This is a genomic window from Halomarina litorea (assembly GCF_024227715.1).
GTDB classification, from domain to species: Archaea; Halobacteriota; Halobacteria; order Halobacteriales; family Haloarculaceae; genus Halomarina; species Halomarina litorea.
Genome location: NZ_CP100449.1, coordinates 281,364 through 337,475, shown reverse-complemented (window position 1 = coordinate 337,475; position 56,112 = coordinate 281,364). Strand labels below are relative to the sequence as shown.

Genomic DNA, 56,112 nt, shown 5'->3' with positions numbered 1-56,112 from the left:
ACTCGCCGGAGAGGATGCCCTCGACGGACGAGAAGTTCTCGAAGCCCAGCAGTGCGTTGAGCGCGGGCGGCATCGAGGCGATGATGTCATCGTACGCGTTCGTCGAGACGAGGGTGGGCGCGAGCGCGACGAACATCCCGCCGAACAGCACGAAGACGGCGGCGAGGACGGCGGTCGTCCAGAGCCGTCGCTCGCCCTCGAACCGGGCGACGTCGAGCAGTCCGCCGGTCCGGCGACCGACTGCGGGTCGCGTCCCGGTCTCGGTGCCCATCAGACGTCCCTCCGTGCGAACAGCGCGCCGCCCGCGAGGAGCAGGGCGGCGGCGCCCGCGAGCAGGACGCCCGCGCCCACGAGGTCGTACTCGCTCGCGGTCAGGATGGCGACGGGGTCGTAGTAGCGCGTCGGCGAGAGCGTCCCGAGCCAGTCGAGGTCCGTCCCGTCCGCCACCGTCTCGACGAGGAACGTGGCGACGAGGGCCCCCGCGGCGACGCCCTCCGCGACGACGCGCCGCGGGGCGACGACCGACGCGAGGGTCCCGAACGCACCCCAGAACAGGAGGTACGGGACCGAGAGGGCGTGGACAGCCACGAGGTCAGCCGCGGCGACGGGTTCGCCGACGAACTGGGTGCCCACGTACACGACGACGAGGACGACGACGTTGACGACGAGGATGGGCGTGAGCAGCGAGAGGAACGTCTCGCCGAGGACGCCCCACCGCGAGACGGGGGCGGCGAGCAGCGTGTCCATCGTCCCGTCGTCGATGTCGCCCGCGATGCTCCCGGCGGCGCTGTAGGCGACGTAGACGCCGAACACGAGGAGCCAGCCGAACCAGTACAGTTCGAGCGCGAGGAACCCCTCGATGGTCCCGATGACCTCCAACTGCATCGCCTCGACGAGTTCCGGCGGGAACGCGGCGCCGAGTTCCTCCACGTCGAACTGGTCGAGCAGTCCGGGCGCGATGATGACCATCATCGCCGCGAGCGCGGACAGGCCGAGGGCGACGACGGCCGCCCCGGGAAGCCGCCGCTCGGACTCGTAGCGGGCCGTCTCAAACATCGGCCGCCTCTGTCTCCCGCACGCGCTGGGATTCGATGCGTTCGACGACCGCCTCGGCGTCACCCTCGCCGTAGAAGCGCATGAAGACATCTTCGAGGGGCGCCTCCTCGATGGTGAGGTCGTAGAGGTCGTACTCCAGCAGGTGGGTGAGCAGCGGTTCGTACGGCCCGGTGTAGGTGAACGAGACGGTGACGGCGTCCTCCCCCCCATCTGACTCTGCGGCGACCGGGGTCGACGACTCGCCGCCGACCGTGACGTCGTGAGCGCCCTCGATGGCGAAGTCGGCGGCGGCCACCGGCCCGCCGACGCGCGCCCGGACCGTCTTCCCGGTCCGGTCGAGCAGCGAGTCGACGTCCTCCAGTTCGACGAGTCTGCCGTCCCGAACGATGCCGACCCGGTCGCAGACCTTGCGAACCTCGCTCAGGATGTGCGAGGAGAAGAAGAACGTCTTCCCCCGGTCCTGTTCGGCGCGGACGAACTCGAGGAACCGCTCCTGCTTGAGGGGGTCCAGCCCCGAGGTGGGTTCGTCCATGACGACGAGGTCCGGGTCGTGCATGAACGCCAGCACGATGGCGAGCATCTGCTTGTTCCCCCGCGAGTACTCGCCGACCTTCCGGTCCAGCGGCGGGTCGAACAGGTCGAGGAGTTCGTCGCTTCGCACGTCACCGCGCAGGGACCCGTGGTACTCCACGAGTCGTCGGCCGGTGACGGTCTCGTCGAACGCCGGTTCGCTCGGCAGGTAGCCGACGCGCGCGCGTGCCTCCCGAAGTGCGGCCGCGTCGGTGATGTCCGCCCCGAGGACCGTCGCCGTCCCCTCGGTGGGCGACAGGAAGCCCATCAGCGTCCGGATGGTCGTCGTCTTCCCGGCCCCGTTCGGCCCCAGGAAACCGAACACCTCCCCCTCCCGCACCTCGAAGGAGAGGTCCTCGACGCCACGGACATCGCCGTAGTACTTCGTCAGACCGGTGGTCGTGATGGCGGACATGGGCGTTAATCCCTCCCAGTTGGTGCTGTGAATGGATATCTCTGTCGTTTTCACGGTTTTTGATTCGTTGGGCACTTCGACGAGTTGCCACCCACAGTGGTGGCGACGGTAGCTGGTCGAATCCGCGACTGACGAGTACGACCGCGTCGGTGAAGGTGGACGTGGACGCCGGGTCCCCCGCGAAGACCGTCGTTCCGGACACCCCGGTCCGCGGCGCCGCGGCGAAACTCGTCGGAGAGGACCTCGGCGCGGTGGTCGTCCTCGATGGCCGGGGCCACATCGCGGGGCTCCTCACGGCGACAAACGTCGTTCGCGCGTCGGGGACGGGACCCTGTCGCCGGACGCGACCGTCGCGGAGTTCATGCAGACGGACGTGCTGACGACGACGCGCGACACGCCCGTCGAGGACGTCGCGGCGACGATGGTCGACCACCTCGCCCACCACGTTCCCGTCGTCGAGGGACGGGTGGTCGTCGGCATCGTGTCGACGCTGGACCTGACGGCGCAGTTGACCGCACCACGGGAACCCGCCGGGGCGTGAGACGGGCGGCGCGCTCCCGTCCTCCCGACCGTTCCGACCACAATACTGATGCGAGCGCCCGGCGCGAACCGGCCATGGAACCCGTCGACTTCGAGGCGGCAGCGACCTACGAACCCGACGAGGGCTGGCGGCGCGTGTCGCTCGCGGGCAGCGACCGCTTCACCTTCGAGTACTTCGAGAAACCGCCGGGGCACACCTCCCCGATGCACGACCACGAGAACGAGCAGGTCTGTCTCTGCCTCGCCGGCGAACTGACCGTCCACACCGAGGACGACACCGTCGTCCTCGAACAGTACGACTCCGTCTGGCTGGACGCGTGGGAGTCCCACCGCGTCGAGAACGCTGGCGAGGCCCCGGCCGTCGGACTGGACGTGTTCGCCCCGGGGCGGAGCTTCGACTTCTGGACCGACCGCGAGGAGTAGCGAGGGACGTATCCGGCAGACCGCCGGACACACAGAGCGGCTACGGCTCGTCCGCGCTCAGTCGTCTCCCGTCCCCGACGTGTTCGTCACGTCGGCGGACTGCCCTCCGACCTCGTGGAGGGCGTTCGTCACGGTGCCGTGTTCGGACGCGTGTGGGCGGTGGGGCGCATCGTCGTATCCGGTGTCGAAGATGCGGTTCCGGTTGAGGGTGAGTTTCGTGAACTCCGGCTTGAGCAGGTCGAACAGCTCGAAACGCTCTTCGAGTTCCGGGAACCGGCTCTGGTAGCCGAGAATCGTCTCGCGGGCGTGTGTCCAGAAGCGCTCTTCGGCGTACCCCTCGTGGGTTTCGAGGACGTCCGCGACGTACCGAAGGACGCAGACGAACAGCCCACAGAAGACGAACTGACAGAGTCCTTCCGGTGGCTCCTTCCGCAGTACGTCGTGCATCTCGTCGGGGAGCGATTCGAGTTCCGGGAGCGGTCGGTCGCTCACGTTCACGTCGTCGACGAAGTCCTTCACGGCGAGTCGCACCGGAATCCCGTCCTCCACGACGAGGATGGTGTTCTGGCCGTGCGGCGAGAACACCGTCCCGTAGCGATAGAGGAAGTGCAAGAGCGGCGGCAACAGGGTGTCGAAGAACTCCGCCAGCCACTCGTCGAGCGTGAGTCTCGACCGCTCGACGAGCCGTGAGAGGTATGGCACCCCCTCGCCGTCGACGTGCATCAGCGCGGAGAGTGTAACCGCCCGCTCGTCGTCGTCGAGGAACGTGTAGATGGACTCGCGCCAGACCGCGCCCAGTAGCTCGTGGTACTGATAGGGCGAGCCGTCGATATCGGTGAAGTCCCCGTGGTCGTAGTTGACGCCCGCGATTTCACCGGGAAGGATCAGTCCCTCGCGCTGGAGGAACTCGTCGTCCTCGTAGATGCCCCGGATGTACTCCGTGACGGTCGGCGCGAGTTCCGTTCGCTCGCCGGGGAGACCCCGCCAGACGAGCGTGTTGAGGATGCGCATCGGGACCTTCACGTGGTGCTTCTCCGCGTCGTCGACGTTGACGAACGTCCGGACGGACTGCTGCGGGAGGTACTCGTCGGGGCCCTCGCCCAGCGGGACGATGTCGGCGGCGGCGATGTCACCGGGGAACAGCGGGACGATACTGTTCTCCCACTGCCAGTCGTGGACCGGGAGGAAGTAGTACCCGTCCGGATCGAGTCCCTGCGCGGCGAGGCGGTCGCGGAACACGTCGTAGTGCTCGCCGAGTTCGCACCGAACGAGCGAGTCGTGGGTGACGTCATCGGTGCTGGCGAACTCAGCTCGCTCCTTGCTGACTGCGGCCCACGAGAGCCTCACTGACTCCCGCTGTTCGGGGGCGTACGCCCTGTAGTCGTCGTACCCCCAGCCGAGTCGACCCTTGTTGTAGGTGATCCATGGATGTCCGCTCATCTCACCTTCGAGGGCGGCATAGCCGAGGGTCGTCGGGTCGAACCCGTCCCGGTCCTGCCTGCGTGCCTCGATGTGGGCGTCGGCGAGTAGCGTCCGCTTGTACTCCCGGACGAGGTTCCCCTCGGTGAGTCCATCGAGGTCCGTCGTCTCACCGAGGTCACGCAGCAACCGGAGCGGGTCGCTCAACGGCTCCCACCCACCGCCCGCCCGACGTTCGATGGTTTCCCCGTAGACGTGGAGGCTGTCCATCAGTCGCTCGGTCGCCTCGAAGCGATACCCGGTCTCGCCGAGGTCGAATCGATAGGCCGAGCGGTCGTCGCCTGCGGCGACCTCCCGCGGGGTGAGAATCTCCTCGTAGGAGAACTCCTCGACCACCTTCGTCAGGAGACGGCGTTCGACCGTCTCCCAGTGTTCGGCGTCCAGTGCGTCCCGTCGCGTGGTGTCGTTCGGGTCCATCGTCAGTCGTCCTGTGTCGGCGTACCGGTGGTCTCGCTCCTGTCGCGTGGGGAAGCGTTCGGTGCGCGTTCGACGAATCGCTCGACCGAGAAGTCCTGAAAGACGGTGTCGACGTCCTCCGGGTAGGCGCTGCGGCCGACGAGGCGATTGACGAACTGTGTGTTCCGGTAGCATCCGAGGCCCAGGTCGGGAACCCCGACTCCGTGGGTGTGCAGTTCGGCGTTCTGGAGGAAGACGTCCCCCGGGAGGGCGATCTCGAGGCGGTGGTCCCTCGTCACCCCGAACCGACCCCTCTCGTCCCACCCGATGGCGTCCTCGAGCGGTTCGAGGAAGCCCGGGATGGGGCGTTCGTATCCGGTCCCGAGGACGACGACATCGCTCTCGTGAACGAACGACTCCTCGGCTTGCCACTGGTGGCAGTCGAGGGCGTACGCGTCGCCGACGGGTTCGATATCCCGGAGTTCCGTCATCGCGAAGAGCCCGACGTCGGGCTCTCGGCCGCCGATGGAGCGGCGGTAGAGCAGGTCGTATATCTCGGCGCTCGTGTCGGGGTCGACGCCCTTGTACAGCAGGTCCTGGTCCGGGATGCAGTCGTCCTTGACGGGTTGTGGGAGGTCGTAGACGTACTGCTCGTACTCGGGGGAGAAGTGCTGGAGGCCGAGCTTCGAGTACTCCATCGGGAAGAACCCCTCCGAGCGCGTCAGCCAGTCGAGACGGTACTCGCAGTCCGACTGACGGCTCAGCAGGTCGTGGAACACCTCGGCGGCACTCTGCCCGGACCCGACGACCGTTACCCTGTCCGCCCCCAGCACCCGCTCGCGGTTGTGTCGGTACCGGGCCGTGTGAAAGACGTCGTCTTCTGGATGTCCTCGGAACGCCTCGGGGACGTGCGGGACGGAGCCGATTCCGAGCGCGAGGTTCTCGGCGCGGTAGTCGAACTCCTCACCAGTTCCGGGATCGCGCGCGGTGACGACGTAGTGTGCCCCCCGGTTGTCCCAGCGGACGTCGGTCACTTCACGGCCGAACTGGCAGGTGTCGAGTCGCTCGACGACCCACCGCAGGTAGTCGTTGTACTCCCGGCGCGGGATCTGGAACGTCTCGTAGAAGTAGAACTCGTAGATCCGGCCCGTCTCACGCAGGTAGTTGAGGTAGCTGTACTCGCTGGTCGGGTCCGCGAGCGTCACGAGGTCCGCGAGGAACGGGACTTCGAGGGTCGTCCCGTCGAGGAGCATCCCCTCGTGCCACTGGAACTCGGCGTCACGTTCGAGGAATGCGGCGTCGACGTCCTCCTCGACCGAGTCGAGCATCGCCGCGAGCCCGAGGTTGAACGGACCGACGCCGATACCGACAACGTCGTACACGTGGTCGTCAGTCATCGTCGCTCACCCCCAGCGAAGGCGCGGCAGCCCCATCGGCGAGGACGGCCGACTCGAAGCGCTCGCGTTCACAGACCATCAACAGGGCGTCCTTCCCGGCCTCCTCGAAGTGGAACTCCTCACGGGGCTCGAAGCCACCCTCTTCGAAGACGCGGATGGCCCGCTCGTTCCGGGTGTCTGGCTCTGCGACCACCCGGTCGGTTCCGGGGGAACGGAACTGCATGGCGACGACGGCGCACAACAGGGGACGCGCGTAGCCGTGCCCGAGGTACTCCTCGGGTCCGATGAGCAGGTGGACGCCCTGGTCGTTCGGGTCGGCGTCGTAGTGGTTCGCGAGGTCGTCTTCGGCCGCCCAGTAGCACTCCCAGTAGCTCATCGGGACGTGGTCGAGACAGCCGACGTAGGGGGTCAGGTGGTCGTCCGCGAGTTTGTCGCGGAGAGCCGCCCTGAACGCGGGCAGTGGCAGGTCGAGTTGCCAGTAGGGTTCGACGTGATCGCTGCCGAGCCACCGATGGAGTCGACCGAGGTCGCGTTCCATCGACGCCTGGCGGAGCGATATCGTGCGGTCGATGCGCCGGTCGAACGTCTGGTAGTCGTACTCGCGTGCGATAGTCGCGTCAGGTCCCGTCATGGGTCCACCTCGGTGACAATTGGATTCTCGACGTCAGTGTAGACGGACTGGTTCTCGAGGTCGTTCTCCAGTTCGTCGAGTCCGCGAAACCGGGTCAGCAGGTTGCTCTTGCACGGGACGGTCTCCTCGGTGAGGAGCGTATCCAGCAGCGACGACGAGGGGCGGTCGTACCCCTCGCGGATGGCCTCCAGTTCCTCGCGGAGGACGTCGAGCAGTCGGCGTTCGTCCGCGAGGTCCGCGCATCCGAACGCGTTGACCACGTCCAGCGCGTTGTTGAGGACGACGTAGTAGCGGAGCCGTTCGTCGGCGAGCGCGTCCGCACAGACCGTGTCCGCACGCTCTCCGACGCCCGGCAGGTAGTCGTCGACGCGCTCGGACTGCGATTCGGGGAGGTAGAACCCCTGGTTGTCGCGATAGTAGAACTCGCTCGGGTAGCCGTCGTCGAGGACGAGCACCGAGTTCTGCTGATGGGCTTCGACGCCGACGCCGCCGACGAGGTAGAGCCACAACACCGGTCGGATGCCGATTGCGAGGTACTGCCGGAACCAGTCCTCACTGACTGCCGCCGCATCCCGTCCCTCTCGTTCGGCGATGGACACAACGATTCGACCGAGTCGTGAGCGACCTCGAATGGCGTCCTGACAGAGCGACACCACTGGTGTCGCGTTGGTCGCATCTTCGCCACGGAAGGGGTTGGCACGGAGGACGGTCTCCAGACCGGATTCCCGCTCGGTTCCGACGTCGAGCGCGAGATACGCCGGGTCGCGGACGACATCGAACGATGGAAACGCCTCGGCAAGTTCGTCGCCGAACTCGGTGTCGAGCAGTTCCGCGACTGCGACCCCGCGTTCGAGTTCCGGTCGCTTGTTCGTCCGGACGGAGTTCGTGATGGTGACGTTCAACGACGACTTCACCATGAACGGCGCGTCCTCGCTGTAGAGTGTGCGGACCGACGTCGTCGGGGAGAACGTCCGTCCGACGGCCCCGAGGTAGTCGAGTCCGCCGCCGAGGTGTGCCTGCACGTGGTCCTGATCGAGGAGGTAGTCCGCCTGCCACGGGTGGACGGGCAGGAGGACGTCGTCGCTCTCGACGTGGTCAGCTACGAACGACTCGTCGACCGTCGGGTCCTCGCGCAACGCCGCTTTCACCCACGCCGCCGCGCTCCGCTCGAGCGCGGAGTCCTGTGAGACGAGGTCGGGTGTTGCTCGGAAGTAGTGTAGCGGGAACGACCCCCGGAGTTCGGGCGCGTAGGTCGCCCGGTGGCGTGTCGCGATTCCTCGACGGCTCTTGGGGGTCGGGTGTCTGTGGTGACCGAAGACGAGCGCCTGTTCGGCCTCGCGAAACGACAGCTGTTCGGCGTAGAGGTGCTCCTCGTCGTCCGCACGGGCCTCGACGAACTGCTCGACGGTAGCCTTGCTCCGGAGGACGCGTTCGAGGAGCGTGTCCGGTACCGCCTCACCGCCACGTGAGAGAGCGAGGTCCTTCACGACGAGCGACGCGAGGGTGGCCACATCAGCCGACTGTACCGCCCCGCCGGGCAGACGGTAGCGAACTGGCGTCTCGAATCGGTGGCCCTCGGTGGGCGAACGGTGTCGCAGTGGCGCCAGGAGTTCGACACCCTGTACGGGGAGCGTTGTCCGGAGGAGGCCGTCGGGGCCGGGCTCGACGCCGGCGGCGGCGTCGAGTCGCACCTCGTAGTCGGCCACGTCCCGCAGGTAGCAGTTGAGGAACGCGTGGACGGTCGCCTCGTCGGCCCGGACGGCCGGATCGACGTCGGCACCGCACCCCGCTCGCTCCCGGGCGTCGGCGTCGGTACTCATGCGACGACCCCCGAGTCGGTCCGCACGGCCAGCCCACACTCACGCACGACGTCGAGCATCGCCGCTACGTCGTCGAGCGTCGCCGTGGGGTTCAACAGCGTGAACTTCAGGCTCGTCACACCGTCCACGTCGGTCCGTGCGACGACCGCACGGCCGTCGCCGAGGAGTTCCTCGCGGACGGCGGCGTTGAGTCGGTCCACGGTCCCTTCGGCCATGTCCGCGTCCGGCCGATACCGGAAGACGACGGCGTTCAGCGTGGGGTCCTGAAGCAGTTCGAAGTCGGCACTGTCGGCGAGCAAGCCCGCGGCGTCGTCGGCCAGTTCGAGCGTGGACTCCACCAGGGACGCCAGCCGCTCCCGGCCGAGCGCTCGGAACGTGACGTACGGCTTGAGCGCGTCGAACCGACGGGTCGTCTGGACGGACTTCGCGACGAGGTTCGGCACTCCTGCGTCGTCGTGATCTTCGGGGTTGAGGTAGGCGGCGTTGCGCGCCATCCACTCGAAGTCTCCGCCGTCGCGAAGGAGGAACGCGCCACAACTGATCGGCTGGTAGAACAGCTTGTGGAAGTCCACGGCGAGCGAGTCGGCCCGTTCGATTCCGGACAGCAGGTCCCCGTACTCGTCGCTGAGCGCGAGCGCACCGCCGTAGGCGGCGTCGACGTGAAACCAGAGGTCGTGAGCGTCGGCGCAGTCGGCGAGTTCACCCAGGGGGTCGACGCTCCCGAAGTCGGTGGTCCCCGCCGTCCCGACGAGCGCGAACGGCTCGCAGTCCCTCGCGTCGAGGTCGGCGAGCGTCGCCTCGAGGGCAGCAGGGTCCAGTCGGCGGTCGTCGTCCGTCGGGACGCTCACCACGGCGCGTTCGCCGAGACCGAGGTGATGGGCGGCTTGCTTCCCCGTGAAGTGGGCCTCCTCCGAACAGAGGACCCGGAGCGACTCGGCTTCCGGGGGGAGTCCATCGACCCGAACGTCACGACCGAACGCCCTGTGGCAGTGACGGTCGCGGGCGAGCAACAGCGCCTGGAAGTTCGACTGGGTGCCGCCCGTGGTGAAGACCCCGTCAGCGCCGTCCGGGAGGCCGAACAGGTCACAGAGCGCGTCGACGACCCGCCCTTCGAGGACCGTCGCTGCCGGCGCCTGGTCGAAGGAGTCGAGCGACTGGTTCGTGGCGGTGAGCATCGCTTCCGCGGCGAGTCCCGGGACCAGTGGCGGACACTGGAGGTGAGCGGCGCATCGCGGATTTGCCGTCCCGACCGAGTGTGGGAGGACTGTCCCGGCCACGTCGTCGATGGCCGCATCGATACCCACACCGGTCTCGGGGACGACTGGGTCATCGAGTCGGGACGCGAGCGACGCCGGTGAGTGGCCGGAGTAGGGGGTCTGCCGGTCGGCGAACTCCTCGATGACAGCTTCGGTCGCTCGGCGCATCGCCCGCCGGTAGGCGGTGTCGCCTCGCTCGGAACCGACGAACAGTTCGTCTGCGCTCATAGCGACACCTCCGAAGCCGTCGCATCGGTGTTCACCACCGCGGAGACGGCCTCGTCGAAGATGTCGGCGATATCGTCGATCTGGGACTCCGAGACGATCAGCGGTGGGAGGAAGCGTGCGGTCGCGCCGTCGCGCCCACCGAGTTCGACGACGAGTCCCCTGCCGAAGCACTCGGCCTGCACCGATTGGGCGAGGTCACCGCCCGGGGCGTGTGGACCAGCCCCCCGCCAGTCCGACGCGGGGTCGACGAACTCGACGCCGAGCATCAATCCACGGCCACGGACGTCGCCAACGACGTCGAACCGCTCGGCCGTTGCTTCGAGACGGGCACGGAGGTGGTGCCCGACGGCTGTGGCGTGGTCGTCGAGGTCGTGTTCGAGGACGTAGTCGATAGTGGCTTCGCCGGCGGCCATCGCGAGCTGGTTCCCCCGGAACGTCCCCGCGTGCGCGCCGGGCTCCCAGACGTCGAGGTCCTCGTGGTAGACGACCACGGCGAGCGGCAATCCACCGCCGATAGCCTTCGAGAGGGTGACGACGTCCGGTTCGATGTCGGCGTGTTCGAAGGCGTACAGTTCGCCGGTACGACCGAGCCCGGTCTGAATCTCGTCGAGGATCAAGGGGATGTCCCGCTCACGCGTGATCCGCCGCATCTCGTGGAGCCACTCGTCGGGGGCCGGTATCGCCCCACCTTCGCCCTGTACGGGTTCGAGGATCATGCCTGCAGGGTCGGTGATCCCGCTTCCGGTGTCGTCGAGCAGGTTCTCCACGTACGAACTGGCGGCCCGGTGGCCGGCATCGCCACCGATTCCGAAGGGGCAGCGGTAGTCGTACGGGTACGGGAGGTGGTGGACGTCGCTCATCAGGCCCGGCACCGGCTCCTTGGCGTCTGTCTCACCCATCAGCGAGAGCGCGCCGTTCGTCATCCCGTGGTACGCCCCCCGAAACCCGAGGACGCTCCGGTTGTCGGTCGCGGTCTTGACGAGTTTGAGTGCCGCCTCGACGGCGTCGGTCCCCGCCGGGCTACAGAACTGGACCTTCGCGTGGTCACCGAACGCGTCGGGGAAACTCCCGAACAGCGAATCGACGAACTGCTCTTTCGCTGGCGTGGAGATATCGAGCGTGTGCATCGGCCGGTCGGCAGCGAGAACTCGCTCGATTGCCGCGACGACACGCGGATGGTTGTGGCCGAGAGCGAGCGTCCCTGCCCCCGCGAGACAGTCGTAGTACTCGTCGCCGTTCATGTCCGTCACGGTCACGCCCTGTGCCTCTCGTATGGCAAGCGGAAGGTGGCGAGGGTAGGTCCGAGCGTTCGATTCCCGGTTCGCCTGTTGGGTAAGGATCGGCTTGTTTCCCCCCTCCGGGTAGCTCACCATCCGGCACCTCCGTGGCGTCCCGGCGGGGTTTCAGGTCGAAAACGCGCTCCAGTAGGCTGTCGTCGCATACGGTTTTAGGCGAACCTAAAGATAGATAAAACCAACGAATTTTAGGTGGGCCAAAAGATTCCCACAAATTGGCTTCTCGAGGCTTCGTGAGCCACTGAGCGTTGGATCTTGACATAAATCTTTTATCTCCAGTATATTTAATACGATCTATTGATATTGTATTTTAGGTTGGCCAAATACCGGCGTGCCCGGGACCCGGCCTTCGGGACTACTTCGAAGCCAGTCGGCCCCCGCCCCGGTCGACGTCCGCCGTCCGTCAGACAGACGGCGCATTCCAAGCAGCAGTGTTAACTGTGGAACCGTCGTTTGCTACCGTATGTCGATATCTCGTCTCGCACCGCGCCGAGTGTTCGAGCGGGCGACGGTCGGCGAGCGACTGCACTGCCGGTTCGAACGGCCCGACGGGTCGACCTTCGGTGAGTTCGGCGATCCCGCCACCGTCGAGGTGACCTCCGTCACCGCCGGTCCGTACTACGAGCGGATGTACGTCGACTTCCGGGTGGAGGGCACCGACCGACGCTACGCCATGAACCGGGCGCGCGACGACGGCACCGTCGTCGTCGACGAACTCGGCGCTACCGGGTCGACGGGTGAGGGTTCACTCCTGTACGTCGTCGAGGCCACGACCGAGTACGACGCCCACCCGACGTTCGCCTGATTCTTCCGCGTTCGCTCAGTCACTCGATTCCCGCCTCGAAGGAGTTGCCCGGCTTGGGGACGCCCTTCGCCGTCACTGTCTCGCCGGTGACGAACGAGGCGGCCGGGCTAGCGAGGAACTGGACGACGTCCGCGATCTCCTCCGGATAGCCCACGCGCCGGTCGGTCTCCTCGCGTGGCGGGACGTCGTCGGGTTCGATGCCGAGCGTCTCGGCGACGCCGGGGGTCGGAATCAGGCCCGGCGCGACGCAGTTCACCCGGATTTCGTGGGGTGCCCACTCGACCGAGAGCGTCTCGGTCAGGCGGATGATGGCGGCCTTCGCCGCTCCGTAGTGACTCTCGCCGGGGGCGGCGTGCTGGCCGTTCACGCTGGAGAGGTTGACGATGCACCCGCCGCCGTTCTCGCGCATGACCTTCCCGGCCACCTGCGTGCAGTGGACCGTTCCGTTCAGGTTGAGGTCGACGATGGCGTTCCAGCCGTTCTCGCTGATCTCCTCGAAGGGCGCGACGAACTCCCCGCCGGCGTTGTTCACGAGGATGTCGACGCCGCCGAACTCCTCGACGGTGGCCTCGACGAGCGCCTCCACGGCGTCCCGGTCGCGGACGTTGCACTCCACTGCGAGCGCTCTGTTGTCGGTCTCGGCCTCGATGGCCTCCGCGACGGGGTCGACTCGCTCCTGTGCCCGCGAGCAGATGGCGACGTCCGCACCGCTCGCAGCGAGCGTCTCCGCGATTGCGCGTCCGATTCCCTGACTCGCGCCGGTGACGATGGCCGTCTTGCCGGCGACGGTGAAGTCCGGTTGCTGCATCGAACGAACGGGTGTGCCTCTCCCCTATAGTCGTACCGGCGTCGGCAGGGTGTCGCTGGGCGTATACGGGCCTACGGCGTCGGTCGGCATCCGGTGGTTGGGCGGGCCGGCCGCCTACTCGAAGGTGGTCAACCGGTTGCGCATGGACCCGCCACAGTCGGGACAGGAGTCCGGACTGCACTCGGCCCGGACGATGGTCCCACAGTCGAAACACTCGTACGCCGATTCCTCCCGCGGTTCGTACTCGACATCTCTCATCGGCGGAGAGCACTCGCTCGACTGGCATCGACGTACCCGTTCACTATCACACCACCGTCGAGACACCCCATTCACTATTCAACGGCCAAGTGGGGGCCGACGGTGACGCGACGGCGGCCGACCGTGTCGGTCGACGGCCGGCCGTCTCACTCGGGCGGGGGAGCGGAGAACGCGGCGACTCCCGCCTCGTCGAACAGCGTCGAGAAGAGCTTTCGCTGTACCGTCCGGACGTGCCGGTAGAACGCCGCCGGCGAGATGTCGAGTGTCGCGGCGACCTCCTCCCCCGTGCTCTCGCGGGGCGATTCGAAGAACCCGCTGTAGTGGGCCGTCTGGACCACTTCGAGTTGGCGGTCGGTGACCCGGTCGAGGAACCGCGCGCGCAGGTCGTGGGTCGACGACTGGTCGAGCGTCCGCTTCGAACGGAGGTCGATCGGCCCGACGGCGTTCGAGACGAGCCGCGAGATGTGGTGGACGTCGACCGTCTCCGGCACCTCGACGACGAGGGACGTCGCCGACTCGCCGGCGTCGACGCGGTGGAGGACGGCCCCGTGGTCGGCCAGTTCGAGCGCGAGGAACGGCTGTGAGACGCGGAGACGGACGACCCCGCCGTGCCCGTCGGCGCCGATGGACCGGAGGTCGTCGACGGCGACCAGTCGCTCGGCCGCCGCCTCGACGGCCTCGACCGACGTCCCCTCGACGGTCACGAAGACGACGGCCCCACGGTCCGTCTGCTGGACGCCGCCACGGTACGAGAGCGTACACCCCGCTTCGTGGGCGAGTCGAGAGAGGACGAACGTCTGGTCGTCGGTCCCGAACTCGAGGCGCGTCACCGACGTCGTCAACAGCGCGTTCTTGCGCTCGATGGCGCTCGTCGCGGAGGCGATGGTCTCTCCCAGTTCGGACAGTACCGCTCGCGTCGTGTCGTCGAACGCCCGCGGCGTGTCGGCGTAGACGGTCAACACGCCGTAGGTGAACTCGTCGTACGCGAGCGGGACGCTCAGGGCGGACCGGAAGTCGCGGGACAGCGCACTCGTCCGCCACGACTCCCCTCGGAGGTGGTCGGCGACGTTCTTCACCGTGGAGGCGGTGCGGGTCGCCGCAGTCCTCCCCGCGGGTTCGGTGCCGGTCTCCGCGACGGTGAACGACGCGTCGTCGAGGTAGCCGCGTTCGTCGCCCGCCCACGACCGCGGTTCGACCGTCCCCGTGGCCTCGTCGACGACGCCGATCCAGGCGAAGGCGAACCGGTCCTCGCCCGTCAGCCGCTGGCAGACGGCGTGTTCGACCTCCGGCCGGGTCTCGGCCGCGACGAGCGCCTGGTCTATCTCCCGGATGATATCGTTCGTCCGGGCGAGAGCCGTCAGGTCCGCGTTCCGTCGCTGGAGTTCGCGGTCCTGCCGCCGGAGCCTGCTCTCGCGTCGCACTCGGTCGAGCGCCGCCTCGGCCGTCGCCGCGAGCAGGTCCGCGAGTTCGCGGGCCACCTCGCCGAACCGACCCCGTTCGGCGGAGCCGACGACGAACACGCCGTGGTCGCCCAGTGGGATGGACGCGACGCTCCCGAGTCCCGTCGTCGGGTCGTCGATGTGGTCGGACTTGTGGGCGTCGTCGACGAACCGCGCCTCGTCGTGCAGGAAACTGTCGCTGACGAGTCGGGACCCGTCGGTGGGTACCGGCGAGAGCGGCCCAGCCAGTTCGCGCATCTCGTCCGACTGAGCGGCGGGCCGGAGGTCGTTCCCCTCCGCATCGAACAGGTAGACGGCACTCGCGTCGAGGCCAACGACGCTCGGTGCGTCGTCGACGACGTGTCGAGCGATTTCGTGGGACGTCTCCGCGTACAGGAAGTCACGTGCCGTCGCGTGAAGGGTCGCGAGTGCTTCCTCGCGCTGTTTGCGCTTCGAGATGTCACGGCAACTGTACAGGAGCGCCCCGTCCTGTATCGACACCTCCCGGACGTTGACGAGGAGGGTGTGTTCCCGCCCCGCCTTGTCCGTCGCCGTACACTCGATGTTCTTGAGGACCCCCGATTCGGCGAGTTCGTCCCGGTCGAACAGGTCCGTACCGAGGAGTTCGTCGATAGTCCCTTGCCGGTGAATCTCGTCGGCGGTGTAACCGAAGATGAAGTGGACGTTCGGACAGACGTAGGTGTACTCGCCGGCCTCGTTCGTCATGAGGACGGTGTCGGTCATGTTGTTGAGCGTCACCCGGTGGAGTTCCTCGGACTGCCGGAGGTTGCGTTCGAGGGTCACGCGCTCGGTGATGTCGACGCCCTCGACGACGACGGAGACGAGCCCCCCGAACTCGTCGTGGACGGGGCGGGCGGACATCTCGACGACAGCCGGCCGGCCGGACGACTGCGGCCGAGAGACGACCGCGTGCCCAAGTTCGCCGTCGAGGGCCGTCCCCACCACGCGACGAACGTCGTCCTCGACGCCTTCCTCACCTTCCCACCAGGGGAGCGTCCAGAACTGCTCCCCATCGGTTCCCTCGGCGGCGTCGGAGAGCCACTCGCGGGCGGTCCGGTTGGCGCGGACGAGTGCACCCCCGTCGTCGAGGACCCACGTCGCGGCCCGGGCGTCGCCGAACGTCGCCTCGAACTGGCGTGCGCGGTCGCGACGCGAGGCCGACCGCGCCGCGGCCTGCACGCACCGTTCGACGCGTGCGTGGAGGTCGTCGAACTGCTCGCGGGGGACACCCTCGAACGCGACGTAGTCGGAGACGCCGGCCCCGATGGCGGCACTCGCGACCGTCTCGTCGCCCTCCGCCGTACACACGACGACGGGGAGGGTCGACGTCCGTGCACGGACCGATTCGACCAGTTCCACGCCCGTCGCCGCGTCGAGCGAGTACTCACTGACCACGCAGTCGGTGGCGCGGTTCCGGACAACTTCGAGGGCGTCTTCGGCCGTCCCGACCCTGTCGACGGACGCGCCGACCGTTCGGAGTCGGTCGCCGAACTCGGCGGTCCACCTCGCGTCACCGACGAGGAGGACGTGGGACGAACGCAGCGAACCGTCAGTTGCGACCATCGTGCCTGCCTCCACCCCGGGGACGGTTGAACGTACCGCCACCTGCCGATGGTCGGCGGTCGGTAGTCGGGGGTCGGTGATTGTCGGTCGGTGGTCCGACCCCTCGGGCGAGCGCTACCCGCGGAACTCCTCGGTCACGTCCTCCAAGTGGACCTCGCCCTCCGGGACGCGGTAGGCGGTGACGACGTGGCGGTCCGCGTCCGGGGAGTCGTCGGTCTTGTCGACGGCGTAGCCGACGTACGTGCAGTCCTCGCGCGTGAACTCCACGACCGAGTAGCCCCAGTGGTGGCTGTCGAAGAACTCGATGTGGGGGTTCATCCCTGTGACGAGGCTGGTGAGCAGGGGTTCGGTCACCCGCCCGCGCCACCCCCGGGTCAGGTGGAGTGCCTCCGCGGCGTTCAGCGAAGTGACGGCGGGGGTCATGAACTCGACGCCGATGCGTTCGCCCTGTGCGACCCCCTCGCCGCCGGAGACGCGCCCCGGGTAGGAGGTCTGCTGGTAGGCCGCGACGTAGCAGTGCATGTCGCCCGTGAGCGTCACGAAGTTGTCGACGTCCGCCGCGCCGATGGTCTCCGTTATCTTCTGGCGCTCGCGGGTGTAACCGTCCCACCCTCCCTGAACGGGGAACACCGACAGCGGGCCGGACCCGAGTCGGAAGGGGACGGTGAGCACCTCGTCGGCCCACACCGTCCACGTCGTCTCGGACCCGGTGACGGTGTCGAGGAGCCACTCGCGTTGTTCCTCGCCGAGCATCGTCCGGCCCGGCGGTTCGTACTGCGGGCCGACGTTGTCGGGCGTCGGAATCGCCTCCCGGGGCGGGTCGCGGAACAGTCGCTCGTCGGTCAGCGCGAGCGTCACGAGGTCGCCGAACTCGAAGGCCCGCCAGAGGCGAAAGCGTTCTTGTAGTCGCTCGCCGGCCGGGTCGTACTCGACGCGGGCGGGTATGTACTCCCACCAGGCGTGCATCCCGTCGGCGACGAGTTCGGTCATGAACTCGGGGTCGTCGCTGCGAGGGTGGTCGCCCGCCGGCGCGTCCGTCGTCGAGTCCCAGTAGACGTCGTTGACGAGTTCGTGGTCGTCCCACCCCGCGATGAGGGTGTGCGACTCCAGTGCCTCCTGCAGGAAGCGTTCCTCGCGGTAGGTGCGGTGGAGGTAGCGGTAGTCGCGAAGCGAGTTCACGCGGCTCTCACCGCTCGGGAGCGTCAGGTCGCGGCCGGCGTAGTCGTACGACCCGACGCCCTTGAAGGCGCCGTCGCTCGACTCGTAGATGAAGTCGCCGACGTGGACGAGGAAGTCCACGTCCTCGCTCGCCACGTGGTGGAACGCGCCGTAGTAACCGTTGAGATAGTTCTGGCAGGCGAGGACGGCGACGCGCAGGGAGTCGGGCGAATCGTCGGGGGCCGGGAGCGTCCGACACCGACCGGTCCGGGAGGCCACGCCGGCGTAGACGAAGCGGTAGTAATACGTCGAGTCCGACTCGAGGCGGCCGTCGAGGTCCACCTTCACCGTGTAGTCGTGGGCGCGGACGCTCTCGCCGTCCGTGACGACGCCGTCGAAGACGACGTCCTCGAACCCCTCGTCGGTCGCCACCTGGACGGCGAGCGGTTCGTCCGTGTCGAACGCCCCGGGCGCGACGCGGGTCCAGAGGATGACGCCCGCGGGTGTGGGGCCGCCGCTGGCGACCGACTGCGGGAAGGTGCCGTCCGGGTCGGCGTCCGGGTCGAACGCGAAGACGTCCGTCCCGTCCGTCCCCGTCACGTCCATCGCCAGCGAGAGGTCGTGGGAGTCCAGTTCCGACAGGAGCCTTGAGTGGTCACCGGTGGGTTCGTCTACCCCATCGTCCGCGGTCATTGCCCGACGTTCTCCGCAGGCCGCAATGCCGGTTTCGGTCGCGTGACGGGCGCGATGTGGCGTGGTCGCCGCACCCTCGGAGGGGGCCGGCACACATCTCCCGCGAGCGCCGGTGGGGACCGGGCACCCCGCCGCCCACTCCTCAAGACCTAAGTGACGACCAGCGGTGCCATACCCCATGGACCTACAGATCGCGGGCAACACCGCGCTGGTGACGGCGTCGAGCAGCGGTCTCGGGAAGGCGTCGGCGACGGCACTCGCCCGCGAGGGCGCGAACGTCGTGATGAACGGCCGGACGCAGGAGACGCTGGACGAGGCCGTCGAGGAGGTGCGCGAGGTGGCCTCGGGCGACGTCGTCGGCGTGCAGGCCGACCTGACCGTGAAGGAGGACGTCGAGCGACTCGTGGAGACCACCGTCGAGGAGTTCGGCGGCCTCGACCACCTCGTCACCTCCGCTGGCGGCCCCCCGAGCGGGCCGTTCATGGAGACCAGCGACGAGGACTGGGAGGACGCCTTCGAACTCCTCGTGATGAGCGTCGTCCGCACCGTGCAGGCGGCCGCGGACCACCTCGCCGCCGACGGCGGTGGCACCTACGTCGCCATCACCTCCCGGAGCGTCAAGGAGGCCATCCCGTCGCTCGTCCTCTCGAACTCGGTGCGGATGGGCGTCATCGGCCTCGAGAAGACCATCTCGACGGAACTCGCCCCGGAGGTGCGCTCGAACGCCGTCCTCCCCGGCGCCCACGAGACGCGGCGCATCCGCGAACTCGTCGAACAGGGAGTCGAGCGCGGCGACTACGACTCCTACGAGGAGGGACTGGCGGCCCGCGGCGAGTCGAACCCGTTGGGACGCGTCGGCGACCCGATGGAACTCGGCAACACCGTCGCATTCCTCTCCTCGCCGCTCTCGGGGTACATCAACGGTGTCTCCATCCCCATCGACGGCGGGGACAGCAACTCGAACCTGTAACCGGGACGGCCCCTCCCCCGGAACGGGGAACTATACGAGTCGGGAACACACACCGCGCCATGTCAACACGTGACCGGGCGGCCGGCGACCGCCTCAGCTCAACAGGTCGTCAGCGTCTTTCGACCCCGTGACGATCGCGCTCCGGCCACTGCTGGAGACGGAGACGTCGTCCAGGTCGTCGAACGTCCCGTCGGAGCCGTCGTTCTCGTCGACGTACTCCTTGACGTCGTCGACGTCGATGTCGTTCTCATCCTCGAAGACGAGCGCCCAGCGCATGTCGGCCGTCTCGCCGTCGAGGGAGACGGTCGTTCCGCGTGCGACGAGGTCCCTGAACTCACCGTTCGCGGGGTCGTCCGCGTCCGACTCCTCGCGGGTTCGCCCGTAGACGAGGTCACCGTCGCCCAGTCGGTCGACGAGCGCGGTGAAGTGTTCGTTCTCGTCCGCGTAGCGGTCCTCCTCGCCCGCCTTCGCCTCGATGACCCGTTCGACGACGTCGACGGCGTCGCTCCCCTGGTAGGACTCCCGCCCCCAGACGAGCGTCTCGCCATTGACCCCCACGGCGACCGACTCGTCGCTCGAGACGTAGACGGTGTAGCCCTCCAGGTCCGACTCGTCGTCGAAGTCCTCGTCCTCCAGGTCCTCGACGACGTCGGCCTCGGGCACCTCGGTCGTGTAGACGCTGGCCGGCCCGAACGAGACGAGGTCGGTCACCTCGTCGAAGTCCACGCCGGTCCACCGCTCGGCCGGCCCGGAGAACAGCATCTCCAGCTGGTCGTAGTTGTCCGACCCGAGTTGATCCTCGTGGTCCGCGAACGCCGCCGGCCGCAAGTGGTAGAAGCTGTAGTGGTCGGAGTCGCCGAGTTTGTCGGGAGCGACGAGCCAGTCGGTGTACCGCCCGTCGCCGCCCAGCAACGAGACGCCGGGGGCACCCCCCAGACAGCCGGCGGTGGTGGCCACGAGCCCACCGGTCGCGGCCGTCACACCAGTTTTCAACAGATTCCTTCTCGTGAAACTGTCATCTTCCATGATGAGTTAGAACGACTACCCCTGATTAAATGTTCGGCATTAGATAAGTTTGGAAGCAAGTAATTTCAACGCACACGCTCCGGAGAAACCAAACACGTCGCGAGAGACGATAGCCCTCCCATCGGGACTGTCCTCTGTATCGCCCCGTACAACTACCCCCTCGCCACGACGGCGCTTCAGGTCGCCCGCGCGCTCGCGGCGGGCAACAGCGTCGTCCTCAGGCCCGCGGCGAAGACGCCGGTCAGCGCTGTTCCGTCGTCTCGTGCGTGCTCGTCCACCGCGAGGTCCACGACGGCCTCGCGGCCTGCATCGACCGCGAGATGGACGAGTGGATCCTCGGCAACCTCTTCGACGAGGCCACCGACCTCGGCCCCCTCGTCGACGAGTCACAGGCCGAGTGAGTCGGGGAACTGGTCGACGACGCCGTCGCCCGCGGGGCCACCCCCTCCGGGGCGACGAACGCGACGGCACGCGCTTCGAGCCGACCCTGTTGACGAACGTCCCCCACGGCACGCGGGTCCTCGCGCTCGACGCCTGCGTGTTCACCGCGGACTACGACCGCGCGCGCCGCGTCGCAGACGGCCTCCGGGCGGGGGCGGTCCGCATCAACGGCGCGCCCTCCCACGGCCTCGGAGACATCTCGCTCGGCGGGATGGGTGCCTCCGGCATCGGGCGCGAGGGAATCGGTCGCACCATCGGGGCGTTCACGACGACGAAGACTGTCGTGCTCTGAGCCAGGTCAGACGGTCCGGTCGCCGTCGACGAGTGCCTTCGCGCGGCGACAGACGGCGGGGACGAGCGCCTCCATCTCGGGGTAGAGGTCGTCGCTGCTGTCGCCCGCGAGGTAGCGCGCGTAGAACATCTCGCCGACCGCCGCGAGCATGTAGAGTCCGAGGACGAGGTAGAACGTCGGGTCGCTCACCTCGACGCCCGACTGCCGCTCGTAGCGCGCGAGCAACTCCTCGCGGGAGAGGTAGCCCTCGCGGTCGAGGAACGAGGGCATCAACCGCTCGCTGAGCGGGTCGGGGTCCCAGTAGACGAGTAGCCAGCCGATGTCGCGCAGGGGGTCGCCGAGCGTCCCCATCTCCCAGTCCATCACCGCCTCAATGTCGGGCGGGGTCCCCGGCGCGAACATGACGTTGTCCAGTTTGAAGTCGCCGTGGACCAGCGTGTGCTCGTACGAGTCGGGCACGTTCGCCGCCAGCCACGCCCCGATTTCGTCGACGTGGGACACCTCGCGGTCCGCCCGCGTGGTCTCGTAGGCCCAGTCGAACTGCTTGCCCCAGCGCTCGACCTGTCGCTCGGTGAACCCCTCCGGCCGGCCGAGGTCCGAGAGACCGACGGCCTCGTAGTCCAGCGTGTGTATCGCCGCGAGCGTGTCGATTAGTTCCTCGGAGACCCGCCGGCGACCCTCGGGGGTGGCGAAGCGCTCCGGTTCCCGGTCGCGAATCACGTCGCCGGCGAGGCGGTCCATGAGGTAGAACTCCCCGCCGACGACCGAGGTGTCCTCGCAGGCCAGCACGGCCGGCGGGACGGGGACCGCCGTGTCCCGGAGCGCGCTGATGACCCGGTGCTCGCGGAGGACGTCGTGGGCGCTCTCGGCCGTCTCGCCCGCCGGCGGCCGTCGCATGACGAGGTCGCGGTCCCCCCAGCGCACGAACAGCGTCTCGTTCGAGTGGCCCTCGCCGTGGTGGGCCACCTCGAACTCGTCGACCGGTCCGAGTTCGGCGGTGAGGTACGCGCGGAGGGCCGCCTCGTCGACGAGGCGGTCGAGGTAGGCGTCGTTCGCGGTCATGACTGAGCGTGACACACGGGGGAGTGGGGGATAGTTCTGTTCCCCGTCCCGCCGGGGCGTGCAGGAGTGTACCAATTTACATACCACCGGACGCAGTGATTCCCATGGAGTATCACGACTCCGAGAAAGCACGGGACGTCGCGGCCCGCGTGGAGGCGTTCATGGACGAGCGAGTCATCCCCCGAGAGCGGGAGGCACTCGCCACCGGGAACAAGGTGAGCGACGAGGAACTCCGGGAGTTCTGGGAGGAGGCGCGAGAGCGCGACCTGTTCGCCCCGCAGATGTCCGAGAAGTACGGCGGGCAGGGGCTAGACTTCTCCGATATGCTCCCCTCCTTCGAGCAGGTGGGGCGCTCGCCCCTCGGCGCACCCGCCATCCGGGCGAACGCGCCACAGGAGGGCAACATGCACACCCTGGAGATGGTGGGCACCGAGGAACAGAAAGAGGAGTGGCTTCGCCCGCTCGTTCAGGGTGAGGTGTCCTCCGCGTTCTCGATGACCGAACCCATGCAGGGCGGCGGAGCGGACCCGAAGATGCTGAAGACCACCGCCGTGAAGGACGGCGACGAGTGGGTCATCAACGGCCACAAGTGGTGGACCTCCGACGGAGCGGACGCCGACTTCTTCCTCGTGATGGCCCGCACCGACCTCGACGCCCACCCCTACGCGGGCACGTCCATCATCCTCGTCCCGACGGACACCGACGGGGTGGAACTCGTCCGCGACATCCCGCACATGGGCGACCACAGCGTTCTGGAGAACCCCGGCGGGCACGCCGAGGTGAAGTACCGCGACGTTCGCGTCCCGGTCGAGAACACCGTCGGCGAGGAGAACGAGGGTTTCCAGATCGCCCAGATGCGCCTCGGCGGCGGGCGACTCACCCACTGTATGCGCTTCTCGGGGATGGCCGAACGCGCCCTCGACGTCTCGAAGGCCTACATCAGCGAACGGGAGGCCTTCGGGTCGACCGTCGCGGAGAAACAGGCGCTCCGCCAGCGCATCGCGCAGGCCGAGACGAACCTCCACATGGCCCGCTGTGGGGTGCGCCACGCCGCCCGCGAACTCGACCGGAGCGAGGCGCGCATCGAGGTGGCGATGTGCAAGGTGTTCGCCGCGAACGTCTGTAACGACATCATGGACCTCGCGGTGCAGTGTCTCGGCAGCAACGGCATCGCGAAGGACCTCCCGGTCGCGGCGTTCTACGAGAGCGTCCGCCCGTTCCGCATCTTCGACGGCCCCGACGAGGTCCACTGGCGCTCCATCGCCCGCCACGCCTTCGAGGACGTGAAGAGCGAGGAACTGGAGGGCGTCCTGCGCTTCGACGAGGACCTCATCGCCGACGAACTCCGCGAGGAGGTGCCCGCGGACGACTGAGCCTCACTCGTCGGCGAACGACTCGACGATGGCGTCACAGAACGCCGGCAGGTCGTCGGGGTTCCGACTCGTCACGATACCGTCGTCGGTGACGACTTCCTCGTCGACCCACTCACCGCCCGCGTTGCGGACGTCGGTCTCGACGCTCGGGTACGACGTGAGGGTCCGCCCCTCGACGACGTCGGCCTCGACGAGCACCCACGGCCCGTGGCAGATGACGCCCATCGGCTTGCCCGCGTCCGCGAACGAACGGACCATCCCGACGGCGTCGTCGTCGACGCGGAGTTCGTCGGCACCGACGGTCCCGCCGGGGACGACCAGCGCGTCGTAGTCCTCCGGCGAGGCCTCCGAGAAGGCCGTCTCGACCTCGTGGGTCGCGCTCGGTTCGAGGTCGTCGTCCACCGTCTCGACCTCGCCCGTCTCCGTCCCGAGGACCTCGACGGTCGCGCCGGCGTCCTCGAGGGCGGACTTCGGTTCGGTGAACTCGACGTTCTCGGTCCCGCGCGGCGCGAGGAACACGGCGACGGTCGTGTCGCTGAGTGGCTCGGACATGGCGTGCTCCGAGCGAGGGCTGGACGCACGGTAAGCCGAACGCCTGCGGGTGCAACCGGGGGCGTGGACCCCGCTATCGCCACACTGATTGTCCTGGCCCGAAGCCACGGCGCATGGAACCGGCCCACGCAGACCGGAGGGGAGGAGACCGAACCGACGGGAGAGGGAACACCGGACGCCGGACCGCCGACCGGCGGGTCGTCGTCCGTCGCTGCCGGGTGGCGTGATGCGCTACCTCGCGCGGACGGCCGACGGGCGGGCACTGCTCGGCGACAGCGAGGGGTTCGTCCCGCTCCCGGCGGCGCTCCCCGGCGTCGACACCGTCGAGGCGGCCCTCCGCCGTGCGCCCGAGGGACTGCCCGACCCGGCTGACGCGCCCGCGACCCGCCGTCCCGCCGACCAGTTCACCCTCGCCGCGCCCCTCTCGTCGCCCGGGCGGTGTCTCGGTATTGGGCTCAACTACGCCGACCACGCCGCGGACCTGGACGAGGTCCGGCCCGACGAGCCGGCGAGTTTCCTGAAGCCGGCCGCGGCGCTGACCGGCCCCGGCGGGCCGATTCGCCTCCCCGACCCCGCGATTACCGACCGCGTCACCGCCGAGGCGGAACTGGGCGTGGTGCTCGGGCGGACCTGCTCGGACGTGGACGAGGCGGCGTTCGACGACGTGGTCGCCGGGTTCGTCCCCGTCGTCGACCTCACGGCGGAGGACGTCCTCGAACGCAACCCGCGATTCCTCACGCGCGCGAAGGGGTTCGACACTTTCCTCGTCGTCGGGCCGTGGGTCGCCGTCCCCGACTCCCCGCGTGCGGCCCTCGACGACGTCACCGTCCGCACCGTCGTCGACGACGCGGTGGTCGCCGAGAACACCCTCGATGGGATGCTGTTCCGACCGCCGGAACTCGTCGCCTTCCACTCGCGGGCGGCGACGCTCGAACCCGGCGACCTCCTCAGCACGGGCACCCCCGGCGCGGGCGTCGTCACCCCCGACTCCACCGTCCGGGCGGAGGTCGACCCGGTCGGGACGCTCACCGCCCGGGTCGTGCGAGGGTAGCCCGACGCCTGAGACGCGGTCGGGGTGACCTCGTCGGTGACGAGTTCGCGCAGTGATGGACGAAAGAGGTTCCATTAAGAATTCCTTATGGAAGTATCTCGTTGGCCACTATACGCCAATCACACGTAAATTCTTCGACCGGAGGACCCACGGGCCGGGTGTTCGAGTCCGACCCGTTCGTTACACCACTATGCCTGTAATGGTCTGTCAGGCCTCGGGTCAGTTCGGACCGGGACCGCCGGTGAAAGGTGTGCTTGCCCGACAGAAAAGGCGGGTTTCCCGGCGACAATCTTCGTTTTCCTCCGCGGTGGAACGCTCGCAGTCGTGCGGTTCCTCCCGAGAGGCGGGCAGTTCGGCGGTTCGGCACCCCCGTCGAGACGACGGCGGGGACGGTGGCACCTTGTGACGCATCCCGTCCGGTGGAAGTCAGGGCGCCGCGAGTGTACCTCGAACCGGCGGCTCCGAAGGTTTTTGTCGGTGAGAGTGGATGAACGAACCGTCATGGTACTAACATCGATCGTCTCGAGCACGACGGCGAGTGCAATCTCGCTGTTCACCTCGGTCGGGTTGGGTGTCGGAGGGGTGTTCGTCGCGGCCGCGCTCCTGGTGATGCTCGGCCACATGGACCTGCGCGGCGCGGCCGGCGACGAGCGCCGCCGGACGAAGTACACCATCGCGGCGTTCGTCCTCCCGCTGAGCCTCACCTTCGCCGGGATGATGGTCTTCCAGACGATGCAGGTCCTCGCACCGTAACGACCGACTCTGGTTCACCAGTTCCGCACTCGTTTTCTCCCGTTCCCCCCGCGACAGGGGCACCGCTCGCGCGCTGGACGAACCGAACTGCGAGGGCGACCGCCCCGTCGCGAACCGCACGCGGGGCCGGGCCGACTCGGGCCGTCTCGATGGACCGATTCCGCTCAGAGACCGAACGGACCCAGGACCGACCCGTAGATCGGGATGATGGCGAACAGGAAGACGTTCAGCAGGCCGTGGAGCAGCGTGACGAGGACGAGACTGTCGGTCCAGTCGTAGACGACGCCGAACAGCAGTCCGATGACGCCCGCGAACAGGATTTCGTGCTGGAGGCCGTAGCCGGCGTGGAGCAAGCCGAACAGCGCGCTCGTGAGGAGGAGACCGGCCATTCGGCCGTAGCGCCGTTCGAGGACGTCCTGGAGGATGCCACGGAAGAGGAACTCCTCGACGAACCCGACGAAGCAGACCATGACGACGCCGATGAGGAGCAACTGGTCGGGGGTTGCGGCGCTGACGAGCGCCTCGGGTGTGATGAGCGAGTGCTCCAGCGATGCGAGCAACGCGCTCAACGGTATCGCGAGCGGAAGTGCGAGGAGAGCGACGCGCCACCCGTAGCGGATGTCGATGTCGTGGGTGCGGCTGAGCAGGAACATCCCCGGTATCAGCGCGCCGTACACTAACGGGAACCAGTAGATGGTGGGTTCGGCGAAGACAGGCATTCCGAGGTTGACGAGGCGAAAGAGGGGGACGAGCGCCAGCGCGCGGAACACGGTCGCGTCCCCCTCGAACCGGAGCGGGGCGAGCGAGCAGGCGACGAGCGTGACGAAGTGGCCCCAGAGCGCCCACTCGGGGAGTCCCGCGAAGATGAACGCCTCGCTCACGGTGACGGCGACGAGCGCGAGACCCACCGGGAGGCTCGGAACGTTTATGTTGCGTACAACGGTACTCGAAACTACATTTCGCGGACGGAGGCTATCGATGTCCATAGGTATCAACGAACGTACGCAATCCAAGGCAGACAGCCGGTATGAGTGTACCGGTCAGAGTACTGAACAGTTCGACGACCCGGAGACCGCACGCACGGGAGTGCGACCATGAGCGGACGGCGCGCCCTCACGTGGGCGCTCGCGGCGGTCCTCGCCCTCTCCGTGGTCGGCGTGGTCGCCCTCGCCGCCGCCCCCCTCGAACCGAGCGACCCGTACACCGAGTTCTACGTCCTCGGCGAGAACGGCACGGCGGAGTACCCGACGAACCTCTCGGTCGGGGAGGCGGGAACCGTCGTCGTCGGCGTCGACAACCACGAACAGGAGTCGGTCACCTACGAGGTGGTAGCGGTACTGGGAGAACGGGAAGTCGACCGCCGGTCGGTGACGGTCGGTGACGACGAGACGTGGCGCGGCACCGTCGAGGTGACGCCGCGGGAGGCCGGGGAGACCGAACTCCGCTTCCTTCTCTACCGGGGGGGTTCGGACGAACCGTACCGACAGCTCAGGTTGACGCTCGACGTCTCGGACGACGCCGGCGACACGGGACCGGAGAACGGGTCGGAGACCCGGTCGCTCGCCCCGCACTACTGACCACCCGTCCGTCACGGGCACCGACCAAACGTTGATGGTGGAGAGGGTGCGCTACTACCGCATGGCACGACCATCGGTAGCTATCGTCGTCCTCAACTACAACGGCCGGGGCCTGCTCGAACGGTACCTGCCGTCGATTCTCGCGCTCGACTACGACCCGGTGGAGGTGGTCGTCGCGGACAACGCCTCGACCGACGACAGCCTCGCGTTCCTCGCGGACGTCGAGGGGGTGACCGTCGTCGAGACGGGCGGCAACGTCGGCTACTCGCAGGGGTACAACCGGGCGGCGGCCCGACTGGGCGACTACGACTATCTCTGGTTGCTCGACAACGACGTGCGGGTGGAGCCGGACTCGCTCGGCCGCCTCGTCGACCACATGGAGGCGAACCCGGGGACGGGCCTCGTCGTCCCGCGCATCAACGACATGGGCACCGACCGCATCCAGTCGCTCGGCTTCCACTACGACCGCTTCGGGCGCTCGTTCCCGAAGGAGGCGGGGCGGACCATCCCCTCGAACCCCGACCCGCACCCCGTCACCTACGGGATGGGTCCCGCGATGCTCGTCCGCCGGGAGGTGTGGGAGGCGGTCGGCGGCTTCGACGACCGCCACTTCATGTACGGCGACGACGACTACCTCGGCCTACAGACGTGGCTCCGGGGCTACCGCGTCGAGGTGGTCCCCGAGTCGGTCGTCTACCACGAACGCGAGAACACCGACGGGAGCACGCTCGGCGCGTTCGACGTCTATCAGGACTCCTGGAGTCGGACGCGCACCTACCTGAAGTCCCTGCAGGCGTCCTCGCTCCTCGTCGGCCTCCCCGTGTTCTGTGCGCTCGTGGCGGCACGGGCGGGCAAGGACCTCGCCGTCCGCACCTCGCCCGGCCTCGCCTTCCACCGCCTGCTCGGCGTGTACGACGCCCTCCTCGAAGCGCCCGAACTGCTCCGGGACCGCCGGGCCATCCAGCGCGAGCGCGTCCTCGCGGACAGGGAGTTCCTCGACCCGGTCCGCGGGGAGTGAACCCCCTCGCCGACCCGCCGGACGCCCTCGACACCGCCCGTGGCATAGAGCTATTGTCCTCCGTCCACACCTCTCGATACGATGACACGCGTTCTCGTCACCGGCGGTGCCGGGTTCATCGGTAGCCACGTCGTCGACCGACTCGTCTCGGAGGGGTACGCCGTGACCGTCCTCGACAGCCTCGACGACCAGGTCCACGACGGCCCCCCGGCGTACTGCAACGACGACGCCACCTACGTCTGGCGGGACATCCGCGACCGCGCGACCCTCGAACGACTGCTCGACAGCGCCGACGTCGTCTGCCACCAGGCGAGCGCCGTCGGCGTCGGCCAGTCGATGACCGAGGTGGAACGCTACGTCGACGTCAACAGTCGGGGGACCGCACAGTTGCTCGACGTCGTCGCGAACGGGAACGTGGACCTGAAGAAACTCGTCGTCGCCTCCTCGATGTCGCTCTACGGCGAGGGGGCCTACCGCTGTCCCGACGAGGGTGAGGTCCGCCACCCGTCCCACCGCGGGCGCGAGGCGCTCCGGACCGGCGAGTGGGAGCCGCGCTGCGAGTCGTGCGGGGCGGCGCTCGAACCGGTTCCGACGCCCGAGACGACGCCTCTCGACTGCACGAGCGTCTACGGCGTCACGAAGCGCGACCAAGAGGAACTCTGTCTCGTCGTCGGCGAGGCGTACGACGTGCCGACCGTCGCCCTGCGGTACTTCAACGTCTACGGCCCCCGGCAGTCGCTCGACAACCCCTACACCGGCGTCTGCGCCATCTTCTCCAGCCGCATCAAGAACGGTAACGCGCCGCTGGTCTTCGAGGACGGCCGCCAGTCGCGCGACTTCGTCCACGTGCGCGACGTGGCCGCAGCCAACCTCGCCGCCATCGAGTCCGACGGGGCCGACGGGCAGGCGGTGAACGTCGGGACGGGACGCCCCCGGACCGTCCGCGACATCGCGAAGACGCTGGTCGAGGGGTACGGTGCAGAGGGCCTCGCGCCCGACGTCACCGGCGAGTTCCGCGAGGGGGACATCCGCCACTGCTACGCCGACACGACGCGTGCGGAGGACGCCCTCGGTTTCGCGGCGAGCGTCCCGTTCGAGGCGGGGATGCGCGACCTGATCGAGTGGGGCGAGCGCCAGGAGGCGACGGACGACTTCGAGACGGCGTACGCGGAACTGGCGGAGCGCGGCCTCCTCGACCGGGCGTCCTCGCCGGGGCGGGGGAAGTGACACCGCGGCACAAGAATTAAGCCTTCAGTGGTGTCAGAGGCACTTATGCCATCGTTTCGGGAAGCGGCGCACCAGGCGACGCCATCCACGGACCGGGTCGTCGGTCTCGCGAAGCGCGGAATCAGCGGGTCGAAGTCGGCGCTGGGCGCGGACGTGAACCTCGCGCTGTGGAAGGAACGGGTCGAGTTCGCCCTCTGGCGGCGGGACCTGCTTCCCTTCGACCGCCTCTACGACCGGCAGTACTACGCCGAGATGCTCGGCGAGGCGAAACTCCGCGATGCGCGGGCGTTCTGTGCCGCCCTCGACCGGGCGTTCGACCCCGACACCGTCGTCGAGTTCGGCTGTGGCCCCGGGCGCTTTCTCGTCCCGTTCGAGGAGCGCGGCGTGACCGTCCACGGACTCGACCGGAGCACGGCGGCGTTCGAGGAGTCGCCGCTCCCCGCGGACCGCTTCACCGTCCACGACCTGCGCGACCCCTATCACGTCGCCGAGGAGTTCGACATCGCGCTCTGCATCGAGGTGCTCGAACACATCCCCGAGGAGGACGCCGACACCGTCGTGCGGTCCATCGCGGACGCGGCCCCCGTCGCCGTCGTCACCGCCGCCCGGCCGGGACAGGGCGGGACCCACCACGTCAACGAGCAGCTCCCGGCCTACTGGAAGGAGCGCTTCGCGGCCGCCGGGATGACCTACCGGGAGTACCTGACCGACGACATCGCGAGGGCCGTCGACCCGGAGGAGCTGGACTGGCTCCAGACGAACCTGCTGGTCTTCGAACGGTCATGAGCGAGAGCGCAGACACGTCCGACCCGCGGGTCGCCGTCCTCGTCCTGAACTACGATGGGCGCGAGCGACTGGAGGCGTACCTGCCGTCGCTCGTGGACCTCGACTACGTGAACTACCGGGTGTACGTCGTGGACAACGCCTCGACCGACGACAGCGTCGCGTTCGTCCGCGAGTCGTTCCCGTCGGTGTCCGTCGTCGAGCACCCCGAGAACTACGGCATCTCGCGGGGGCTCAACGAGGGCGTGCGGGCGCTCCCCGACGGGGAGGACTTCGACTACCTCTGGTTGCTCAACAACGACGTGAAGGCGGCGCCCGACTCGCTCTCCCGCCTCGTCGCCCACCTGAAGTCCAGACGGGAGGTGGGCGTCGCCTTCCCCCGCATCAACGACATGGGCACCGAGACCATCCAATCGCTCGGCCAGCACTACGACGTGTTCGCCCACTCCCCGCCGATGGACCGGGGGCTGGAGACGCCGAGCGACCCCGAACCCCGGGAGGTGCCGTTCAACATCGGTGCGGCCATCCTCATCTCGCGGGCGGCGTGGGAGGCGACCGGCGGCTACGACAGCGGCAACTTCGTCTACGGCTGTGACACCTACCTCTGCTTGCAGTCGTGGCTCAGGGGCTACCACGTCGAGACGGTCCCCACGGCCGTCGTCTACCACGAACCGGGCGACAAGATCGTCGACTCGACGATGGACGCCTTCCACACCGCCCGGTCGGACACGCGGGTCCACCTCACGACGCTCTCGGCCGGGTCGCTCGCGAAGGGGTTCGCCGGCTTCTGCGGCCTCATCGCCGCCGCCGCCGCGAAGGACGTCCTCGTCCGCAGGCGCCCGGAACTCGCGCGGGCGCGGTTCGCCGGCCTCGCCTCCGCGTTCAAGGACCTCCCGACGGTTCTCCGGAACCGCAGGCGCGTCCAGCGCGAACGGGTCTACCCCGACGAGCGCTTCCTCAGCCCCGTCACCGGCAAGCGCGGACTCTGGTGAGTACCAGACAGTCACCCCGAAAGGCGCGAACGTTTATTACTGTCAGTTGTCTGTTCACTGCTGTATGAAAGCCGTTGTCCCGACTGCCGGGAGAGGGACCCGTCTGTACCCCCACACGCACACCAAGCCGAAGCCGATGGTGCGACTCGCCGGTCGTCCCATCCTCGGGCACATCCTCGAGAACCTCCGCCCGACGCGCGTGGAGGAGGTGGTACTCGTCGTCGGCGGGCCGATGCGCGAACAGGTCGTCGAGTACGCAGAGCGCCACTTCGCCGACCGCTTCGAGTTCACGTTCGCCCACCAGGAGCGCGCCGAGGGCCTCGGCCACAGCATCTACCAGACCGAGTCGTACGTCGACGGGGAGCCCGTGCTCGTCGCGCTCGGGGACATGCTGTTCCAGAGCGGCTACGCCGCGTTCCTCGACGCCCACGACCGACTGGGCGGCGTCGACGCCAGCGTCGGCGTCAAGCGCGTCGACGCCCCGGAACACTACGGCGTGGTCGAACTCGACGGCGACCGGGTGATCGGCCTCGTCGAGAAGCCCGACGATCCGCCGTCGAACCTCGCTATCAGTGGCGTCTACGTCGTCGACGACACGCCCGCCCTCTTCGACGCCCTCTCGCACCTCGTCGACAACGACCTGCGCGGTGCGGGCGGCGAGTTCCAGCTCACCGACGCGCTGGCCCTGATGGTCGAGCGCGGGAGCACCCTCGGCACCTTCCCCGTCGAGGACTGGTACGACTGCGGCCGGCCGGGGACCCTGCTCGAGGCGAACAAGGTCACGCTCGACCGGCGGGCGGCGGCGCGAAGCGACGGCAGCGGCGGGAAGCACTTCCGCGAGGGCGACGGCGCCGTCGTCATCGAACCCGTCGACATCGGCGAGAACGTGGAGATACACCAGAGCGTCGTCGGCCCCTACGTGAGCGTCGACGACGGGACGACCATCACGACGAGTCGCGTCCGCGACAGCATCGTCGGGCGTAACTCGACGCTCCGCGGCGTGAACCTCGAAACCAGCATCGTCGGCGACGCCACCGAAATCGTCGGGAAGACGAACAGCCTCAACGTCGGCGACAACAGTTCTCTCGAACTATAGGACCACGAGCGGTCGGTTCGCGGGGACCTACGGCGACCCCTCACTCCCTCGGGGGGTCGGGAGGAACGCGAGGCCGACGCTCCATCGGTCGTCCGTGACCCGTCGTAGCCGGTCCGATACGTCGCCGTCAACTGCACAGAGCCAGCCGTCGCCGACGTACCAGGGGTCGATATGATGGGTCCGACCGGCCGCCCACGCTCGCTCGCGGCGCGGGGCCAGCGCCGGTGATGCGAGGTGTTCACGGTCGCGGTACGCCGTCGGCGAGAGGTGCGTAATCTCGTAGGCCCGGACCTGGTGACCGTAGTGACTGGTACAGTCCTGGAGGAACAGGAGGATGCGGTCCTCGAACACGACTGGCCTCCCGGCCGGGCGGGACCCCTCGGGGCGCCCGGAGACGACGGGGTTGGCCTCGTGCGCCGTCCACTCCGACGCGTCGAGGCGGTCGCTATAGTACGCGTACAACGACCCTCGCGTTTGGTCGCCGACGAGCAGCCACCAGCGTCCACCCCACCTGAACAGCACGTGGTCGTCGGTGTTGTGCGGGGGCGAGACGAGGCACGCGACCCGCCGCCACCGGTAGGGAAACGCGTCCGCTCGGAACAGCCACACGGCCGTGCCCGTCCGACCACCCACTTCCGGGAGCAGGTAGTGCTCGCCGTCCCACGAGAACGCGTACGGGTACGAGAGGTGCCGGTCACCGGCGAGGACGACGCGGTCGTACTCCCACGTCCGCCCGCCGTCGGGCGATGTGGCGTGGCCGATGGCCGCCTCCGGCGTCCGGTCGTAGTTGCACACTTCGACGAACAGGTGGAGGTCGTCGCCGAGGAAGAGGAACGGGTCGGCCACGAAGTCGGCCCTCCCCCAGTCGGTCACGTCTCTGGCTGTCAGAATCGGCCGGGCGGTGAGTTGCGACGCGCTGGTCACGAACGGTTCCCGGTCAGGGAGCGGAACCGTGGTCGGCCCGTTCGCGCGGACGTCGTCACGTCCGCCGGTCCCGTCCCCGGGTCGGCCCCACTGGGCGTAGCCCCGCCAGTCGTCGCGCCAGTCGCCGCCACGCGCCCGCCCGTGAGCCAGCACGTGTGCCACCGTCGCGCTCGTCGGCGTTCGACGGATGCGACGGAAGAGCCGCCGGTGGAGGGGAAGGAGACGTTCATCCATCTCCGACCACCGGTCGACCAACGTATCGCTCCGGGAGCACGGTCAGGACGCCGCGAGCGAGCAACGAGCGCCTCGCATCCACGTCGTCGAGGGAGACGACGTACGCCTCGTCGGTGTGTGCCATCGTGCGGTCGAACTCCTCGCGGAAGACGGGACTCAGAGGCCGGCGCTCGAGGTGCAGGCTACCTCCGTCGGTCGTCACTTCGTACGCGTGGTTGACCGTAACCGGCCCCGCCCAGTCGAGCAACGGATGGACCCGTCGCTCGACGGGAATATCCACCGTGTCGTCGTCCACGTCGGCACCGAAGAGAACGTTGACGTCCCCGCCGTCCGCCCCGTCCCGTCGGTCGTGGAGTTCGATAGACCCACCTCCTTCGTCGACCGCCCGGACGAACGGTTCGACGACGTCCCGTTCGGGGACGACGACGGCCTCGCGGTCGAACCCCCGCGTCTGCTCTGCGGTCGGGAGCGCCGTTCCACTGATGCGGGCTTGGTCGTCCGTGTGCTGGTGGAGCAGGGCGACGAGGCCGTCTGCCGCCGTCACGCGTTCGAGTTCGCCGCTCATGGCGAAGCGGTTGGGGACGAAGTGGAGGCCGTCGACGTTGAGCGTCGTCCCGAAGGCGTCGTCGAAGAACGGGAGGTCAGCCCCCTCGCCGATGACGACGGCCGGCTGCTGGCGGTTCACGAATCGAGTGTAGAGGAACAGCGTCCGGAAGTTCACGTCCACGGTGCAAGTCCGGGTGCCCGTCGTTCGGGCGACGAGGTCCGAGGCGTGCCCGGCACCGCCGGCGAAGTCCAGAAGCGGTCCGGGGGCGTCGTGGAACAGGGGCAAGAGGGCGTGGAGGTTCCAGAAGCTCTGTTCGAGCGGTCGGAACGTGAGGTATTCGTCGAAGTAGAACCCGGGGTCGTCGGACCCGACGAGCGCCGTCGCCGCGTCCTCGAACGTCCGCCACGCGCCGACCTCCTCGTCGGAACGACCGCTCGCCCGGTGGTACGCTGCGAGGGCCCGCACCGCCGGATGCCCGGCGGACCCCAGACGGGAGAGGACCGTCCCACAGGCCGACCTTCCGGGGACTCGCCCCGGGAGGTTCAGCAGGACCGACCGTGCCGTCTCGAACTCCCGGCTGGCGACGTGTTCGGCGGCCGTCTGTGTCAGCGCGTCGGTCCGAAGGACAGCGACGCCGGCAACGACGGGATAGGTCGCACACGCGCAGTCGAGCAGCCCGTATTCGACGCGCTGTCGGTCGTTGCGCCGGAGCGCGGTCGAGTCGATGGGACTCTTGCACTCCGGGCACTCCATGCGCCGGAAGAGCCACTGACTGGTGTCACACATCGATCAAATTTCGGTCGAGTGTCATATAAAGATACGGTTCGACGCGCTCAGGCGGCGTCGGCGAGGACGCCCTCGAAGGCGCGCCTGAACGCGGCCTGTGCGGACTCCTTGTCGAATCGCGCGCCGCGCTCCCGTGCTCGCTCGGAGAGCCGCTGGCGCGCATCTCGCGTGCGCGAGAGGTACGAGACGATTCCCCCGGCGATGGCGTCGGCGGTCGGGTCGACGACGAGCGACGGGTCGACGGCCCGTACCTCCTCGCGCGTGCCCGTCGTGTGCGTCGCCACCACCGGGAGGCCGGCGCGGAGGGCTTCGAGCGCGCTGACCGGGTGCGGGTCGACGCGCGAGGGCTGGACGTACAGCGCGTGGGCCGCGAGCACCTCGGGGAGGTCGGTGTGGTCGACGAACCCGCGCAGGTCCACGCCGGGACGCTCGTCGTACTCGGGCGGGTGACCGCCGCCGACGATGGTGAGCCGCGCGTCCGGGAACCGCTCGCGGACCGTCTCCCACGCCGCGACGAGCAGGTCGACGCCCTTGCAGTCCGCGATCTCGTTGCCGACGAACACCACGCGCTGCGAGTCGAGGTCGGGGTCGACCGCACCGAGGCGGTCGAACACGGACGGCTGGACGAACGGCGCGACGGTGCGGATGGGCGTCTCGCTCCCGAGAAACGGGCGGACGAAGTCGGCGGCGAACGGCGAGGCGGCGACGGCGGCGTCGACGTACCGCCTCGCCAGCGACCGGAGCAGGGCCACCTCGACCCGCCGGTCGACGTACTTCGGGAGGGAACCGAGCGAGCGGTCGAGGGCGTAGCAGTTCATCCCGTAGAGGATGTAGTCGGTCGCGAGGTAGACCACGGTGGCGTCGGGGTGGGCCGCCTTCACGAACGGCACCGCGTAGAGGAGCCGTGAGTTCTCGGTGATGTACACGTCGTACTCGGGAATCGTCGACGGGCGGCGCAGGCAGGTGAGGACGTCGCCGAGCATCGTCGCGTCGAGCGGCGGGCCGACGGCCGTCTCGAACCCGATGGGGTCGGCACCGACGCTCTCGGCGAACCCCTGGTGGGTCGGGTGGCCGAACCCCGCCGCGGGGTCCTCGTTCGCCGGGTGGTCGTGAGTCAGCGCGCCGAGGATGGCGACCGACCGGTCGGTCCCGTCCCCTCGGTGCGACTCGGCACTCATCGCTCCGGTGGTCTCGCTCGCCATGTCAGTGGGTGCACGCCACGGCGGTCGGCGTGCACATCAGTCCGAGAGCGCGGGGCTGGGCGCGCGTTCCAGTTCGTACTTGTCGATGTAGTAGCGCATCGCGTTCTCCAGGGTGGCGCGGAGGTCGTACCGGGGGGTCCACCCCGCCTCGCGGAGTTTGTCGACGCCCGGAATCCGGCGGTCGCAGTCCTCGTAGCCCTCGCCGTAGTACTCCTCGCCGTCGACCTCTCGCATCGGTGGGAGCCTCCCGTCGGGGCTCTCCTCGCGGTAGATGTCGCGCATCAGGTCGGCGAACCCGCGGATGGTGGTCTCGTTACCGGGCGTGCCGATGTTGACCACCTCGCGGGTGTAGCGGCCGCCCTCGTTCTCGATGATGAGTTCGAGGGCGTCGATGGCGTCCTCGATGTGGGTGAACGTCCGCATGTTCTTCCCGCCGTCGACGAGGAACATCGGGTGGTCGTACATGAGCGCCGACATGAAACTCGCGAACACCCGGGGAGTGCCCTCGTCGGGCGACTCGATGATGTAGTCCATCTCCGGCCCGATGAAGTTGAACGGGCGGACGATGGTCCAGTCGAGGCCGTCCCGTTCGCCGTGGGCGTACACCATGCGTTCGAGCAGTTGCTTGGCGGTGGCGTAGATCCAGCGCTGGTTGCCGACTGGCCCCATGATGAGGTTCGAGGTGTCCTCGTCGAACACCGTGTCGTCGCCCGTCCGGTTGCCGAGCATCCCGTACACCTCGCACGTCGAGAACTGGATGAGGCGCGTCTCCGCCTCGATGCAGTCCTCGACGATCTTCAGGTTCTGAAAGAGGTTGAGGTCGACCACCTCCAGGGGCATCGCGACGTACTGTTCGGGGTTTGCGTAGGCGATGAGGTCGACGACGAGGTCCGAGCGTTCGACGATGGCCGCGCAGGCCGCGTCGTTCTCCGGTTCGTAGATGTCGAGTTCGTGGAACTGGAGTCGGTCGTGACCGAGGACGTCACCGATCTTCTCCGAGGAGATGTCGACGACGTCGAGGTGGTAGCCGTTCGCGAGGAGTCGACGCGTGAGGTGCGAGCCGATGAACCCGCCCCCGCCGAAGACGGCGATGCGGCCGATGGAGGCGCTCATTGCGACCCACCCGGGACGGGACGAGCTGTCGCGACTGGTTCGGCGTCGGCTTCACACCGTGGTAACGGCTGGGCTGTAACGACCATAGCTAACAGTGAAGTAGTGTGTCAATTCCATCATAAGTGTTTGGGTGAAAATGACTCGCAATGTTTACGGAGCGAAGACCGTCTCGAGGTCCGGGCCGCCCTCGATGAGCGTCCGCGTCGAGCGGAGGCCGGGGAGGAAGGGACCGGGGATGGGGTCGAACGCGAACGCCGGGCGGTCCACCCGACGCGGTCGCTCGACGTCGGCGAGTTCCCGCCCGCGCTGGAAGGCGAGGTACTCGTTGAACAGGCGCTCGTTCACGCTGTCCGGGAGGAGGACCGTGGCCGACCGGAGGGTCTTCTCGCGGGACTCGATGGCTCGCCAGCCGAACCCGAGCAGTTCGCCGAGTCGCCCGCCGCCCCCACCCGCGGGGTCGAACTCGACGGTGGTGGCCTCGGGCGCGTAGTGGCCGACGACCTCGCCCCACGTCCACTGCGGTTCGTTCACGAGGCCGTAGACGCCGGGGGCTGGTCGCTCCTCGGCGCAGACCCGCACGGCGTCGGCGATGGTTGCGGTGTGGACGACGTTCGACGGGCGCTCGGGGTCGACGCCGACGCGCACCCGGTCCTCGCCCGAGAGGGCCGCCCGCAACTCGGCGGAGAACTCCTGGTTGTCGCCGTAGACGAACCCGAGTCTGAGCGCGTAGCCGTCCGTGTCCGTCTCCTCGCAGGTCTCTCGGAGCACCCGCTCCGCGTTGCGCTTCTCGCGGGTGTAGAGGCTCCAGTCGCTGAACCCCGGCGCGCCGAGGTCGTCGCCGTAGGCCGCCTGCGAACTCCAGTAGACGACGGGCGCGCCGGGCGGCGAGTGGCGCACCGCGTTGCGGACGAGCGCCTCGTTCGTCCGGCGGGCCGCCCGCGACTGGAACCCCTCGTGGGAGTACTGCCAGGCGAAGGCGGCGACGACGACGCAGTTGACGTCCGCGAGCGCCGTCCGCGCCTCGCGCGCGTCGCTCACGTCGGCGACGCGGGGGTCGAAGCCGTGCCACGCGAGGAAGTGCGTTCCCAACTGGTTGCGGACGATGGGAACCACCTCGTCGCCGGCGTCCCGCAGGAGGAAGGCGAGTTCCGTCGCCACCGTGCTGTTCCCGCCGACGATGCCGACCCTCATCGCGGCGCACCCCCGTCGGTCGCCCGCGGCGCGACGCGGTCGCGCGGCGACCCCGCCGCCTCGTGGATGGCCGTCACCAGCGCCGTCACCTCAGGGAGCGTGGTGGGCGTCTCCACCGCGTCCGGGCCTCCCTCGACGAGCGCGAGGAACTCCTGCCAGCGGAGGTACGCCGCCTGCGCGAACGTCCCCGCCCACCGCTCGCTGGGCGCGAACGAGAGGGCAGCGCCCTCGTCCCCGGCGAGCGACACCGTCCCGTCGGGGGCCTCCGGGTCCACCGAGACCGTCGCATGCTCGAACTGGAGTTCGAGGCGCGTCTCCATCGGACGGACCCGGCTCATCTCGAAGTTCACCGCCACCTCCCGCCCGCCCCGGGCGGCGACGAGGCGCGCGTCGATGTCCACGTCGAAGCCCTCTTGCCACGCGACGGACGCCGCCTCGACCGAGAGCGCCCAGTCGTGGAGGACGTAGACGAGTTGGCTCAGCCCGTGACAGCCCACCTCGACCAGCATCCCGCCGCCGCGTTCGGTGGCGGCGCGCGAACGCCCCGTCGGGCCCGCGACGCCGCCCTCGGCGTAGTGGACGCGTTCGAGGCGGCCGAACGGCGCGCGGTCGACGAGCGCCCGCAACTGGCGGGTCGACCCGAAACAGAGCCGGAGGTAGTTACAGGCGATGCGGTCGCACAGGCCCTCGAACGCCTCGTGAGTCGCCGGGTCGGGCGCGAAGGGCTTCTCCGCGAAGACGGGAATCGAGCGTCCGCCGAACGCCTCGAGGTACGGGCGGCGCACCTCCAGAGGGACGGCCAGCACGACGGCGTCGCAGGCGGGCAGGGAGACGGACCCGGCGTCCGGGTCGATGGTGACGCTCCGCGCGTCGTAACTGCGCGCGAGTCGGCCCGCCCGCGTCCCGTCCACGTCGGCGACGTACGCCACCTCCACCCCCTCGGTGTTGGCGAGGACGGGGAGGTGACACGACGAGGCGATCTTCCCGGCGCCGACGACGCCGACCGCGTGCGGTCCGTCCGAGGAACCGTCCGGGGTCGCTCCGTCCCCCATCTCACTTCCCCCGCAGGTGTCTGATGTCGCGGCGGGCGTGGACCAGCGGGAGGCGGAGCGTCACGGGGATGATGCCCCAGTTGCGGTTCTCGACGTCCCAGAGGACGTACTTCGCGCACTTGCCGCCGTGGAGGAGGAACCGCGGCAGGAGACTGGCGGCGGAGGTGGGTTCGTCCCCGCCCGTGAAGTGGTAGTTCCAGACCGTGTCGAGGACGCTCTCGGGCGTGTCCGTCCGGATGTGGTCTACGACGGCGTCGCTCGTGTAGTAGATGTCGTAGTCCGCGGCGACGAGGCGTTCGCAGAGTTCGAGGTCCTCGCTCGCGCCCACATCGGTCCGCCAGCCGCCGACGTCGCGGAGCGCGGCGGTCCGGAAGAGGCCGTTGTTCCCGGCGATGCCGTGGACGTACCCCCGGTGGTCGCCGAAGTTCAGGCCGAGGTGCCACTTGCGCCAGCGGTCGGCGCGCGTCGTGACCACCTCGACCGGCAGGCCGCCCGCGGCGGCGACGTCCTTCTCGTCGAGGACCCGGGTGAGGGTCTCAAGCCACTCCGGGTGCGGGGCGGCGTCCGCGTCGAGGAAGCCGACGAGCGACGTCTCGGTGAGCGAGAGGGCGACGTTCCGCGCGTCCGCGACGCCCGTCCCGCCGTGGTCCTCCTGCCGGACGAGGCGTGCGGTCGGGTGGTCGCGGACCACCTCCCGCGTCCCGTCGTCGCTCTCGCCGTCGACACAGAGCACCGCGTCGGGGCGCACCGTCAGGTCGTCGACGGCGTCGAACACCCGACCGATGGAGTCCACGGCGTTGTAACAGGGGATCGCTAGCGTGATGTCTGTCGTCGCCATCGTCTCTCGAATCCGTCTCCCGGGGGATTACCGTTTTGGTAGGACGACCGGACACTCCCGGAAACGTGACGGAGTGTTTATGTGCGTTAGCTGACCAGAGATGGACACGCATGGACCGTCCGAACCTCCTCCTGATAGTGCTCGATACCGTCCGTCGGGACCGACTCTCCTGTTACGGCCACGACCGGGAGACGACCCCGACGCTCGACGCGTTCGCCGACCGGGCGACGCGCTACGAGCAGGCGGTGGCGGCCGCGCCGTGGACCGCCCCCTCGCACGCCTCGATGTTCACCGGCCAGTACCCGACGCGCCACCGGGTGTTCGGGAGCCAGCCACAGCTCGACGAGGGACTGCCCGTCGTCGCCGACCGCCTCCGGGCGGCGGGCTACACGACGATGGGGTTCAGCAACTCCTTCTTCACCGGCGTCGAGCACGGCTACTCGCGGGGGTTCGACACCTACCACGACCTGCCGAGCCTCCCCCGCCCGAAGTGGGCAGGCGGGCACATGTTCGAGGCGACCCCCGAGTACGCCCGCTTCCTCGCGCGGTACTTCCTCACCGACGACGACGTGTCGTACTTCCAGACGGCGAAGGCGCGCTCGGAACTCGGGCGGGCCGACGACCCGTTCTTCTGCTTTCTCAACCTCCGGTCGGCGCACAACCCCTACACGCCGCCGCCGCGCTACCGCGAGCCGTACGAGGAACAGTTCACCCGGTGGGACGAGGTGGACGAGGAGACGGCCCACTCGGTCGCCTCGGGCGACGGCGGCGAGCGCTACATGGTCGGTGACCTCGACGTCGGCGAGGCCGACTGGGACCTCGTCGGCCACTGGTACGACGCCGAACTCCGCTACATGGACGACCTGCTCGCGGGGCTGTTCGACCAGTTGAAACGCGATGACATCTTCGAGGACACGCTCGTCGTCGTGACGAGCGACCACGGCGAACACCTCGGGGAACACGGCCTGCTCGGCCACAACTTCTCGCTGTCGGAGATTCTCGTCAACGTCCCCCTGCTCGTCAAGTGGCCCGACCAGACCGAAGAGCGCGTCTCCGACGAACTCGTCTCGCTGGCCGACCTCGCCCCGACGTTCGCCGACGTGGCCGGCACCTCGATGGGCGTCGAGACGCAGGGTCGGAGCCTCGTCTCCGACCCCGAACCCGAGGTGGTGTTCTCGGAGTACGAGGGCTGTTACCTCCCGTGGCGGAGACGGCTCGGCGAGCAGTACGCCCGCCAGTTCCCCCGCTTCGACAGTCGCTTCCAGGCGGCGCGGACGAAGACCCACAAACTCGTCGTGGACAAACACGGCGAGGAGACGCTGTACGGGGTCGGCGGCGGCGACTTCGAGGAGGTAGCGGTGGACGACGAGGCGGTGGCGAGCGACCTCAGGGGACACATCGACGCCACGCTCGGGACGTTCCCCGACGTGGACGGCGTTCCCGGCTCCGAGGAGCTGAGTTCGCACGTCCGCGGCCACCTGCAGGAACTGGGCTACCTCTAACGGCTGTTTCGACGATACCGCTCACGTCCCGCCGACCGTCCGGAGGAACCGGCGCAGAGGACCGAGGTCCCGCCCGACGGACGCCTCCACCCGGTCGAGCATGTCGAAGTCCTCCTCGCTGATGCCGAAGCGCGCGACGAGCAACGGGTAGGTGACCAACCAGCAGGCGGCCATCGCGACGAGGGGCGCGCCGGCGACGGTGACCGCGAGGTACCAGGGGACGGCGAGGACGAGCGCCAGGGCCACCGGCCGGAGTTCGCTCACCGTCAGCGGGACGACGCCGAACGACCGGTAGAGGACGGCGACGTTGATTCCGTCGAAGGCGATGGCCGCGATGGAGGAGGCGACGGCGGCCCCGACGAGCCCGTACTCGGGGATGAGGAGAGCGTTCAGGACGATGTTGAGGACCGCCCCGATGGACGTGGTGTACATGACGACGCGGTTGCGGTCGAGGCCGACCAGCGCGCCTCCGTTCAGCCCGAGGCCGACGGTGACGAGCGCGCCGACGAGGAGCACCCGGAGGACCGGCGCGCCCTCGGCGTACTTCCCCCCGAACAGCCCCGTGATGACGAGGTCGGGGAACGCGAACAGCCCGAGGAAGACCGGGAGCGTGAGGAAGAGAATCCACTTCGTGACGACCTGATAGACGCGGCGCAGTTCCCCCATCCGGCCCGCGACGTGGAGGCTGGCGAGCATCGACGGCAGGAGGAAGCTCACCCCGGAGAGCGCCACCTGCACGAGGTTTCGCAGCTGAAAGGTGACGTTGTACGTGCCGACCGCGTCAGGCACGAGGAAGTACCCCACCATCAGCGTGTCCGCGTTGACGAGGAGGAAGCTCATCCCCTGTGAGACGACCAGCGGGAGCGAGAACAGCAGGAGGGTCCGCTCCATCGGGACGGGGGCGGCGTCCCACGACGGGAGCGTCCGCCGGGCGAGGACGACGGCGACGACGCCGCCGGCGGCGATGGCCGCGGTGTGCCCGATGGTGGTCCCGACCGCCCCGAGGCCCGCGGCGATGAGCACGCCGATGAGCACGAACCGGAGCGAGGGCCGGACCAGTTCGTTGACGTAGGTGTGGGGCTTCGCGCTGTGGGCGCCCCTCGCCAGCGCGATGGCGACTGCACTCACCGCGCCGAAGGGGACGCCGACGGCGGCGATTCGCAACAGCGAGCCGAGTTCGGGGTTGGCGAACACCGCCACCGAGATCCACGGCGCGGCGAGGAACACCGCCGCCCCCGTCAGGACGCCGAAGACGGCGACGAGGCGGTAGGCGGCGCGCACGACCCCCCGCGAGCGGGCAGGGTCGCCCTCGTTCGCCGGAAGCTTCCGGACGACACCCTCGCCGACGCCGGCGGTGGCGAGCATCCCCGCGATGCCCGCGACGGAGAGTGCGAGGACGACGCTCCCGTACCCGGCCGCCGGGAGCAGACGCGCCATCAGCAACTGTGTGAGGAACCCGAGGCCGATGCCGACGACCTTCCCGCCGAAGGCGAGCGCGCCGCCCGAGAAGACGGTGCTCAGCGCGTCCGAGAGCGTCCTGGCGTCGTCATCGTCGGCCTCGACGGTCGCCTCGGCACCGTCGTCCGTCGTCACCGACTGCCTCGAATCGCTCATCTGTCAGTGGGTCCACTGGCCGCCGCGCCGACGTGTAGCCACCCCCCGAAGCGCGTGTCCGTCACCGGCGGGCGCGTCACCCCGACGGCCCCGTCGCGTTCCCGCGCGTCCGGTAGACCGTCGCCTTCCCGGAGGCGTAGATGCGGTCGGCGCTCTCCGCCATCTCGCCGACCTCCCCCAGGGGGTGCCAGCCGTCGCTCGCCAGACCCTGCGTGTCGACGTTGTGCGGCAGGAACAGCAGGTACGCCGGTCCGTCGGTTCCGTTCCGGGCGTGCCACAGCGAGCCGTAGAACCCGTTCGACGGGACGTATCCGAGCCGTTCGGAGAGCGGACCACGGTAGAAGTCCACCTGCGCCCACGCGAGGTAGTCGCCGTAGGCCTTCACGTCGTGGTCCGCGTTCGACATCAGCCAGACGTGCGCCTCGACGTTGCACTCGATGCACTCGGTCGCGCGCAGGCGGAGTTCGGGGTCCTCGCTGTCGAGGAGACGCTCCGTGCTGGCCTTGTTGCTCGGGCCGTAGTCCTTCGTGACGACTTCGGCGGCCACCCCCGCGTTGAGCAGGAGGAACACGCAGAGGACGGCGGCGAGGCTGGTCGACCCGAGCGTCCTGAGGCCCCGCCGGAGGTGGCGACGCTCGAGGCCGACGCGGCGCAGTCCACGGGCGACGACGTCGGCGACGGCGTGGACGCCGAAGACGGCGAACGGGACGGTGAAGACGAACGTGATCATCATCACGCGGGCGATGTTGAACCCGTCGCCGCCGGGGAGCGCAGACGCCGCGATCATCGACAGGAACCCCGCGCCGAGGGCGAGGAACTCGTCGTCGACCGGGCGCGCCCGGTAGGCGAGGCGGTTCACCACGAGCACGAGGAGGCCGAGGCCCATCAGCGCTCCGAGGCCGAGGTAGATGTTCTTCGCGAGCGTGATCGAGAGCGTCCCGTAGTCCTGCTGGACGGCGCCGGCGGCGCTCCCGCTCAGCTCCGCGCCGTAGAGGACGGACTGGACCTGCGCGTCGACGTGCGAGACGAGCGAGACGAACTTCTTGCCCTCGGCGGTGTAGACGTACCACGAGAGGACGGCGACGATGAAGAACCCGATGAACGACGCCGAGAGGAGACTCGTGGCGGTGTCCCGCCCGCCGTCGGTCCGCCGGTCGGGGCGGCCGCGGAGCGTGACCGGGGGCATCCTCCCGTCCCCGCGGAGGCGGTCGAAGACGACCAGCGCGAGGCGGGCGCAGGCGGCCCCGATGAACGCGAACATGGCGACGTACGACGTGCCGTAGTGCGACACCGTCAGGCCCACGGCGAACAGGAGCGCGAGCACGGACGCCGAGACGGACGGGATATCGCGGTCCGTCGCCGCGAGCGCGACGAGCGCGAGGAAGAACACCGGGGTCCCCATCCGTCCCGCCCCGGTGTACAGCGTGTAGAACGGGAAGGCGAACATGAAGACGCAGGCGGCGACGAACGCGTCTCGCGAGTCGAGGTACCGACGCGTCGTGGTGAAGAGGATGACCGGGAGGAACGACATGAGGAACGGGTTGACGACCAGCCACTGGATGCCCGTCGTGATGTCCGCGAGAACGACGAAGACGGCGAACAGCGACCCGTTGGCGAGCAGCGATATCTCCGGCGTCCAGACCCCCTCGGCGACCGTCGTCATCGTCGACTGGTGGCCGCCGACGAACGGCCCGAAGATGGCCCCGCCGTGGTAGATGAGCGCGAGCGCCGCCGCCCACATCGCGAGGGCGTGCCAGCGCTCGTCCAGTCCACCGAGGACGACGAGGACCGGGAACAGGGAGACGGCGACCAGCACCCCCAGCAGGAGCCAGTTGTTCCCCGCGAACTCCAGCAGGGCCGTCCCGTAGACGCTGGCGAGGGGGAGCAACGCCACCGTGAACGGAACCGGTGAGAACCAGTCGCGGGGGACCGAAACCGCCGTCCGCTCGTCGCGGAGCAAGGGCAGACCGAGGCCGGTGACGACGACGGCGAAGGTGAGCGCCAGTGGGACGGGCGTGAGCGGCCGCGGGATGCCCACGAGCGGGTAGAGGAGGCTCACGAGCGCCCCGACGATCAGGGCGACGACGAGGCTCGTCCCGACGGCGTAGAGCACCGTGGTTCCGGCGCGGCGCCCGTCGGCGCCGAGGTGGAACACCACGAGCGTCCCGGGGACGAACGTCAGGTAGACCACGGCGAGCAGGGGTCTGAACAGCGGCACCGAGACGCCGAGGGCACCGAGGCCGACGACCAGCAGGACGAGCGCCTGCAGGGCGAACGCCACGGCGACGAAGTCGCGCCGGCGGAGCCGTATCTGGAACTGAGGATTAGTCACGTCGAATCACGCTCTGTCAGGAGGTCCGCGTCAGTTGACATTAACCTGTCGGGCGCGTCGAGCGCCGCGTACGTCTCCGCGAACGCTGTCACCCGCCGGGACCACGTCCAGTCCGCGGCCGCCTGCCGCGCGTTCGCGGCCATCTCCCGGCGGCGCTCGGCGTCCCCGAGAAGGTCGGCCACCGCCCCGGCGAAGTCCCCGTCTCCGTCCCCGTCGACGAGGACCGCCGCCCCCGCCTCGGCGAGTTCCCGCGCCGGGGCAGGTCCCGCCGTGGCCACGACGGGCGTCCCGAGCGCGGCGTAGTAGTAGAGTTTCACCGGCGAGGAGGCGCGCTGGAGCAGCGAGGGGTGCTGTGGGTTGACGACGACCTCCGAGCGGGCGACGAGGTCGAACGCCTCCTCGTCCGGGAGTCGCCCCGTGACCCGCAGTGCGTCGAGGTCGGCCCGGGCCGCGAGTCGCTCCAGTCGCTCGCGGTGGTTGCCGTCGCCGATGACGCAGAGTTCGCTGACCGACGGGAGACGGGCGACGGCGACGAGGGCGTCCACGTCCACCTTCGGGTGGAGCGTCCCGAGGAAGGAGACGCGACCGGGGACTCGCTCGCGGCCCGGCATCGACGCCACCGCGTCCGGCCGGTAGCCGTTCGGGACGACCGAGAGCGACCCGGGGTCGACCCCCCAGTCCTCGACCACCTCGCGCATCGAGTCGGAGACGACGACGACGTGCCCCGCGCGGGTGACGGCGACCCGTTCGAGCAGGCGCACGAGCGGTCGCGCCACGGGCGCGACGAGGCCGCCGACGTGGTCGTACCGTGAGTACGCCAGATCGTGCATGTCGAGGACGTAGTCCGAACAGCCGACCAGCGCGCCGATTCCGGCGAGAATCGAGTGTTCGAACTGGAGTCGGGCACCCCGTTCGGTCGCGAGGGCGTCCGCCGTCCGCGCTAGCGCCGCCGTCGTCGCGAGCGTGTTCCCCCGGTCGCCCGACTCGCGGACGGTGACACCGTCGAGGCCGTCCGGGAGCGACCCGTCGACCTCCGGGACGACGAGCGTCACGGACGCCCCCCGGTCGCTGAGGCCGCCCGCGAGTGCGGTGACGCGGTCGGTCCCCCCGCTCGGGTCGGTGACGTCCCCCGCGTGGGCGATACAGACGTGTTCGTCGCGCGGCGGGCGCGCCGCCGAATCGGGACTATCGCGTGGCTCTGACATACTGGTTGGTGGTGTCGTGGTGAATCGTTTCGACCGTGAACCCGTGGTCGGCGAGCGTGTGGACGACGGTGTCGTCCCCGTAGTGGAGTTCGCAGTACACCAGCCGACAGGTCGGCCGGTCGAGCGTCCGTTCGAGGCCCGCGAGGACGGCCTCCTCCGCACCCTCCACGTCCACCTTCAGGACGGTCGGTGCGGGGACCCCGCCGTCCGAGACGAGGTCGTCGCCGCGTTCGGTTCGAACTGTCAGGCGGCGAGTTCCCCCTCGCCCGACATCGAGTCTCCCGCCCTGCGCCCCGACGTGGGCGTCGTAGGCGAACGGCGCCTCCCCCCTGGCGTCGCTCAGCGCACACTCGACGACGTGCCCGTCGAAGTCGTTGCGTGCGAGGTTCTCCCCGACCCGGTCGGCGTTCAGTGGGTGGGGTTCGACGGCGACGACGCCCCCTTCGCCCTCGACGAGGCGGTCGGCCGCGAGACAGGTGTAGAGACCGACGTTCGCGCCCACGTCCCAGACGACGTCGTCCGGGCGCAAGCGCGGGAGCAGGTCCGCGAGCACCTGGTGTTCTCGGGCGGCGGTCTGGAGACAGGCCTGTAGTTCGGCGGGCGACCCGACGTGGAACCGGGCAGACGCGCCGCCGACCCGGACAGTCCGGGTAGAGCCGGCGGTAGCGGAGAGCGCCCGCCAGTAGGCCACACCGAGGTGGTCCTCGACGCCGAGCGACTGGGCGACCGTCCGTGCGGCCCCACCCATGTACAGGTCGCGCCGTCCCCAGTCGGCCAGGGTGACGAGGAACGAGCGGACCCTCGAGACGCCGTCCGTCACGGCGCGACCACCTCCGGTCGGTCGAGTACCCGCCGATACACCTCGGCGACGGTCCGGGCCGTCCGCTCCCACGTGAACGTCCGGCCGCGCTTGGCGGCCGCCTGCTCCAGTCGCTCGCGGGCCGCGTCGTCGTCGAGGAGGCGGCGTATCTCGCGGACGTGTCGGTCCACGTCCGTCGGGGGGCAGTTGACCGCGGCGTCGCCCGTCACCTCGGGGACGGCGTACACGTCGGAGGTGACGACGGCCGTCCCGCAGGCCATCGCCTCCAGGACCGGGACGCCGAACCCCTCGTGGAGTGTCGGGAAGTAGAACACGCTCGCGCGGTTGTACAGGTCGACGAGGTCGTCCTCCGAGACGTACCCCCGGAGGTCGACGTTCGGGTGCGTCGCGAGGTCCGGGTGGTTCTCGCGCCAGCCGCTGCCGACGACGACCATCGGCACGTCGAGGCGGTCGAGGACTTCGAGGACCGCCCCCGGGTTCTTGCGCGGCGAGTAGGTGCTCACGTGGAGGACGAACGGGTCGGGGTCCGTCGGCACCCGGTCGCGGTAGCGGTCGTTGACGCCGTGGTGGGTGACGTGCACCCTCGACGGGTCGATGCCGCCGCGGACGAGGTTGTCGCGGACGCTCCCGGAGATGGCACAGACCGCGTCCACCTGCGTCGCGAAGAGGCGCTCTGTGGTCCGAACGAAGGCGCTCGCCGCCCCGCCGACGTTGACGCTCGCGCCGTAGGCGAAGCGCCGCGCGTCCGAGAAGTGGATGCAGCCGTGTTCGGTGACGACGAGGGGCTTCTCCGGGTAGCGGACGACGCTCTCGTAGAGCTTCCGGGCGTGGTCGCGCCGTCGCTCCTTCCCGTGGACGACGCCCGCCCAGAGATTGAGGTCGTTGAGGTGGACAACATCGGCGTCGGCAATCGAGTCGGTCAACTCGACGCCGGGGACCGTCTCCATCGCCGCCGCCAGTTGCTCCATGCAGTACCCCGCGCCGCCCCGGTTGTTCTGGTCGATGTGTGCCGTTATCATGGCCGTGTGGTGTCCGGACTGGCCGACGCCGGTCCGACGAGTCGTTCGTACTGCTGTTCCAGTCGCTCGACGACCCGCGACCAGCGGTACTCGCGGTCGACGAGGTCGCGGGCAGATTCGCCGTAGGTCCGCCGGGTCTCCGGGTCCGCGAGGAGGTCGCGGACCGCGACGGCGAACTGCTCCGGGCGCTCCGCGAGGCGCAGGTGGACCTCGTCCTCGACGCCGACGCCCTGTGCGCCGACGGGCGTCGAGACGACGGCCTTCCCCCGCGCCATCGCGTGCAGGAGTTTGATGCGTACCCCGGTCCCGATGCGGACGGGCACGACCACCACCGTCGCCCGGTCGACGTAGGCGTCGATGTCCTCGACGAACCCCGTCACCCGGACGCCCTCGTGGTCGGTGAGGGCACGGACCCGGTCGGTCGGGTTCGCGCCCACCACCTCGAAGACGGCGTCGCCGTCCGCGCGCCTGACCGCCGGGAACACCTCCTCGGCGAACCAGACGGCCGCGTCCTCGTTGGGGTGGTAATCCATGCTCCCGAAGAACGTCACCGTCGGGCGGCCCGCGGGGGGCGCGGCGGCGTCGCCCGGTGGCTGCGGGTCGAAGCCAGTCTGCAGGACGTCGACCGTCCCGTCGTCGACGGGGCGACCCCGCCGGAGTCTCGTCGCGTCCTCGTCGGTGATGGCGAGCGTGCGGTCGCTCGCGGCGACGACCCGGGGTTCGTACCGGCGGGCCTTTCGGTACTGCAGGGTAGCGTAGGCCGCCTTCGCCGGGTTGTCGGTGTAGCCCGCGAACTGCCGGTACAGTTCGGACTTGACGTTCGTGAAGCGGACGACGACGGGCACCGTCGTCGAGAGGTCGCTCGCGAGCGCGGACACCTGGAACGTGTGGAGGTGGACGACGTCCACCGGTTCCTCGCGCAGGACGCCCTCGACGGCCCGCCGGTAGCGGTCGGTCCGCGACTTCATCACGGCGTGCGGGTAGGGCGAGACGAGGTTGCGCGCGAGCGTCCACGGCGTCGTGTCCGGCAGCCCCGGGACGGGGACGACGCGACACCCGGCGGCCTCGGCCATCTCGCGTGCCCGCTTCCGGTCGTCGCAGTAGGCGACGACGGTCACGTCGTGGCCGGCCCCCGCCAGTCGCTCGACGGTCCGGAACGTCTCGACGGTGCCACCCGACACCGGCGGGTAGGGCAGGCGCGCGGTGCAGAAACAGACCGTCAGGGGTCGGGTCACAGTCGCCCCCCGTCGGCGGCCGCGGTCGCCGCGCGCGCGATGGCGGCCTTCTCGGCCTCGGTGCGCCGGAAGCGCTCGAACCCGTCGACGCACGCGGCGAGGCGGCGACCGACGTCCGCCTCGCCCCCGTCAGCCGCGTGGCGGGCCACGTCGAGACGTCGCTCCCCGTCGGCGAGCGTGTAGCACGCCTCCGCGCCGTCGCCCTCGCGGACGTACTTCACGTCGCGGGCGCGGACCATGGTCCGGTCGCCCTGTCGCGTGTCGCTGACCGCGAGGGGGCCGACCGGCCCCGACGGGTCCCGCATCGACTCGACCAACGCGTCCGTCCCCTCGCTGGCCGCGAGCGCCGCGAGCAGGTCGGGCAGGCGGCGGAGCGAGACGGGGTCGTCGACCCGGCGGCCCGACCCGTCGGCGACGACTAGCGGGACGCGGACGTTCTCCTCGTAGAGGTACGGCTCGTGGCCATAGGTGCCGTGCTCGCCGAAGGCCTCGCCGTGGTCGGCGTGGACCACGACGGTCGGGTCCGCCCGCCCCTCGCGGCCGGTCAACTCCGCGAGGAGGTGCGCGAGGAAGGCGTCGGCGTAGCGGACGGAGTCGTCGTACGCCCGGACGAGTCGGTCGTGGACGCCCGGGGAGAAGGGCGTCTCGTGGCTCTCGCGCCAGAAGCGGTAGTTGGCGTGGAACGTCGCCAGGCGCGACTGGGTGCGGTGGTCCGCCCCCGCCATGTACGGGTTGTGGGCGTCCATGAGGAACACCCAGAGGAAGTACGGCCCCTCGGCGTCCCTCGCCCACGCGACGGCCTCGTCGGCGTACGTCTCCCAGGGTTTGAACACCTCCTCGCGCCGCCAGACGTTCCGGAGGATGCGCGCCATCGAGGAGGCCGAACTCCCCGCCAGGAACCCCTCGAACAGGCGGTCGTAGAGGGCGCTCCCGTCGGCGTCCATGAAGTCGCGGAAGTGGTCGAAGCCGGCGTCGAAGCCGAACTGCCGCGAGGTGAACGGGTTGGGCGTGAACGCCGCCGTCTCGTAGCCCGCCCGCGACAGTCGCTCCGCGAGGGTGTCGCGCGCGCCCATGTGCGACCGGATGCGCTCGCGGCGGGCCGTCAGGTCCGGGACGCCAGAGGGACGCAGCACCTCGGGCTTCGTCGGGTAGTGGCCCGTGAACACCGTCGGCATCGACTCGGGGGTGCTCGGGCCAGGCGCGACGGCGTTCTCGAAGACCAGCCCCGTCCCGGCGAGGTCGTCCAGGTTCGGCGTCGTGTTCCGGTGGTAGCCGTTGAACCCGCAGTGGTCGGCCCGCAGGCTGTCGACGGAGACGAGGACGATGTCGGGCCGGTCGTCCGTCACGGGCGACCCTCCGTCACGCTCTCGTCGGTCGTCTCGCGGACGGCCCGCAGGTCGCGTTCCGTCTCGACGTGCCGGGCGAGGGCCGCCTCGAACGCGCGAGTCAGGTCGGGACTGGTGTCGGCGCGATTCTCGGGCGGGTCGGCGCCGCCGCGGTCGACCAGCACCCGCCGACCGGGTTCGTCGTGGAAGGCCGCCCCCTCGGTCCGGAGGGCGACGCGTCGCTCGCCCCCCGCGAACACTTTCGAGGTGACCCACGGGCGCGCGGGCGGGTCGAAGAGACTCGTCGCCGACGAGGGGTGGCTCACCCCCGCGATGTCGGCGATGGTCGGCGCGATGGAGCGCAACCCGACCGGGCGGGTGACGCGTCCCCGGTGGCCCGCGTTCGCCACGACGAGGGGGACGTGGACCAGTTCCTCCGAGAGGTGTGGCTGGTGGCCGTAGCGCCCGTGTTCGCCGAACTCCTCGCCGTGGTCGGCGTGGACGACGAACACGGGGTCGTCGCCGCGTGCGGCGAGGTCCTCGCGCAGGCGGGCGAGGAAGCGGTCGCCGTAGCGGATGGAGTCGTCGTACAGGTCGACGAGTCGCTGGCGCTCGCGAGGGGAGAAGTCGGGTTCCCACCCGCTCGACAGCATCTCCCAGTAGTGGCCGAACGAGCGCAGGGCGTCGGTCCGCGAACTCCAGCGGCGGGCGTCGCGCGGCGGCAGCCACGGGTGGTGCGGGTCGAGCAGGAGCACCCAGAGGAAGTACGGTTCGCTGACGCCGTCGCGCCACGCGAGGATTCGGTCGTAGTAGTCCTCCCACGGCGTCAGCACCTCCTCGCGCCGGACGACGTTCCGGGCGAGTCGGAGGTACGTCGAGAGCCCCCCGCCCCGGATGGAGCGCCGGAACACGCGGTTCCAGAGGCGTTCGCCGACGCCGCGGTCCTCGTGGAGGAAGTCCTCGAACCAGTCGAACCCCTCGTCGAAGCCGAAGTAACTCGAGGCGGGCGGGTTCGGCGAGAGCGCGCCCGTGCTGTAGCCCGCCTCGGAGAGCACCTCCGCGATGGTCTTCCGCCGGGTCACCTGTTCGCGCTGTTCGGCGTCGAAGCCCACCTCGGGGCTGGCCAGCGAGTGCTCGCCGGTCATCACACTCGTCATGGAGGCGATGGTCGGCACGCCCGAGGCGAGGGCGTTCTCGAAGACCAGTCCCTCCTCGACGAGGGCGTCCATGGTTGGCGTCGTATCCCGGTGGTAGCCCATGAACCCGCAGTGGTCGGCCCGCAGGCTGTCGTAGGTGACGAGGACGACGTTCCGGCGGTCGCTCACGAGCCGCACACCCCCTCGTAGACGCCGAGGAACCGGTCGGCGACGGCGGGCCAGTCGTAGTCCTGTGCGCGGACGCTCGCCCGCTCGCCCATCCGCGCGCGCCGGTCGGGGCGCGAGAGCAGGGCGTCGAGCCGGTCGGTCAGCCCCGCGACGTCGCCGGGGTCGACGAGCGAACCGCACTCGTCGTCACCGACCAGTCGGGGGATGCCGCCGACGCGCGTCCCGACCACGGGCGTCCCGGCGGCCATCGCCTCCGCGACGGTCATGCCGAAACCCTCCTCCAGCGACGGCGCGACGACGAGGTCCGAGAGCGTGTACAGCGCCGGCAGGTCTGCCGCCGGCACGAATCCGAGCAACCTCACGTGTGTCTCCAAATTGGCAGATGATATCAACCTTCGCACGCGCTCGACGTACGACGAGTCGAGCGTCGCCTCCCCCGCGACCAGCAGTCGGACCTCGTGTCCGCGCTCCGCGAGGCGGGCGACGACCTCGACGGCCTCGGCGACGCCCTTTCGCGGCATCACCGTCCCGACGAGGAGGAGAGTGGGGACCTCGCCGAAGCCGTACTCGCGGGCGACCCGCCGCCGGGTCTCGGGGGCGACGTCCGCGAAGCGGTCCACGTCGACCCCGTTCGGGACCACCGTGAGGGCCGCGGGGTCGACGCCGCGCTCCGCGAACACCCTCTCGATAGACGGGTTGAGAACCGTCGTGTGCGCCGCGCGCGAGGCGAGGTGGACGTCCGGCGAGAACGCGCCGAGGAATCCGGGGACGTGGGGGCCGGTCTCGTCGGAGCCCTCGCTCCCCTCCTGGAGGGCGTCCAGTCGCAGCTCGCCGAGGTGGGCGGTGTACACCGTCCGGTCGCGCAGGCCGGGCGCGAGCGTCGCCAGCACGTTCGCCGCGAACGGGAGGTGGACGTGCAGGACGTCGAACTCCAGCGCGCGCAGGCGGCGGTGGGCGACCCGCGCGAAGTTCGTCCGGTCCGCGACGAGTTCGAGGAGGCCGCGCGCGGACGTGACCTGCTGGTAGGGCACGTCGGTCCAGGGTTCGTCGGCCCCGGTCCGCAGGTCGAGGCGGTCGAAGCGGACGCCCTCGTGACGGGCCGTCGCCGGGAGGCCGGCCCACCGTCGTTCGAGGACGGCCACGTCGTGGCCCGCCGCGGCCGTCTCGCGAGCGACGTTCCAGACGACGCCGGGGACCGACCCGCGGCCCTCGTACACCTGCTCGTGGCCGTCGTAGAGGTGGACGACGCGCACTCAGGCCACCTCCGCGTACAGCGCCTCCGCGCGGTCGGCGAGGCGGTCCCACTCGTAGGGGCGGGCGACGGCGCGGCAGTCGCGCGGGGAGCAGACGGCCGCACGTTCGATAGCCCGCGCGAACGCGTCCGGCGAGGGGCGACAGACCGCCCCGCTCACCCCGTCGGCGACGAGTTCCTCGGCGGCGTTCTGCGGGTGGGAGACGGTCGCGACCGGCGTCCCGCAGGCCAGCGCCTCGAGGACGACCATGCCGAACCCCTCCCTGACGGACGGGGCGGCGACCACCTCGGCGGCCTTCATCAGGCCGAGGACGTCCTCGTAGCGCTCCAGCGGCGGGCGGACGGTGACGTTCCCGCCGAGGTCGAGACGGTCGACGAGCGCTTCGAGCGCCGGGGCCTCCGGCCCCTCGCCCAGAATCGTACACCGCACGTCGGGTCGGCGCTCGCACATCCGGTCGACGGCCCGCACGAGGAGCGAGGCGTTCTTCTCGGGGATGAGGCGGCCGACGAACAGCACGTCCACGGAGTCGGACGACGGCGGCGCGGCCGCGACTTCCTCGCGCGAGACGCCGTTCGGGAGGAGCGTCACGTCGCCGACGCCGAGACCCATGACGTCCCGGCGCGTGCGGTCGGAGACGGCGAGGTGGGCGTCCGGCAGGCGGGCCGTCGCCCGTTCGACGAGTCGGCCGAGCGCCCCCCGGCGGCCGAGGTACTCGTACCAGTAGTCCGCCCACACCTCGTGCCACGTCAGGAGGAGCGTCGTCCCCGTCAGCGCCGCGTTGGCCTTCCCGGCGAAGGCGGGGAAGTAGGGGAACTCCTGGCAGTCCACCACGTCGAAGGACTCGCGACAGAGCGGGCGGAGCAGGCGCGCCGCGAACGTGAGCGCCTCGGGGATGGACCGCCGCCCGCCCGCGTAGAGCGGGGGCGGAGTCGCGACGCCGTGGAGCGTCACCCCCTCGCGCTCGATTACGTCCGGACCGTCCCAGTACTTCAGGCCGTACCAGTGGACGTCGTGGTCCGGCGCGAGTCGGCGCGCGAGTTCCCAGACGCGCTTCTGGACGCCACCCGTCTCCCACGGGTAGACCGCGTCGTAGACGTAGGCGATTCTCACGACGTCCCACCCCCGCGCGCGCCGAGTCGGTCGCCGAGGTAGACCGTGAGAAAGAGGAGCGCGCTGGAGACGCCCGCCCCGCCGAGGAAGCCGTAGGTGTTGAACCCGGGCCGAGGGGTCGCTTCGCGGAGCGTCACCAGCGGACCCTCGAAGGAGACGCCGAGGGGCCCCTCCCCGAAGACGGTCCTGACGGGGTACTCGAGGCCGAGGCCGCCCTCGACGAAGGGGAAGAGGAGGGGGACGGGGCCGCCGTCGACCACGTCGAGGACGAGGTGGCTGAACACGAGGGCGACGACGACGGGACCCACGACGAGGTCACGGCGGAGGGCGTACTCGACGCCGAGGACCGCCAGTCCGACGGGGACGAGCGTGACCAGCGAGTGGAGCAGGCCGGGGACCCCGAGGAACTTATCGAAGTCGGGGAGGAGGCCGAACCCGGCGAGGCCGAGCAGCCACGGGGCGTCGGCGAACAGGTCGGTCCTGAGGACGTAGACCGCCGTCATCGGGAGGAACAGGTGGGTGAGCGCGTCCATGAGCTGACTGGTTATTCGTCGAGGTAGCCGAGCGCTTCGAGGCGGCCGCGCATCTCCGCCTCGTCCGCCCGGTCGAAGCCGTCGTTCGGGGCCGCCGACCCCTCCTCGACGCGGTAGAGGACGTCTTCGAGGACGTACGTGACGTAAGCCTCCGGACTGTCGAACTCGGTGGCCTCGACCCGCCGTTCGACGCGGTCGACGATGCTCCGGGGGAGTTCCAGGGTGGTTGTCGTATCTGAGTGTGACATAGTTCTGTTTGCGTGGGTTCGAGTAGTTCACCGTGGCGCGTGCGTCGACATATTTCTTCGCACACACTCACGATTTCGAGTGAGTTCTGGCGGGGTGTCGGGACGCGCCGGCGACGGGCGGTCGTCCCTCGTCGGGCGGTCATGGAGCGACGGTCGGGGCCTGTGGTCACCGCGGTCGCGGGCCGGTCACTCGTCGTCCCCCAGCATGCTGAGGAAGAACGAGTGGAACACCGTCTGGAC

The 56,112-nt window shown here is 69.4% G+C and carries 52 protein-coding genes and 1 pseudogene (2 of these 53 running past the window's edge); 16 read left to right on the top strand and 37 right to left on the bottom strand.

All coding sequences use genetic code 11. From position 1 onward, the window contains the following. The 3 genes in view from NKG96_RS18795 to NKG96_RS18785 are tightly spaced (each overlapping or abutting the next) and all read right to left on the bottom strand, a layout consistent with a single transcriptional unit that may run on beyond the window. Positions 1-271 carry the 5' portion of an ABC transporter permease gene (locus NKG96_RS18795; protein ID WP_254538317.1) on the bottom strand. Its footprint begins 566 nt before the window's first position, so only the first 271 of its 837 coding nucleotides appear in the window; its start codon is at positions 269-271; its stop codon lies beyond the left edge, outside the window. Continuing rightward, positions 271-1,056: an ABC transporter permease subunit gene (locus NKG96_RS18790; protein ID WP_254538316.1), complete on the bottom strand. Its 786-nt coding sequence runs from the start codon at positions 1,054-1,056 to the stop codon at positions 271-273. The genes NKG96_RS18795 and NKG96_RS18790 overlap by 1 nt, the downstream gene beginning before the upstream one ends. Further along, entirely contained in the window at positions 1,049-2,041 is a 993-nt protein-coding gene (locus tag NKG96_RS18785) for an ABC transporter ATP-binding protein (protein ID WP_254538315.1), read from the bottom strand. Before NKG96_RS18785 ends, NKG96_RS18790 begins: the two co-directional genes overlap by 8 nt. A gap of 149 nt (positions 2,042-2,190) precedes the next feature. Here NKG96_RS18785 and NKG96_RS21110 point away from each other — a divergent pair, with 149 nt between their 5' ends. The 3 genes from NKG96_RS21110 (at position 2,191) to NKG96_RS18775 (ending at position 3,004) form a co-directional block, all read left to right on the top strand. Further along, positions 2,191-2,421, top strand: coding sequence for a CBS domain-containing protein (locus NKG96_RS21110; RefSeq protein ID WP_368409328.1), 231 nt, complete (start codon positions 2,191-2,193; stop codon positions 2,419-2,421). Then, entirely contained in the window at positions 2,403-2,582 is a 180-nt protein-coding gene (locus tag NKG96_RS18780) for a CBS domain-containing protein (protein ID WP_254538314.1), read from the top strand. Before NKG96_RS21110 ends, NKG96_RS18780 begins: the two co-directional genes overlap by 19 nt. A 74-nt stretch (positions 2,583-2,656) precedes the next feature. Next, a complete protein-coding gene (locus tag NKG96_RS18775; protein ID WP_254538313.1) occupies positions 2,657-3,004 on the top strand; it encodes a cupin domain-containing protein in 348 nt (115 codons plus the stop codon). Between the two features lie 57 nt (positions 3,005-3,061). Here the strand turns inward: NKG96_RS18775 and NKG96_RS18770 are convergent, their stop codons facing one another. Genes NKG96_RS18770 through NKG96_RS18745 form a run of 6 tightly spaced genes read right to left on the bottom strand, consistent with a single transcriptional unit; the run spans position 3,062 to position 11,584 of the window. Then, positions 3,062-4,900 carry an IucA/IucC family protein gene (locus NKG96_RS18770; protein ID WP_254538312.1) on the bottom strand — a complete coding sequence of 613 codons (1,839 nt, stop codon included), beginning with the start codon at positions 4,898-4,900 and terminating at the stop codon, positions 3,062-3,064. A gap of 2 nt (positions 4,901-4,902) precedes the next feature. Continuing rightward, a complete protein-coding gene (locus NKG96_RS18765) occupies positions 4,903-6,276 on the bottom strand; it encodes a lysine N(6)-hydroxylase/L-ornithine N(5)-oxygenase family protein (protein ID WP_254538311.1) in 1,374 nt (457 codons plus the stop codon). Beyond that, a complete protein-coding gene (locus NKG96_RS18760; RefSeq protein ID WP_254538310.1) occupies positions 6,269-6,907 on the bottom strand; it encodes a GNAT family N-acetyltransferase in 639 nt (212 codons plus the stop codon). The genes NKG96_RS18765 and NKG96_RS18760 overlap by 8 nt, the downstream gene beginning before the upstream one ends. Beyond that, positions 6,904-8,727: an IucA/IucC family protein gene (locus NKG96_RS18755; protein WP_254538309.1), complete on the bottom strand. Its 1,824-nt coding sequence runs from the start codon at positions 8,725-8,727 to the stop codon at positions 6,904-6,906. The genes NKG96_RS18760 and NKG96_RS18755 overlap by 4 nt, the downstream gene beginning before the upstream one ends. Next, positions 8,724-10,211 carry a pyridoxal phosphate-dependent decarboxylase family protein gene (locus NKG96_RS18750; RefSeq protein WP_254538308.1) on the bottom strand — a complete coding sequence of 496 codons (1,488 nt, stop codon included), beginning with the start codon at positions 10,209-10,211 and terminating at the stop codon, positions 8,724-8,726. Before NKG96_RS18750 ends, NKG96_RS18755 begins: the two co-directional genes overlap by 4 nt. Continuing rightward, positions 10,208-11,584: a diaminobutyrate--2-oxoglutarate transaminase gene (locus NKG96_RS18745; RefSeq protein ID WP_438267429.1), complete on the bottom strand. Its 1,377-nt coding sequence runs from the start codon at positions 11,582-11,584 to the stop codon at positions 10,208-10,210. The genes NKG96_RS18750 and NKG96_RS18745 overlap by 4 nt, the downstream gene beginning before the upstream one ends. Before the next feature lie 385 nt (positions 11,585-11,969). On the opposite strand from NKG96_RS18745, the gene NKG96_RS18740 reads away from it, so the two are divergent. Further along, entirely contained in the window at positions 11,970-12,311 is a 342-nt protein-coding gene (locus NKG96_RS18740) for a hypothetical protein (RefSeq protein WP_254538307.1), read from the top strand. 19 nt (positions 12,312-12,330) lie between these two features. On the opposite strand, the gene NKG96_RS18735 is transcribed toward NKG96_RS18740, so the two are convergent. From NKG96_RS18735 to NKG96_RS18720, 4 genes are all read right to left on the bottom strand, one after another. Further along, positions 12,331-13,119: an SDR family NAD(P)-dependent oxidoreductase gene (locus tag NKG96_RS18735; protein ID WP_254538306.1), complete on the bottom strand. Its 789-nt coding sequence runs from the start codon at positions 13,117-13,119 to the stop codon at positions 12,331-12,333. A 114-nt stretch (positions 13,120-13,233) separates the two neighbouring features. Then, positions 13,234-13,377, bottom strand: a complete 144-nt coding sequence (locus NKG96_RS18730; protein ID WP_254538305.1) for a rubrerythrin-like domain-containing protein — start codon at positions 13,375-13,377, stop codon at positions 13,234-13,236. 146 nt (positions 13,378-13,523) lie between these two features. Beyond that, on the bottom strand, positions 13,524-16,400 hold the full coding sequence (locus NKG96_RS18725) for a bacterio-opsin activator domain-containing protein (protein WP_254538304.1): 2,877 nt from the start codon (positions 16,398-16,400) through the stop codon (positions 13,524-13,526). Between the two features lie 114 nt (positions 16,401-16,514). Continuing rightward, positions 16,515-18,251, bottom strand: coding sequence for an alkaline phosphatase D family protein (locus NKG96_RS18720; RefSeq protein WP_254538303.1), 1,737 nt, complete (start codon positions 18,249-18,251; stop codon positions 16,515-16,517). A 178-nt stretch (positions 18,252-18,429) separates the two neighbouring features. On the opposite strand from NKG96_RS18720, the gene NKG96_RS18715 reads away from it, so the two are divergent. After that, positions 18,430-19,221, top strand: coding sequence for an SDR family oxidoreductase (locus NKG96_RS18715; protein ID WP_254538302.1), 792 nt, complete (start codon positions 18,430-18,432; stop codon positions 19,219-19,221). A gap of 93 nt (positions 19,222-19,314) precedes the next feature. On the opposite strand, the gene NKG96_RS18710 is transcribed toward NKG96_RS18715, so the two are convergent. Continuing rightward, positions 19,315-20,247 (bottom strand): hypothetical protein, encoded by a 933-nt coding sequence (locus tag NKG96_RS18710; protein WP_254538301.1) that lies wholly within the window; start codon positions 20,245-20,247, stop codon positions 19,315-19,317. A gap of 117 nt (positions 20,248-20,364) precedes the next feature. On the opposite strand from NKG96_RS18710, the pseudogene NKG96_RS18705 reads away from it, so the two are divergent. Next, positions 20,365-20,980, top strand: a pseudogene (locus tag NKG96_RS18705) (aldehyde dehydrogenase family protein); the annotation flags it as partial. Between the two features lie 6 nt (positions 20,981-20,986). On the opposite strand, the gene NKG96_RS18700 reads toward NKG96_RS18705, so the two are convergent. Continuing rightward, on the bottom strand, positions 20,987-22,042 hold the full coding sequence (locus NKG96_RS18700) for a phosphotransferase family protein (RefSeq protein WP_254538300.1): 1,056 nt from the start codon (positions 22,040-22,042) through the stop codon (positions 20,987-20,989). A gap of 104 nt (positions 22,043-22,146) precedes the next feature. Between NKG96_RS18700 and NKG96_RS18695 the strand changes: the two genes are divergently transcribed. After that, entirely contained in the window at positions 22,147-23,415 is a 1,269-nt protein-coding gene (locus NKG96_RS18695; RefSeq protein WP_254538299.1) for an acyl-CoA dehydrogenase family protein, read from the top strand. Positions 23,416-23,418: 3 nt separating this feature from the next. Here NKG96_RS18695 and NKG96_RS18690 read toward each other — a convergent pair whose 3' ends face one another. Then, positions 23,419-23,967: a type 1 glutamine amidotransferase domain-containing protein gene (locus NKG96_RS18690; RefSeq protein ID WP_254538298.1), complete on the bottom strand. Its 549-nt coding sequence runs from the start codon at positions 23,965-23,967 to the stop codon at positions 23,419-23,421. Between the two features lie 226 nt (positions 23,968-24,193). Here NKG96_RS18690 and NKG96_RS18685 point away from each other — a divergent pair, with 226 nt between their 5' ends. Continuing rightward, positions 24,194-25,018, top strand: coding sequence for a fumarylacetoacetate hydrolase family protein (locus tag NKG96_RS18685; RefSeq protein WP_254538297.1), 825 nt, complete (start codon positions 24,194-24,196; stop codon positions 25,016-25,018). A 501-nt stretch (positions 25,019-25,519) separates the two neighbouring features. Next, positions 25,520-25,771, top strand: coding sequence for a hypothetical protein (locus NKG96_RS18680; protein ID WP_254538296.1), 252 nt, complete (start codon positions 25,520-25,522; stop codon positions 25,769-25,771). Positions 25,772-25,935: 164 nt separating this feature from the next. Here NKG96_RS18680 and NKG96_RS18675 read toward each other — a convergent pair whose 3' ends face one another. Further along, positions 25,936-26,679, bottom strand: a complete 744-nt coding sequence (locus tag NKG96_RS18675; protein ID WP_254538295.1) for a CPBP family intramembrane glutamic endopeptidase — start codon at positions 26,677-26,679, stop codon at positions 25,936-25,938. A 186-nt stretch (positions 26,680-26,865) separates the two neighbouring features. On the opposite strand from NKG96_RS18675, the gene NKG96_RS18670 reads away from it, so the two are divergent. The 6 genes from NKG96_RS18670 to NKG96_RS18645 all read left to right on the top strand — a co-directional run bounded on the left by NKG96_RS18670 (position 26,866) and on the right by NKG96_RS18645 (position 32,464). After that, entirely contained in the window at positions 26,866-27,348 is a 483-nt protein-coding gene (locus NKG96_RS18670; RefSeq protein ID WP_254538294.1) for a DUF1616 domain-containing protein, read from the top strand. A gap of 61 nt (positions 27,349-27,409) precedes the next feature. Continuing rightward, positions 27,410-28,366, top strand: coding sequence for a glycosyltransferase family 2 protein (locus NKG96_RS18665; protein WP_254538293.1), 957 nt, complete (start codon positions 27,410-27,412; stop codon positions 28,364-28,366). A gap of 81 nt (positions 28,367-28,447) precedes the next feature. After that, entirely contained in the window at positions 28,448-29,593 is a 1,146-nt protein-coding gene (locus tag NKG96_RS18660; RefSeq protein WP_254538292.1) for an NAD-dependent epimerase/dehydratase family protein, read from the top strand. 45 nt (positions 29,594-29,638) lie between these two features. Continuing rightward, the gene (locus tag NKG96_RS18655) at positions 29,639-30,379 is read left to right on the top strand and encodes a class I SAM-dependent methyltransferase (RefSeq protein ID WP_254538291.1); all 741 of its coding nucleotides are present in this window, start codon (positions 29,639-29,641) and stop codon (positions 30,377-30,379) included. Next, a complete protein-coding gene (locus NKG96_RS18650) occupies positions 30,376-31,368 on the top strand; it encodes a glycosyltransferase family 2 protein (protein WP_254538290.1) in 993 nt (330 codons plus the stop codon). Before NKG96_RS18655 ends, NKG96_RS18650 begins: the two co-directional genes overlap by 4 nt. Before the next feature lie 64 nt (positions 31,369-31,432). Beyond that, the gene (locus NKG96_RS18645) at positions 31,433-32,464 is read left to right on the top strand and encodes a sugar phosphate nucleotidyltransferase (RefSeq protein WP_254538289.1); all 1,032 of its coding nucleotides are present in this window, start codon (positions 31,433-31,435) and stop codon (positions 32,462-32,464) included. 27 nt (positions 32,465-32,491) lie between these two features. On the opposite strand, the gene NKG96_RS18640 is transcribed toward NKG96_RS18645, so the two are convergent. The 7 genes from NKG96_RS18640 to NKG96_RS18610 all read right to left on the bottom strand — a co-directional run bounded on the left by NKG96_RS18640 (position 32,492) and on the right by NKG96_RS18610 (position 40,351). Beyond that, a complete protein-coding gene (locus NKG96_RS18640) occupies positions 32,492-33,622 on the bottom strand; it encodes a glucosamine inositolphosphorylceramide transferase family protein (protein ID WP_254538288.1) in 1,131 nt (376 codons plus the stop codon). Further along, positions 33,615-34,955: a class I SAM-dependent methyltransferase gene (locus NKG96_RS18635; protein WP_254538287.1), complete on the bottom strand. Its 1,341-nt coding sequence runs from the start codon at positions 34,953-34,955 to the stop codon at positions 33,615-33,617. Before NKG96_RS18635 ends, NKG96_RS18640 begins: the two co-directional genes overlap by 8 nt. 47 nt (positions 34,956-35,002) lie before the next feature. Then, positions 35,003-36,133 (bottom strand): glycosyltransferase family 4 protein, encoded by a 1,131-nt coding sequence (locus tag NKG96_RS18630; RefSeq protein ID WP_254538286.1) that lies wholly within the window; start codon positions 36,131-36,133, stop codon positions 35,003-35,005. A 60-nt stretch (positions 36,134-36,193) separates the two neighbouring features. Next, positions 36,194-37,270: an NAD-dependent epimerase/dehydratase family protein gene (locus NKG96_RS18625; protein ID WP_254538285.1), complete on the bottom strand. Its 1,077-nt coding sequence runs from the start codon at positions 37,268-37,270 to the stop codon at positions 36,194-36,196. Positions 37,271-37,420: 150 nt separating this feature from the next. Further along, positions 37,421-38,461 (bottom strand): NAD-dependent epimerase/dehydratase family protein, encoded by a 1,041-nt coding sequence (locus NKG96_RS18620; protein ID WP_254538284.1) that lies wholly within the window; start codon positions 38,459-38,461, stop codon positions 37,421-37,423. Then, entirely contained in the window at positions 38,458-39,513 is a 1,056-nt protein-coding gene (locus NKG96_RS18615) for a Gfo/Idh/MocA family protein (RefSeq protein ID WP_254538283.1), read from the bottom strand. The genes NKG96_RS18620 and NKG96_RS18615 overlap by 4 nt, the downstream gene beginning before the upstream one ends. A 1-nt stretch (position 39,514) precedes the next feature. Beyond that, on the bottom strand, positions 39,515-40,351 hold the full coding sequence (locus tag NKG96_RS18610; RefSeq protein WP_254538282.1) for a glycosyltransferase family 2 protein: 837 nt from the start codon (positions 40,349-40,351) through the stop codon (positions 39,515-39,517). A gap of 110 nt (positions 40,352-40,461) precedes the next feature. Between NKG96_RS18610 and NKG96_RS18605 the strand changes: the two genes are divergently transcribed. Beyond that, entirely contained in the window at positions 40,462-41,853 is a 1,392-nt protein-coding gene (locus tag NKG96_RS18605) for a sulfatase (RefSeq protein WP_254538281.1), read from the top strand. 21 nt (positions 41,854-41,874) lie between these two features. Here NKG96_RS18605 and NKG96_RS18600 read toward each other — a convergent pair whose 3' ends face one another. The 13 genes from NKG96_RS18600 to NKG96_RS18540 all read right to left on the bottom strand — a co-directional run. Then, on the bottom strand, positions 41,875-43,467 hold the full coding sequence (locus NKG96_RS18600; RefSeq protein WP_254538280.1) for an oligosaccharide flippase family protein: 1,593 nt from the start codon (positions 43,465-43,467) through the stop codon (positions 41,875-41,877). A 76-nt stretch (positions 43,468-43,543) separates the two neighbouring features. Further along, positions 43,544-45,799 (bottom strand): DUF2206 domain-containing protein, encoded by a 2,256-nt coding sequence (locus NKG96_RS18595; RefSeq protein WP_254538279.1) that lies wholly within the window; start codon positions 45,797-45,799, stop codon positions 43,544-43,546. Beyond that, positions 45,796-47,004, bottom strand: coding sequence for a glycosyltransferase (locus NKG96_RS18590; protein WP_254538278.1), 1,209 nt, complete (start codon positions 47,002-47,004; stop codon positions 45,796-45,798). The genes NKG96_RS18595 and NKG96_RS18590 overlap by 4 nt, the downstream gene beginning before the upstream one ends. Next, positions 46,985-47,824: an FkbM family methyltransferase gene (locus NKG96_RS18585; protein WP_254538277.1), complete on the bottom strand. Its 840-nt coding sequence runs from the start codon at positions 47,822-47,824 to the stop codon at positions 46,985-46,987. The genes NKG96_RS18590 and NKG96_RS18585 overlap by 20 nt, the downstream gene beginning before the upstream one ends. Further along, positions 47,821-48,843 (bottom strand): glycosyltransferase, encoded by a 1,023-nt coding sequence (locus tag NKG96_RS18580; protein WP_254538276.1) that lies wholly within the window; start codon positions 48,841-48,843, stop codon positions 47,821-47,823. The genes NKG96_RS18585 and NKG96_RS18580 overlap by 4 nt, the downstream gene beginning before the upstream one ends. After that, on the bottom strand, positions 48,840-50,078 hold the full coding sequence (locus NKG96_RS18575; protein WP_254538275.1) for a glycosyltransferase: 1,239 nt from the start codon (positions 50,076-50,078) through the stop codon (positions 48,840-48,842). Before NKG96_RS18575 ends, NKG96_RS18580 begins: the two co-directional genes overlap by 4 nt. After that, on the bottom strand, positions 50,075-51,424 hold the full coding sequence (locus NKG96_RS18570) for a sulfatase (RefSeq protein WP_254538274.1): 1,350 nt from the start codon (positions 51,422-51,424) through the stop codon (positions 50,075-50,077). The genes NKG96_RS18575 and NKG96_RS18570 overlap by 4 nt, the downstream gene beginning before the upstream one ends. After that, entirely contained in the window at positions 51,421-52,728 is a 1,308-nt protein-coding gene (locus NKG96_RS18565) for a sulfatase (RefSeq protein ID WP_254538273.1), read from the bottom strand. The genes NKG96_RS18570 and NKG96_RS18565 overlap by 4 nt, the downstream gene beginning before the upstream one ends. Continuing rightward, complete coding sequence (locus NKG96_RS18560; protein WP_254538272.1) at positions 52,725-53,981, bottom strand: glycosyltransferase family 4 protein; 1,257 nt, start codon at positions 53,979-53,981, stop codon at positions 52,725-52,727. The genes NKG96_RS18565 and NKG96_RS18560 overlap by 4 nt, the downstream gene beginning before the upstream one ends. Beyond that, a complete protein-coding gene (locus NKG96_RS18555; RefSeq protein WP_254538271.1) occupies positions 53,982-55,091 on the bottom strand; it encodes a glycosyltransferase family 4 protein in 1,110 nt (369 codons plus the stop codon). Continuing rightward, positions 55,088-55,624, bottom strand: coding sequence for a metal-dependent hydrolase (locus tag NKG96_RS18550; RefSeq protein WP_254538270.1), 537 nt, complete (start codon positions 55,622-55,624; stop codon positions 55,088-55,090). Before NKG96_RS18550 ends, NKG96_RS18555 begins: the two co-directional genes overlap by 4 nt. Before the next feature lie 11 nt (positions 55,625-55,635). Next, positions 55,636-55,872, bottom strand: coding sequence for a hypothetical protein (locus NKG96_RS18545; RefSeq protein ID WP_254538269.1), 237 nt, complete (start codon positions 55,870-55,872; stop codon positions 55,636-55,638). A gap of 186 nt (positions 55,873-56,058) precedes the next feature. Then, a protein-coding gene (locus tag NKG96_RS18540; protein ID WP_254538268.1) for a glycosyltransferase family 2 protein crosses the window boundary here: on the bottom strand, positions 56,059-56,112 show its final stretch. It continues 1,179 nt past the right edge of the window; only the last 54 of its 1,233 coding nucleotides appear in the window; its start codon lies off the right edge, out of view; it ends in the stop codon at positions 56,059-56,061.

Bases quoted from the DNA above. Each gene is read 5' to 3' on its own strand.
- NKG96_RS18790 (WP_254538316.1), bottom strand. From the start codon at position 1,056: ATGTTTGAGACGGCCCGCTACGAGTCCGAGCGGCGGCTTCCCGGGGCG.
- NKG96_RS18785 (WP_254538315.1), bottom strand. From the start codon at position 2,041: ATGTCCGCCATCACGACCACCGGTCTGACGAAGTACTACGGCGATGTC.
- NKG96_RS18780 (WP_254538314.1), top strand. From the start codon at position 2,403: ATGCAGACGGACGTGCTGACGACGACGCGCGACACGCCCGTCGAGGAC.
- NKG96_RS18775 (WP_254538313.1), top strand. From the start codon at position 2,657: ATGGAACCCGTCGACTTCGAGGCGGCAGCGACCTACGAACCCGACGAG.
- NKG96_RS18770 (WP_254538312.1), bottom strand. From the start codon at position 4,900: ATGGACCCGAACGACACCACGCGACGGGACGCACTGGACGCCGAACAC.
- NKG96_RS18765 (WP_254538311.1), bottom strand. From the start codon at position 6,276: ATGACTGACGACCACGTGTACGACGTTGTCGGTATCGGCGTCGGTCCG.
- NKG96_RS18760 (WP_254538310.1), bottom strand. From the start codon at position 6,907: ATGACGGGACCTGACGCGACTATCGCACGCGAGTACGACTACCAGACG.
- NKG96_RS18755 (WP_254538309.1), bottom strand. From the start codon at position 8,727: ATGAGTACCGACGCCGACGCCCGGGAGCGAGCGGGGTGCGGTGCCGAC.
- NKG96_RS18750 (WP_254538308.1), bottom strand. From the start codon at position 10,211: ATGAGCGCAGACGAACTGTTCGTCGGTTCCGAGCGAGGCGACACCGCC.
- NKG96_RS18745 (WP_438267429.1), bottom strand. From the start codon at position 11,584: ATGGTGAGCTACCCGGAGGGGGGAAACAAGCCGATCCTTACCCAACAG.
- NKG96_RS18740 (WP_254538307.1), top strand. From the start codon at position 11,970: ATGTCGATATCTCGTCTCGCACCGCGCCGAGTGTTCGAGCGGGCGACG.
- NKG96_RS18735 (WP_254538306.1), bottom strand. From the start codon at position 13,119: ATGCAGCAACCGGACTTCACCGTCGCCGGCAAGACGGCCATCGTCACC.
- NKG96_RS18730 (WP_254538305.1), bottom strand. From the start codon at position 13,377: ATGAGAGATGTCGAGTACGAACCGCGGGAGGAATCGGCGTACGAGTGT.
- NKG96_RS18725 (WP_254538304.1), bottom strand. From the start codon at position 16,400: ATGGTCGCAACTGACGGTTCGCTGCGTTCGTCCCACGTCCTCCTCGTC.
- NKG96_RS18720 (WP_254538303.1), bottom strand. From the start codon at position 18,251: ATGACCGCGGACGATGGGGTAGACGAACCCACCGGTGACCACTCAAGG.
- NKG96_RS18715 (WP_254538302.1), top strand. From the start codon at position 18,430: ATGGACCTACAGATCGCGGGCAACACCGCGCTGGTGACGGCGTCGAGC.
- NKG96_RS18710 (WP_254538301.1), bottom strand. From the start codon at position 20,247: ATGGAAGATGACAGTTTCACGAGAAGGAATCTGTTGAAAACTGGTGTG.
- NKG96_RS18700 (WP_254538300.1), bottom strand. From the start codon at position 22,042: ATGACCGCGAACGACGCCTACCTCGACCGCCTCGTCGACGAGGCGGCC.
- NKG96_RS18695 (WP_254538299.1), top strand. From the start codon at position 22,147: ATGGAGTATCACGACTCCGAGAAAGCACGGGACGTCGCGGCCCGCGTG.
- NKG96_RS18690 (WP_254538298.1), bottom strand. From the start codon at position 23,967: ATGTCCGAGCCACTCAGCGACACGACCGTCGCCGTGTTCCTCGCGCCG.
- NKG96_RS18685 (WP_254538297.1), top strand. From the start codon at position 24,194: ATGCGCTACCTCGCGCGGACGGCCGACGGGCGGGCACTGCTCGGCGAC.
- NKG96_RS18680 (WP_254538296.1), top strand. From the start codon at position 25,520: ATGGTACTAACATCGATCGTCTCGAGCACGACGGCGAGTGCAATCTCG.
- NKG96_RS18670 (WP_254538294.1), top strand. From the start codon at position 26,866: ATGAGCGGACGGCGCGCCCTCACGTGGGCGCTCGCGGCGGTCCTCGCC.
- NKG96_RS18665 (WP_254538293.1), top strand. From the start codon at position 27,410: ATGGCACGACCATCGGTAGCTATCGTCGTCCTCAACTACAACGGCCGG.
- NKG96_RS18660 (WP_254538292.1), top strand. From the start codon at position 28,448: ATGACACGCGTTCTCGTCACCGGCGGTGCCGGGTTCATCGGTAGCCAC.
- NKG96_RS18655 (WP_254538291.1), top strand. From the start codon at position 29,639: ATGCCATCGTTTCGGGAAGCGGCGCACCAGGCGACGCCATCCACGGAC.
- NKG96_RS18650 (WP_254538290.1), top strand. From the start codon at position 30,376: ATGAGCGAGAGCGCAGACACGTCCGACCCGCGGGTCGCCGTCCTCGTC.
- NKG96_RS18645 (WP_254538289.1), top strand. From the start codon at position 31,433: ATGAAAGCCGTTGTCCCGACTGCCGGGAGAGGGACCCGTCTGTACCCC.
- NKG96_RS18640 (WP_254538288.1), bottom strand. From the start codon at position 33,622: ATGGATGAACGTCTCCTTCCCCTCCACCGGCGGCTCTTCCGTCGCATC.
- NKG96_RS18635 (WP_254538287.1), bottom strand. From the start codon at position 34,955: ATGTGTGACACCAGTCAGTGGCTCTTCCGGCGCATGGAGTGCCCGGAG.
- NKG96_RS18630 (WP_254538286.1), bottom strand. From the start codon at position 36,133: ATGAGTGCCGAGTCGCACCGAGGGGACGGGACCGACCGGTCGGTCGCC.
- NKG96_RS18625 (WP_254538285.1), bottom strand. From the start codon at position 37,270: ATGAGCGCCTCCATCGGCCGCATCGCCGTCTTCGGCGGGGGCGGGTTC.
- NKG96_RS18620 (WP_254538284.1), bottom strand. From the start codon at position 38,461: ATGAGGGTCGGCATCGTCGGCGGGAACAGCACGGTGGCGACGGAACTC.
- NKG96_RS18615 (WP_254538283.1), bottom strand. From the start codon at position 39,513: ATGGGGGACGGAGCGACCCCGGACGGTTCCTCGGACGGACCGCACGCG.
- NKG96_RS18610 (WP_254538282.1), bottom strand. From the start codon at position 40,351: ATGGCGACGACAGACATCACGCTAGCGATCCCCTGTTACAACGCCGTG.
- NKG96_RS18605 (WP_254538281.1), top strand. From the start codon at position 40,462: ATGGACCGTCCGAACCTCCTCCTGATAGTGCTCGATACCGTCCGTCGG.
- NKG96_RS18600 (WP_254538280.1), bottom strand. From the start codon at position 43,467: ATGAGCGATTCGAGGCAGTCGGTGACGACGGACGACGGTGCCGAGGCG.
- NKG96_RS18590 (WP_254538278.1), bottom strand. From the start codon at position 47,004: ATGTCAGAGCCACGCGATAGTCCCGATTCGGCGGCGCGCCCGCCGCGC.
- NKG96_RS18580 (WP_254538276.1), bottom strand. From the start codon at position 48,843: ATGATAACGGCACACATCGACCAGAACAACCGGGGCGGCGCGGGGTAC.
- NKG96_RS18550 (WP_254538270.1), bottom strand. From the start codon at position 55,624: ATGGACGCGCTCACCCACCTGTTCCTCCCGATGACGGCGGTCTACGTC.
- NKG96_RS18545 (WP_254538269.1), bottom strand. From the start codon at position 55,872: ATGTCACACTCAGATACGACAACCACCCTGGAACTCCCCCGGAGCATC.